The 57,671-nt window shown below is 58.3% G+C and carries 44 protein-coding genes and 2 tRNA genes (1 of these 46 running past the window's edge); 26 read left to right on the top strand and 20 right to left on the bottom strand.

Translation table 11 applies throughout. The annotated features are described in order from the left end of the window. Positions 1 to 10 precede the first annotated feature (10 nt). The 4 genes from ETAA8_RS33560 to eboE all read left to right on the top strand — a co-directional run bounded on the left by ETAA8_RS33560 (position 11) and on the right by eboE (position 7,318). A complete protein-coding gene (locus tag ETAA8_RS33560) occupies positions 11 to 1,438 on the top strand; it encodes a Gfo/Idh/MocA family protein (RefSeq protein WP_145099639.1) in 1,428 nt (475 codons plus the stop codon). A gap of 467 nt (positions 1,439 to 1,905) precedes the next feature. Next, entirely contained in the window at positions 1,906 to 4,488 is a 2,583-nt protein-coding gene (locus ETAA8_RS33565; protein WP_145099642.1) for a DUF1553 domain-containing protein, read from the top strand. A 4-nt stretch (positions 4,489 to 4,492) separates the two neighbouring features. Further along, complete coding sequence (locus tag ETAA8_RS33570) at positions 4,493 to 5,983, top strand: DUF1501 domain-containing protein (protein WP_145099647.1); 1,491 nt, start codon at positions 4,493 to 4,495, stop codon at positions 5,981 to 5,983. Positions 5,984 to 6,106: 123 nt separating this feature from the next. After that, positions 6,107 to 7,318, top strand: a complete 1,212-nt coding sequence (gene eboE / locus ETAA8_RS33575; protein WP_145099650.1) for a metabolite traffic protein EboE — start codon at positions 6,107 to 6,109, stop codon at positions 7,316 to 7,318. A 25-nt stretch (positions 7,319 to 7,343) separates the two neighbouring features. Here the strand turns inward: eboE and ETAA8_RS33580 are convergent, their stop codons facing one another. Continuing rightward, a complete protein-coding gene (locus tag ETAA8_RS33580; RefSeq protein WP_145099653.1) occupies positions 7,344 to 8,714 on the bottom strand; it encodes a Gfo/Idh/MocA family protein in 1,371 nt (456 codons plus the stop codon). Between the two features lie 390 nt (positions 8,715 to 9,104). On the opposite strand from ETAA8_RS33580, the gene ftsH reads away from it, so the two are divergent. Beyond that, positions 9,105 to 11,099 carry an ATP-dependent zinc metalloprotease FtsH gene (gene ftsH, locus ETAA8_RS33585; protein ID WP_145099656.1) on the top strand — a complete coding sequence of 665 codons (1,995 nt, stop codon included), beginning with the start codon at positions 9,105 to 9,107 and terminating at the stop codon, positions 11,097 to 11,099. A gap of 605 nt (positions 11,100 to 11,704) precedes the next feature. On the opposite strand, the gene ETAA8_RS33590 is transcribed toward ftsH, so the two are convergent. Continuing rightward, complete coding sequence (locus ETAA8_RS33590; protein WP_145099659.1) at positions 11,705 to 12,139, bottom strand: response regulator; 435 nt, start codon at positions 12,137 to 12,139, stop codon at positions 11,705 to 11,707. 345 nt (positions 12,140 to 12,484) lie between these two features. On the opposite strand from ETAA8_RS33590, the gene ETAA8_RS33595 reads away from it, so the two are divergent. Both ETAA8_RS33595 and ETAA8_RS33600 read left to right on the top strand, forming a co-directional pair. Further along, a complete protein-coding gene (locus ETAA8_RS33595) occupies positions 12,485 to 13,537 on the top strand; it encodes a hypothetical protein (protein WP_145099662.1) in 1,053 nt (350 codons plus the stop codon). Between the two features lie 129 nt (positions 13,538 to 13,666). After that, positions 13,667 to 16,795: a YCF48-related protein gene (locus ETAA8_RS33600; RefSeq protein WP_145099665.1), complete on the top strand. Its 3,129-nt coding sequence runs from the start codon at positions 13,667 to 13,669 to the stop codon at positions 16,793 to 16,795. A gap of 54 nt (positions 16,796 to 16,849) precedes the next feature. Here ETAA8_RS33600 and ETAA8_RS33605 read toward each other — a convergent pair. After that, positions 16,850 to 16,921: transfer RNA gene (locus ETAA8_RS33605), tRNA-Gly, on the bottom strand. Between the two features lie 139 nt (positions 16,922 to 17,060). Between ETAA8_RS33605 and ETAA8_RS33610 the strand changes: the two genes are divergently transcribed. The 3 genes from ETAA8_RS33610 (at position 17,061) to ETAA8_RS33620 (ending at position 21,820) form a co-directional block, all read left to right on the top strand. Continuing rightward, positions 17,061 to 17,837, top strand: a complete 777-nt coding sequence (locus ETAA8_RS33610; RefSeq protein ID WP_145099667.1) for a response regulator transcription factor — start codon at positions 17,061 to 17,063, stop codon at positions 17,835 to 17,837. Positions 17,838 to 18,277: 440 nt separating this feature from the next. After that, positions 18,278 to 20,410, top strand: coding sequence for a DUF1553 domain-containing protein (locus tag ETAA8_RS33615; protein ID WP_145099670.1), 2,133 nt, complete (start codon positions 18,278 to 18,280; stop codon positions 20,408 to 20,410). Between the two features lie 153 nt (positions 20,411 to 20,563). Further along, positions 20,564 to 21,820, top strand: a complete 1,257-nt coding sequence (locus tag ETAA8_RS33620) for a DUF1501 domain-containing protein (RefSeq protein ID WP_145099678.1) — start codon at positions 20,564 to 20,566, stop codon at positions 21,818 to 21,820. Positions 21,821 to 22,104: 284 nt separating this feature from the next. Here ETAA8_RS33620 and ETAA8_RS33625 read toward each other — a convergent pair whose 3' ends face one another. The 4 genes from ETAA8_RS33625 to cysD form a co-directional block, all read right to left on the bottom strand. Beyond that, a complete protein-coding gene (locus tag ETAA8_RS33625; RefSeq protein ID WP_145099681.1) occupies positions 22,105 to 23,022 on the bottom strand; it encodes an SUMF1/EgtB/PvdO family nonheme iron enzyme in 918 nt (305 codons plus the stop codon). 12 nt (positions 23,023 to 23,034) lie between these two features. Beyond that, positions 23,035 to 24,969 (bottom strand): sulfate adenylyltransferase subunit CysN, encoded by a 1,935-nt coding sequence (gene cysN / locus ETAA8_RS33630; protein WP_145099683.1) that lies wholly within the window; start codon positions 24,967 to 24,969, stop codon positions 23,035 to 23,037. A 73-nt stretch (positions 24,970 to 25,042) separates the two neighbouring features. After that, entirely contained in the window at positions 25,043 to 25,405 is a 363-nt protein-coding gene (locus tag ETAA8_RS33635) for a four helix bundle protein (protein WP_145099686.1), read from the bottom strand. Between the two features lie 67 nt (positions 25,406 to 25,472). Next, complete coding sequence (cysD, locus tag ETAA8_RS33640; RefSeq protein ID WP_145099689.1) at positions 25,473 to 26,384, bottom strand: sulfate adenylyltransferase subunit CysD; 912 nt, start codon at positions 26,382 to 26,384, stop codon at positions 25,473 to 25,475. A 279-nt stretch (positions 26,385 to 26,663) separates the two neighbouring features. Here cysD and ETAA8_RS33645 point away from each other — a divergent pair, with 279 nt between their 5' ends. The 7 genes from ETAA8_RS33645 to ETAA8_RS33675 all read left to right on the top strand — a co-directional run bounded on the left by ETAA8_RS33645 (position 26,664) and on the right by ETAA8_RS33675 (position 35,276). Beyond that, the gene (locus ETAA8_RS33645) at positions 26,664 to 27,707 is read left to right on the top strand and encodes a hypothetical protein (RefSeq protein WP_145099692.1); all 1,044 of its coding nucleotides are present in this window, start codon (positions 26,664 to 26,666) and stop codon (positions 27,705 to 27,707) included. Then, on the top strand, positions 27,689 to 28,645 hold the full coding sequence (locus tag ETAA8_RS33650) for an aldose 1-epimerase (RefSeq protein ID WP_145099696.1): 957 nt from the start codon (positions 27,689 to 27,691) through the stop codon (positions 28,643 to 28,645). The genes ETAA8_RS33645 and ETAA8_RS33650 overlap by 19 nt, the downstream gene beginning before the upstream one ends. A 116-nt stretch (positions 28,646 to 28,761) precedes the next feature. Then, complete coding sequence (locus tag ETAA8_RS33655) at positions 28,762 to 30,027, top strand: Gfo/Idh/MocA family protein (protein WP_145099699.1); 1,266 nt, start codon at positions 28,762 to 28,764, stop codon at positions 30,025 to 30,027. A 364-nt stretch (positions 30,028 to 30,391) separates the two neighbouring features. Next, a complete protein-coding gene (locus tag ETAA8_RS33660) occupies positions 30,392 to 31,123 on the top strand; it encodes an ABC transporter ATP-binding protein (RefSeq protein WP_145099702.1) in 732 nt (243 codons plus the stop codon). Further along, positions 31,120 to 33,681, top strand: coding sequence for an FtsX-like permease family protein (locus ETAA8_RS33665; protein WP_145099705.1), 2,562 nt, complete (start codon positions 31,120 to 31,122; stop codon positions 33,679 to 33,681). Before ETAA8_RS33660 ends, ETAA8_RS33665 begins: the two co-directional genes overlap by 4 nt. A gap of 259 nt (positions 33,682 to 33,940) precedes the next feature. After that, on the top strand, positions 33,941 to 34,816 hold the full coding sequence (locus ETAA8_RS33670; RefSeq protein WP_145101193.1) for a DUF1559 domain-containing protein: 876 nt from the start codon (positions 33,941 to 33,943) through the stop codon (positions 34,814 to 34,816). Positions 34,817 to 34,868: 52 nt separating this feature from the next. Continuing rightward, positions 34,869 to 35,276: a hypothetical protein gene (locus ETAA8_RS33675; RefSeq protein ID WP_145099708.1), complete on the top strand. Its 408-nt coding sequence runs from the start codon at positions 34,869 to 34,871 to the stop codon at positions 35,274 to 35,276. 10 nt (positions 35,277 to 35,286) lie between these two features. Here ETAA8_RS33675 and ETAA8_RS33680 read toward each other — a convergent pair whose 3' ends face one another. The 3 genes from ETAA8_RS33680 to ETAA8_RS33690 all read right to left on the bottom strand — a co-directional run bounded on the left by ETAA8_RS33680 (position 35,287) and on the right by ETAA8_RS33690 (position 39,795). Continuing rightward, positions 35,287 to 36,414, bottom strand: coding sequence for a mannitol dehydrogenase family protein (locus ETAA8_RS33680; RefSeq protein ID WP_145099711.1), 1,128 nt, complete (start codon positions 36,412 to 36,414; stop codon positions 35,287 to 35,289). Beyond that, entirely contained in the window at positions 36,411 to 37,433 is a 1,023-nt protein-coding gene (locus ETAA8_RS33685; protein WP_145099714.1) for a zinc-binding alcohol dehydrogenase family protein, read from the bottom strand. Before ETAA8_RS33685 ends, ETAA8_RS33680 begins: the two co-directional genes overlap by 4 nt. Positions 37,434 to 37,572: 139 nt before the next feature. Then, positions 37,573 to 39,795 (bottom strand): NADP-dependent isocitrate dehydrogenase, encoded by a 2,223-nt coding sequence (locus ETAA8_RS33690; RefSeq protein WP_145099717.1) that lies wholly within the window; start codon positions 39,793 to 39,795, stop codon positions 37,573 to 37,575. Positions 39,796 to 40,151: 356 nt separating this feature from the next. Between ETAA8_RS33690 and ETAA8_RS33695 the strand changes: the two genes are divergently transcribed. Both ETAA8_RS33695 and ETAA8_RS33700 read left to right on the top strand, forming a co-directional pair. Beyond that, on the top strand, positions 40,152 to 40,673 hold the full coding sequence (locus tag ETAA8_RS33695; protein WP_145099720.1) for a CBS domain-containing protein: 522 nt from the start codon (positions 40,152 to 40,154) through the stop codon (positions 40,671 to 40,673). Between the two features lie 100 nt (positions 40,674 to 40,773). After that, on the top strand, positions 40,774 to 41,820 hold the full coding sequence (locus ETAA8_RS33700) for a Gfo/Idh/MocA family protein (protein WP_145099723.1): 1,047 nt from the start codon (positions 40,774 to 40,776) through the stop codon (positions 41,818 to 41,820). Between the two features lie 19 nt (positions 41,821 to 41,839). Here ETAA8_RS33700 and ETAA8_RS33705 read toward each other — a convergent pair whose 3' ends face one another. Further along, positions 41,840 to 42,175, bottom strand: a complete 336-nt coding sequence (locus tag ETAA8_RS33705) for a hypothetical protein (RefSeq protein ID WP_145099726.1) — start codon at positions 42,173 to 42,175, stop codon at positions 41,840 to 41,842. An 80-nt stretch (positions 42,176 to 42,255) separates the two neighbouring features. Further along, entirely contained in the window at positions 42,256 to 42,570 is a 315-nt protein-coding gene (locus ETAA8_RS33710) for a hypothetical protein (protein ID WP_145099729.1), read from the bottom strand. 274 nt (positions 42,571 to 42,844) lie between these two features. Between ETAA8_RS33710 and ETAA8_RS33715 the strand changes: the two genes are divergently transcribed. The 5 genes from ETAA8_RS33715 (at position 42,845) to ETAA8_RS33735 (ending at position 47,726) form a co-directional block, all read left to right on the top strand. Further along, positions 42,845 to 43,582: an SDR family oxidoreductase gene (locus ETAA8_RS33715; RefSeq protein WP_145099732.1), complete on the top strand. Its 738-nt coding sequence runs from the start codon at positions 42,845 to 42,847 to the stop codon at positions 43,580 to 43,582. A gap of 4 nt (positions 43,583 to 43,586) precedes the next feature. Continuing rightward, positions 43,587 to 44,147, top strand: coding sequence for a M50 family metallopeptidase (locus tag ETAA8_RS33720; RefSeq protein ID WP_145099734.1), 561 nt, complete (start codon positions 43,587 to 43,589; stop codon positions 44,145 to 44,147). 309 nt (positions 44,148 to 44,456) lie between these two features. Then, positions 44,457 to 45,119 carry an RNA polymerase sigma factor gene (locus ETAA8_RS33725; RefSeq protein ID WP_202921432.1) on the top strand — a complete coding sequence of 221 codons (663 nt, stop codon included), beginning with the start codon at positions 44,457 to 44,459 and terminating at the stop codon, positions 45,117 to 45,119. Between the two features lie 8 nt (positions 45,120 to 45,127). Then, positions 45,128 to 47,221 (top strand): serine/threonine protein kinase, encoded by a 2,094-nt coding sequence (locus ETAA8_RS33730; RefSeq protein WP_145099740.1) that lies wholly within the window; start codon positions 45,128 to 45,130, stop codon positions 47,219 to 47,221. Positions 47,222 to 47,231: 10 nt separating this feature from the next. Beyond that, entirely contained in the window at positions 47,232 to 47,726 is a 495-nt protein-coding gene (locus ETAA8_RS33735) for a hypothetical protein (protein ID WP_145099743.1), read from the top strand. A gap of 49 nt (positions 47,727 to 47,775) precedes the next feature. Here ETAA8_RS33735 and ETAA8_RS33740 read toward each other — a convergent pair whose 3' ends face one another. From ETAA8_RS33740 to ETAA8_RS33770, 7 genes are all read right to left on the bottom strand, one after another. Continuing rightward, positions 47,776 to 48,792, bottom strand: a complete 1,017-nt coding sequence (locus ETAA8_RS33740; protein WP_145099746.1) for a pentapeptide repeat-containing protein — start codon at positions 48,790 to 48,792, stop codon at positions 47,776 to 47,778. A gap of 135 nt (positions 48,793 to 48,927) precedes the next feature. Further along, positions 48,928 to 50,043, bottom strand: coding sequence for a PhnD/SsuA/transferrin family substrate-binding protein (locus ETAA8_RS33745; protein ID WP_202921433.1), 1,116 nt, complete (start codon positions 50,041 to 50,043; stop codon positions 48,928 to 48,930). Positions 50,044 to 50,138: 95 nt separating this feature from the next. After that, positions 50,139 to 51,956, bottom strand: coding sequence for a hypothetical protein (locus ETAA8_RS33750; RefSeq protein WP_145099752.1), 1,818 nt, complete (start codon positions 51,954 to 51,956; stop codon positions 50,139 to 50,141). A gap of 171 nt (positions 51,957 to 52,127) precedes the next feature. Then, complete coding sequence (locus ETAA8_RS33755) at positions 52,128 to 52,553, bottom strand: Imm63 family immunity protein (protein WP_202921434.1); 426 nt, start codon at positions 52,551 to 52,553, stop codon at positions 52,128 to 52,130. A gap of 121 nt (positions 52,554 to 52,674) precedes the next feature. Next, positions 52,675 to 53,064 (bottom strand): hypothetical protein, encoded by a 390-nt coding sequence (locus ETAA8_RS33760; RefSeq protein ID WP_145099758.1) that lies wholly within the window; start codon positions 53,062 to 53,064, stop codon positions 52,675 to 52,677. Between the two features lie 3 nt (positions 53,065 to 53,067). Continuing rightward, on the bottom strand, positions 53,068 to 53,631 hold the full coding sequence (locus ETAA8_RS33765) for a hypothetical protein (protein ID WP_145099761.1): 564 nt from the start codon (positions 53,629 to 53,631) through the stop codon (positions 53,068 to 53,070). Positions 53,632 to 53,677: 46 nt separating this feature from the next. Then, positions 53,678 to 54,598, bottom strand: coding sequence for a hypothetical protein (locus ETAA8_RS33770; protein WP_145099764.1), 921 nt, complete (start codon positions 54,596 to 54,598; stop codon positions 53,678 to 53,680). Between the two features lie 348 nt (positions 54,599 to 54,946). On the opposite strand from ETAA8_RS33770, the gene ETAA8_RS33775 reads away from it, so the two are divergent. Together ETAA8_RS33775 and ETAA8_RS33780 are read left to right on the top strand one after the other, a co-directional pair. Further along, on the top strand, positions 54,947 to 57,304 hold the full coding sequence (locus ETAA8_RS33775) for a hypothetical protein (protein ID WP_145099767.1): 2,358 nt from the start codon (positions 54,947 to 54,949) through the stop codon (positions 57,302 to 57,304). 133 nt (positions 57,305 to 57,437) lie between these two features. Further along, positions 57,438 to 57,521 (top strand) — tRNA-Leu (locus tag ETAA8_RS33780). A gap of 123 nt (positions 57,522 to 57,644) precedes the next feature. Here ETAA8_RS33780 and ETAA8_RS33785 read toward each other — a convergent pair. Then, a protein-coding gene (locus ETAA8_RS33785) for a terminase large subunit domain-containing protein (protein ID WP_202921435.1) crosses the window boundary here: on the bottom strand, positions 57,645 to 57,671 show its 3' end. The gene runs 1,428 nt beyond the window's last position; only the last 27 of its 1,455 coding nucleotides appear in the window; its start codon lies beyond the right edge, outside the window — the gene reads right to left on this strand; the stop codon is at positions 57,645 to 57,647.

The following is a 57,671-nucleotide window of genomic DNA, read 5'->3' on the forward strand; positions in this document are numbered from 1 at the left end:
AGAGTCTCTCATGTCCCGAGCGAATCGTTCGTCCCGTCGTCAGTTTCTGCATGCCGCCGCCGGTGCCACCGCTGGCGCGATGGTCGCGCCTTATTTTCTGAGCGAGCGACCCGTTATCGCCCAGGATGCAACAACCAAGAGTGCCAACGACCGTCCAATTCTGGGCTGCATTGGCGTCGGCGATCGCTGGAATGCCGTCGGGCCGCAAGCGATGAATTTTGGTGACTGCGTGGCTGTGTGCGATGTCGACACCGCCATGACCGATAAGGCGAAGGCCAAGGTCAGCGACATTCAAAGCAAAGCGGGCCGCAACCGCGATGTGGCCGTTTACGGTGATTATCGCAAGCTGCTCGACGACAAGAACATTCAAGTGGTAACCATCGTCACGCCCGATCACTGGCACAGCAAGATCGCCATCGAAGCGATGAAGGCGGGCAAAGATGTCTACTGCGAAAAGCCGCTGACCCTCACCATCGACGAAGGGAAGCAGATCATCAAGGTGCTGAAGGAAACCGGCCGCGTCTTTCAGGTGGGCACGCAGCAGCGGAGCGAAATGAGCGCGAACAAGGGTGAGTTCAAGTCGCAGTTCCTCACCGCCGTTGCCCTTTGTCGCCAAGGCCGCCTGGGGGAGATCAAGAAGGTGCAGTGTGCCATCGGCGCTTCGATCGCCAGCCCCGTGTTGCCCAAAGCTCCAGTTCCCAGCACGCTCAATTGGGAAATGTGGCTGGGCCAGGCACCGATGACGGAATACGTGATGTCGCCGACCGGCAGCTCGAATAAGAATTATCCGGCCAGCCGCGTGCATTACGAGTTCCGTTGGTGGTACGAATACTCGGGGGGCAAAATGACCGACTGGGGTGCGCACCATGTCGACATCGCCCAATGGGCCATCGGCATGGAAAACAGCGGGCCGAACAGCGTGGAAGGGACCGCCAAGCATCCGGTGCCGTTCAAAGACGGCTGGCCGACCGTCGACAACATGTACAACGCAGCCACCGAGTTCATGGTGAAGGCCAATTTCCCGAATGGTGTCGAAATGACCATCCGTCACGACACCGAAAACGGCATCACCATCGAGGGAACCAAGGGGACGATCTTCGTCAGCCGTGGTGCCCTCCGCGATGTGACTGGCACCGTGATCGCCGACCTGAAGCAAGAAAACCCGCTGCCGGAAGAAGTGATCACCAAATTGTATAAGGGCAAAAAGCCCGGCAATCACATGGCCAACTTCTTCGAGTGTGTCACCTCGCGCGATCAGCCGATCAGCGATGTCTATACGCATCACCGCTCGATGTCGACCTGCCACCTGGCCAACATCGCCATCCGCCTCGACCGCAAGTTGAAATGGAATCCCGAGACCGAACAAATCGAGGGAGACGATATGGCCAACTCGTTCGTCAAGCGCGAACAGCGCAAGGGATATGAAGTGACGGCGTAAACTTGAGTAAAGCAGGTGCTCCGTGTTGGGCAGATTTTCGGGTCAGTGGCAATTCGGCGCCGCACTTGCGCGCTGATAGCTAAAGCGGGGGGTGTTCAATTAGGGGATCCTTAATTGAACAGCAGATAGCGCAACGCTCGGGTTTCCGAGCGATCGGTGTTCAACAATGCGGGTAAATGTTGAACATGTTGGCTGAATTTGGGTAGGGACACTTCCCGACGAAGAGCTTCGTTTTGCCGAACCTACTTAATCTCGACGGTAGAGATTGCCTGGGATGCTTGCCTGACTCGACCGCATGCTAACTCATGACCAGACTGGACAATCCAATCAGTCCACTACCTACAAGTCGTTTTATTTGACCCCTCCGGCGGGGCGAGTTCTAATGAGGTGGTTCGCGACCTAGCCCGCCTGAATCGCGCCCACCTTTCCCCCGCTTGGCCATTTCGGTCCCTCTGAGGTATTTGCTTATGCCTAGGTTCGTTTGGCAAGCAGCAAGCAGCTTGGCTCTGTTGGCTACGGTCGTCGTTGCCTGGGTGGAATCTGTAGCGGCGAAAGAGCCTGAGCTCCCCGCGGCGGTCGCGCGGCCGGTCGACTTCGTCGACGATGTGCTCCCGGTGCTTCAGAAGCATTGCTTCTCGTGTCACGGTGCCGACGAACAAGAGAGCGGCCTGCGGCTGGATCTAAAGAAGTCGGCGTTGGCCGGCGGCGATAGCGGGGCAGTGATCGTGCCAGGCAAAAGTGCCGAGAGCCGACTTATACAGCTTGTTGCAGGCTTGGATGGCGAACTGATGCCCCCGGCCGATAAGGGCGAGCGACTAACCGCGGCTCAGGTTTCGCTGCTGCGAGGCTGGATCGATCAGGGGGCGAAGTGGCCCGATCAATCGTTGGCGCAGTTACAGGCCGCGCGACATTGGTCTCTGCAGCCGATCAAAGCGATCGCTCCACCAACGGTGGCCAACGCGAATCGCTTGCAACAGCCCATCGATGCGTTTGTGCTGGCGCGGTTAGCAAAAGAAAAGCTCGAGCCTTCGCCGCTGACCGATCGCGCTACACTGATTCGCCGCCTGTCGCTCGACCTGCAAGGCTTGCCGCCGACCCCGGACGAAGTCGACGCGTTCGTGAACGATGCGCGACCCGATGCAACCGAGCATCTCGTCGATCGACTTCTCGCCTCGCCCCGCTATGGTGAACGTTGGGGCCGCCACTGGCTCGACCAGGCGCGCTACGCCGACAGCGACGGCTACGAAAAAGATCGTCCGCGGCCGTTTGCCTATCGCTATCGCGATTGGGTCATTGCCGCGCTTAATGCCGACATGCCCTTCGACCAGTTCACCGTCGAACAGCTGGCCGGCGACCTGCTCCCCGGTGCGACGACAGAGCAGAAAATTGCGACCGGCTTGCATCGCAATACGCTGCACAACACCGAAGGTGGGATCGATCCCGAGGAAGACCGCGTGAAGAAAACGGTCGATCGCACAAACACGCTCGGCGCGGTTTGGCTGGGACTCACGTTGGGTTGTGCGCAGTGCCATTCGCACAAGTACGACCCCATTTCGCAGCGCGAGTATTTTGCCCTGTATGCCGTGTTCAACAGCATCACCGAGCACGACCTGGAAGCGCCGACCGCTGACGAGGCAACTAAGTTGGCAGCCTCGCGCGAGCAGCATACGAAAGAAACGGAATCCCTCAAGGCTGCCCTCACTGCCTATGAAACGAACATTCATCCCGGCGTCATGGCGTCGTGGGAAGAATCGATCCGCACCGCTGAAAAGCCACCCGCGGGCGTTCCGCCAAAGTTTGTGAAGACGATCAAGAAGCCAGCGGAAGAACGGACGCCAGCGGAAGTGAAAGAACTAACGCAGCATCATCGGCTGCTTGATCCTGAATGGGCCAAGTTGAATAAGGCGCTCACCGATCATCAGGCGAAGATGCCAAAGCTCCCTCCGGAACGAATGGCCCAAACGGTGGTCGAAATGCCGAAGCCGCGCGAGACTCGCTTGCATCTGCGGGGCGATTTTTTGAGTCCCGGCGATGTTGTCGCCGCCGGCACGCCTGAGATTCTTCCGCAATTAGCTTTGGAAAAGTCACAACAACTGAATCGCCTGGAACTGGCGAAGTGGGTTACGTCGGATCAAAATCCGCTCACCGCGCGAGTGACCGCCAATCGCGTTTGGCAGCAGTTGTTCGGCCGCGGCATTGTGGCCACCAGCGATGACTTTGGTCGCCAAGGCGATAAGCCCACGCATCCGCAACTGCTCGATTGGCTGGCCGATGATTTTCGCCGCCGGGACTGGAGCCTGAAGCAACTGCAGCGCCGCATTGTCACTTCGTCCACCTATCAACAGTCGTCGGCCGTCCGCAGCGACTTGCGCACCGTTGATCCGGACAATGAACTTCTCGCCCGCCAAATCCGCAAGCGCGTCGAAGCGGAGATTCTGCGCGATGTTTCCCTCTCGGCCGCCGGCCTGCTGTGCGAAAAGATCGGCGGCCCCAGTGTGCGACCGCCGCAGCCTGCCGATTATGCGAACCTGACCTATGCTGGCAGTGCCAAGTGGGTCGAAAGCAAAGGTGGCGACCGGTATCGTCGCGGCTTCTATACCTTCTTCCAACGTACCTCGCCCTATCCGATGCTCAGCACATTCGATGCGCCGGATGCGACCGAATGTACCGTTCGGCGGCAAACGAGCAACACGCCGATTCAGTCCCTCACGCTCTGGAACGATCTCGTTTTCTTCGAAGCGGCCCAACAGCTGGCTCGCCGCGTTGTGACCGAAGTCCCCACGGGCATGAACGCCGAGCAAGTGACTCGGGCCCGGGCTTCGCAGGCCATGCGGCATTGCCTCGGTCGCACTCCCAGTCAGGAAGAAGTCGACGAAGTGGTTTCGCTCTTTCAAGATCAACTCCGCCTGGCCGACAACAATGCAGCTGCCGCCCAGGCTGCTGTTGGCCCCGGAACATCGCCGGATGGTGTAACTCGCGGTGAATTGGCCGCATGGGTCAATGTCAGCCGGACGCTAATGAACCTCGACGAATTTGTGACGCGGGAGTAAAGACATGGATCCTCAAGAAGCCGCCTTTCTGTCCGCCCGTCGCAAGTTCATGACCTCGACTGCTTCGGGGCTTGGGCTCGCTGCGCTCACTTCTTTATTGCAGCGCGATGGCTTGCTCGCGGCGGAAGGAGAAAAACCGGACGAAGTGAATCCCCTCGCACCGAAGCAGCCTCATCACGCACCCAAAGCGAAGAGTTGCATCTTTATCCTGCCAGAAGGAGCGCCGAGTCATCTCGACCTATTCGATCAAAAACCAAAGCTGCAAGAATTGCACGGCCAGCAGTTGCCTGCTTCGCTGACCGAAAAAGTCCGCTTTGCTTTCATTAAGAAAGAGACAGCCGTTCTGTGGGGCAGTCGGCGCAAGTTCACCAAGCATGGCAACTGTGGGATGGAGCTGTCTGACTTTCTGCCGCACCTGGGTAAATGTGCGGATGATATTCAGCTGATTCGTTCGATGCACACCGATGCCTTTAATCATCACCCGGCACAACTCATGCTGATGAGTGGTGTGCCGCGCTTTGGTCGGCCGAGCATAGGTTCGTGGCTCACGTATGGCCTCGGTAGCGAGAGTGAAAACCTGCCCGGGTATGTGGTGCTGACCGCCGGTCGCGGCGGCAGTGGTGGTGTCTCGAACTGGTCGAGTGGATTTCTGCCGTCTACCTATCAGGGTGTGCTTTTCCGCGGTCAAGGCGATCCTGTACTCAACCTGGGCAATCCGCCGGGCATTACGCGCGAGATGCAGGACCGCGGACTCGAATCGCTGGGCAATCTCAACCGTCGGCATCTACAAGAGGTGCACGATCCCGAGATTGAAAGCCGCATCGCCAGTTATGAGTTGGCGTTCCGCATGCAATCTGCCGCGCCAGAACTAGTGGACTTAAGTCAAGAAACGCAGGCGACCCTCGATCGCTACGGTTGCGATCGCCCAGAGCCCTCGAAGACCAACTATCGCGGCGGCGGCCCCAATGTCTACAAGACGTTCGCCCGCAATTGCCTGCTCGCCCGTCGGTTGGTTGAACGAGGTGTGCGCTTCGTCACGCTGGTGCATGCGTCGTGGGATCATCACAGCAATCTCGATGAAGAATTGGGCTACAACGCGGGCATGGCCGATCAGCCCCTTGCCGCGCTGGTGCAAGATCTGAAAGAGCGCGGACTGCTCGACAGTACGCTGCTGGTTTTTGCCGGCGAGTTCGGTCGCACACCGCTGGCCGAGAATCGCGGCGGCAAATTACCCGAGAAAGTCGGCCGCGATCACCATCCCAGCGCGTTTAGCGTGTGGTTGACCGGCGGTGGCTTCAAGCCAGGGCTCACTTATGGTGCGACGGACGACATCGGCTGGTCGGTCGTCGAAAATCCCGTTCATATCAACGATTTTCACGCTACGATTTTGCATCAATTCGGCTTCGACCATCGCAAGCTGGCGCTCCCCTTCAAGGGGCTCAACGTTCGCCTTACCGATCAAGGGGGCAAGGTCGTGAAGGACTTGTTGAGTTAGAATGTCGGACTAGGAATGAAGGGTGGAAGCGATGAAGGGATGAAGAGAACAAACCGTCTTTGATCTTCCAGCTTCGTCCCTTCATCGCTTTCTCCCCCTCAACCCTTCCTCAAGGTTCCCGCGATGGATTTGCCGGTTCTCGGTTATTGCACGAACGTTCATGCCGGCGCGAGCTTGCAACAGACCCGCGACAATTTGCAGCGGCACGCGGTGCAGGTGAAGCGGCTCTTCTCGCCGAACGAGCCGATGGGCATTGGCCTCTGGCTATCGGCCGTTAGCGCGCGGGAACTCGTGCAAACGCGGCAAGTGGAATCATTCGCCGGCTGGTTGCAAGACGAGGGACTGCTGCCGTACACATTTAACGGCTTTCCTTACGGCGACTTTCATCAGCAGGTCGTCAAGCATCGCGTTTATGAGCCTACCTGGTGGGAGCCTGCGCGGCTCGAATACACGCTGCAACTCGTCGAAATCCTGCATGCCTTATTGCCCCCTGGCGAGGAAGGGAGCATTTCGACGTTGCCGATTGCCTGGGGACTGCCATGCCCGGATCGCGATCAAACCTTGCAGGCGGCCAATCAACTCCGGCAGTTGGCTCAGTCGCTGCACGCGCTTGAGGAGCGAACCGGCCGCCTGATTTATTTGTGCATTGAACCGGAGCCGGGCTGCGTGTTTTCGCTGGCCGACGACGCGATTCATTTCTTCGAATGGCAACTGTTTCGTGATGACGATGCCAACATCGTGCGCCGGCACATTCGACTGTGTCACGACGTCTGCCATGCAGCCGTCATGTTCGAAGATCAGGCTGATGTCCTCAAACGCTACTCAGAAGCCGGAATTGAGATCGGCAAGATTCAAGTCTCCGCTGCGCTGCGGATGAATCTCGATTTACTCGAGCGCCCGTCGTCACAGACGATTCACGAACATCTCATGCAAGTAGCCAGCTTTAACGAGCCGCGGTACTTGCACCAAACTTCGGTTCGCCGCCCCGATGCCGAAGGCTACATCGAGGAGATCTTCTACGAGGATCTGCACCTCGCCTTAGCTGCCGAGCGAGAACTGATTGCAACCAACATCGCCGCAGGTCGCCGCTGCGGCGAATGGCGGGTTCACTTTCACGTACCCATTTATCAACAAGAACTGGGACTTCTCTCTTCCACCCAAGAGCAAATCGCCCAGTGCCTTGCCGCGGCTCCCAAATACTCCAATTGCCGGCACTACGAAGTCGAGACTTACGCCTGGACCGTGCTCCCTCCGGAACTTCGTCCAACCGAACTAGCGACAGGTATTGCCGAAGAACTGAAGTGGTTTAAGGAGTTGTGGAAGGGGCAGAACTAGACAACCTTGCGGCTCAATCTGATCCCTACGCATCTGCCGGATGTTTCCACGGCGCCCGATAAGGCCGCTGGAGGAGCTTGTTGGCAGCGTCGTCGTTGACCACGAGTTGCCTCCCGGCGTCCCAAGTGAGAGACCGGCCGAGTTGCATAGAGTGGTTGGCAAGGATGCAGGCGGCAGTGGTGATATGCCCTTGTTCGATATCGCTAACGGGCTTGCCGCGCGATTCAATATTGGCGAGGAAGTCTTTCATGTGCCCACGAATGGCAGGGGCCACGTGCTTCTCGAGGTCCTTCTCGGTTTTGTCTTCCGGGAATTCTTCGAGTTCCATTTTCACATCGGCATGCACCGGCTGGCCACCGCCCATCGGTGTGAAATCGTAACTGTTCACGCTGGCTTTGAGCGTGCCTTTGTCGCCGTAAAATGTCGCGCCCCAGGGATACTTGGGATCGGGGGGCGCGCCCCAAGAACGATGCTGCCAGACAACTTGCAGATTGCCGAAATCGAACGTGGCTTGCTGCGTATCGCTGATGTTCGCCTTGCTCGCTTTATCGACGAGAATGCCGCCAGCTGAACCAATTCGCTGCGGCCAGCCCAGGTCGAGCATCCAGCGAACCATATCAAGCATGTGGATGCACATGTCGCCGACAATGCCGTTGCCATACTCGTTGAACGCGCGCCACCTGCGGGGATGGACCAGCGAGTTGTACGGCCGCATGGAAGCCGGGCCGGTCCACATTTCGTAATCGAGATTGTCTGGGGGCGACGAATCGGGCGGATTGTCCTTCGCCCGCATGTGGTAGTAACAGTAGATTTCGACAAGCGCAATTTTGCCGAGCTTTCCTTCGTTGATGATACGATCGCGAGCTTCAATCAAGTGCGGCGTGCTGCGACGCTGCGTTCCGACTTGCACAACCCGCTTGTGCTTGCGTGCCGCGGCGACCATCGCCTGACCTTCGGCAATGTCCAAGCTGATCGGCTTTTGCACCCAAACATCGGCCCCCGCTTCGCAAGCGGCAATCATCGGCAGCGCGTGCCAATGATCGGGTGTGTCGACTAGCACGATGTCGACGTCTTTCTCCTTGAGCAGTTCGCGATAATCGCCATAGGTCCGCGGCTTCTTCTTCGAGACCTGCCTGGCGGCTACTTCATCGGCACAAGCGGCGACCATGTTCTTGTCGACGTCGCACAGCGATACGACTTCGACTGGCGATACTTGCAGCAGCCGATATAAGTCGCACTTGCCGTACCAGCCGCAACCGATCAAGGCCACGCGCTTCGGCCTATTGCCGGCAGCAGCAAATGCCTGAGCGTGCAGGTTTGTCAGGGTCACGCCGGCCGCTGAGGCAGCCAGGCTATTCGCGAGAAACCGTCGCCGATTGGTTCTGGGGGAGGTCATGGAGAGTGCCTTGCATTCAGTGAAGAGGAGTGTCGAGCAACCGACGGGAACCTTTCGCCTACTGTACCGAGCGAAAATGCGCTAGGCGAGTATGGAGGTCGGTCGCAAGCTGCAGGGGCAAATCCACCGAAAAACTGTCTAGTGCTGGCAGTTGTCGAGCGTAGACCTGTCGAATTGGCCTTTTCCCCGCAGTGGACCGGTCGGCGCTGGGCAGGAAGCGCTTCAGCAGCCATGCGGGATGCACAAACTGGCCCGGCCAGCTAGAATGCAGGGAAATTGTCTGCCTGCTGGCCACGATCTCGCGGCGGTTGCGGAAACCGCTCGAAGTCGCTCGCTGAGCGATCCTGCCGCGAAAGTCTGCCAGCTAAAGCCTCTGAGGATGGGTGCTCGATGGAGAAGTATGAAAACGATGAGGGTGACGGCGAGAATCGCCGGGCAGCACCTCGCGCTGCGGGCCTTGGCATTGTGATGCTACTGGGCATCCTGTTGATGGTGGGGACAATGTTCTTCATCCAGCAGGATCGCGATGTCACCCAAATCCCGCTCAGCTTTTTCGAAGAGCAGCTGGAAGCCAAAAACATTCAAGCGGTGACGATTGGCCAAACCACCGCCAGCGGCTTCTTCAAAGCAAAGCCGCCCCTGCCGCCGCGACTGAACGCCAAGGGCGAATTGGAACCGCAGAAAGATTCAAAAACCGGCAAGCCGCTACAAAGTTCGATCAAGTTCACGGTGAATCTTGATCCCGCGCGCAAAACCAACCCCGCGTTTGAAGAGCTGCTGCGGCGGAGCGGGGCAATCGTCGAGAACGCGCCGTATAGCGACCCGTCGGTGTCGCTGTTTGTAGTCACAATCGTTGTCTCCATCGGTCTATTCTTCCTGGTTTTGTGGTTCATGCGGCGGTCGCAGGCCCAAATGATGGGGGGCGGCTTCTTCTCCGGCTTCGGTCGCAGCCCGGCCAAGCGCTACGAAGCTTCGCGCCAGGCCGTTACGTTTAAAGATGTGGCCGGTGTCGAAGGCGTGAAAGCCGACCTGCAGGAAATCGTCGAGTTTTTGAAGACACCCAAAAAGTTTCAGCGCCTGGGTGGCCGCGTGCCGAAGGGCGTATTGCTCAATGGTCCACCCGGCACCGGCAAGACATTGCTGGCGCGGGCAGTGGCTGGCGAAGCGGGCGTGCCGTTCTACTCGGTCAACGGCAGCGAATTCATTCAGATGTTCGTGGGCGTGGGTGCCAGTCGCGTGCGCGATCTGTTTAAGAACGCGAAAGAGAATTCACCCGCCATCATCTTCATCGACGAAATCGACGCTGTCGGTCGTCAGCGCGGTGCTGGTCTCGGTGGCGGTCACGACGAACGAGAACAAACGCTCAACCAAATTTTGAGCGAGATGGACGGCTTCAATCAGACCGACTTCGTCATTGTCATGGGCGCTACCAATCGCCCCGACGTACTCGACCCAGCCCTGCTTCGTCCCGGTCGTTTCGACCGTCACGTTACCGTTGGCAAACCCACGCAACGCGCGCGTGTCGAGATATTCAAGGTGCACACCCGCGACGTTCCGCTGGGCGACGATGTCGACCTGAACGTGCTCGCCTCGCTGACCATTGGCCTGACCGGTGCCGATATCCGCAACATCGTCAACGAAGCGGCACTGTGGGCCGCCCGCTACGACAAAAACAAGGTCGAAATGGCAGATTTCGACTACGCCCGCGATAAGACCCTCATCGGGCCCAAGCGTGAGGAAGTACTGCAAGCCAAAGAAAAGGAAAAGACCGCCTATCACGAGGCGGGGCACACCATCCTGGCCTGGGTTCTTCCCGGTGCGAACCGCGTGCATAAAGTGACTATCGTCCCGCGCGGCATGACGCTCGGTACCACGCAAATGCTCCCCTCCGAAGATCGCATGAGCATGGCCGAAAGCGAACTGCGCGATCAACTGGTCGTGTTACTCGCCGGCCGCGCTGCCGAAATGCTGATCTACGGCGAAGGGACCATCGGTGCCCAGAACGATCTGGAACGCGCCACAGCCATCGCGCGGCACATGGTCACCAGCTGGGGCATGAGCGAGCAGATGGGGCCCGTCAGCTTTAAGATGAGTGATGACGATCCGTTCCTCGGTCGCGAGATCCATCAGCAGCGCCAATTCAGCGAAGCAACGATGGAGCGAATCGACGAAGAAATCGGTCGCATTCTGCGCGAAGCGGCCGATCGCGCAAACAAGGTTCTTTCGGACAATCGCGAGAAACTCGAACAGTTAACGCGCCGCTTGATTGAGAAGGAAGAACTTGACGACGAAGACATCACGCTCGTCCTCGGTCCCTCGATTCAATCCCGCAGCGGCAGCCCGGAGCGGGGCGAACCGGCGGAAGTTCCCCGGTCAGCGACTTGAGCCTGGGGCCGCAATTTGGAAGTTAGGAGCTGTGGTTCTCCCAACTTCGGACTTCTCGTTCGAAGACGCGCTCGACGTCTTACAGTGCGCCTGATAGTAGGGGGCGCAGTGCCAAGGTTTATCAACACCCCCTTTTGCGCACATCACCTGCAAGCCGTTCCGTGGCAACGAATTGCGTCCAATTTTGCAATCGCGAATTCATCCTCTTTGTTGAAAAACGGTAACTCTTGACGCTGGTATCGCCAGTCATCATTTCGTGGTTAGAGTGGGTCGAATCGCGCTATCGGCTTTCCGATTTCGCAGGAAACTCGATTGCCACAGCCGAGACCACCGACGAGAAATTGGCCGCACCCTGCTTTCGCCCTTGCGAACGGTTACGAAAAAGACTCGACGGCGCAGCTTTTCGCCGCTGGGTGAATTCCCATTCATGCCAAGTAACGGTTCCTCGCGGCGGCGAGACCTTTTCTCCCACTGCGCACGCGCGCTTCTTCCACCAGGTTGCCAAAGTAGCTGGATAGATTATTGACAAATGATTTCCATTTGTCAATCAAATAAACAGTACATGTTGACAAGTTTTTGGGTCAAGTGATCGATCTCACTCGAATCTAGGTCTTCGCGGGCATTTGCCAGGTCGCGCGAACCACTTGCTGCCAACGGCTGGCGCGGTCGCAGGCTTGTTCGATAACGTGCACGAGATCGCGCCGTTCAAGTGGCTTGAGCAAGTAATCGGTCGCCCCACATTCAATGGCGGCGGAGATGTAGTCCCAGGTGGAATGGGCCGTCATGAAAATGACTTGTGTCCAGCTGTTCCGTTGCTTGGCGTAGTGCAGCATTTCCAAGCCATTGACGCTGGGCATTTGAATATCGGAGAGGAGGATATCGCAACTCGTCGAATCGATCGATTCTTGCGCGAGCCGCGCATTGTTAAACGCTCGCACCACGACTCGGGCGCTAAAATCAGCCAGGTAGCGTTCGGCCAGTCGTGTGATCGCAGCATCGTCGTCAACCAACACCAGGTTCAACTTGCGGCTAAGTGGCATGTTTGACTTTCTTGATCGCTATTCACGAAGGTGTAACCGGCGGGTACTCACACCTTCGTGTGTCTCGCGCTTGTTTTTTGCTACGCAAGCGCGCGCAGCCTTCCAACCGTAGCACGCACCTACAAACATGCGACTCGAAACGCGCACGAATCGTCGCAACACGTTTCGCAGTATTCACTTGCGGAAATCCGCAATCGATCATTCTGCAGCCAACTCTTCGCCAACAGGTTGAGCGGTTACCAGTTCCGGACCGTGCCTAATGAAACGATTTGCCGCCGCCGTTCATACCCAGACGTTCGTTACATTGATTGCAGGATGCTGATTCTTTACCTCGGAGAGCCTCACATGCCCGCCCAGACTCTCGCGCGATTCGTCCTTGCTATGGCGGTCGTTCTGTCGCCCGCGGCTTTGGGCGCTGAGGGGGATTTGCAAGATTCGGTGCTGGGAAAATTGGCGACTCAGTTGCAGCCTGGTCGGTGGGAGGAACTGCAGACCGAGAACTGGAATACCGAAGTTTTTAAAGCACCCCAGCCAAGCAAAGGTCTCGACTTAATGGGCTGGACCGACGATGCCCACTGGGATCCGAAAACGGGGCAACTGCTGTTCATGGGTCTGCGGCAGACACGGCAGTTCATCGCCTATCATGCGCCCTCAAACCGCTGGCGAGTGATTCCGCTCCCTGCAGATCACTTGGCCGCTGGCAGCCCACCGCAGCTGAGCAAGTTCGGGCATATCTACTCGCGCAATGCCCACGATGCTGAGCGCGGTCACTTTTATCACATGGATCACAACGCCGGTGGAGGCATCTATCGCTTCGATCTGACGACGGAAAAGTGGACGAAACTTCCGGAGGGAGGTTCGTACTTGATGACGGGCGTGATCGAATTTTTCCCCCCCCAGAACTGGCTGGTGAATCTGGGTGAAAAGCGGGACGGTCTTCGAGTCTTCGATGTTGAGCTCCAAAAGTGGCAGAATCTCGGTCCGATCAACGTGCATGGCTATCACAGCTTGGGGCGACACAATCCGCTGCGGCACGAAGTGCTGTTCGCCGGGGGGAATGAATCGAAACGCGCGCTAACGCGGCTCACCAAGGCGGGCAAGCTGGAAAATTTGAAGGAGTTTCCTGAGGACCTAAATATCCGTTTCGATAAACTGACCGTCGATCCGCTGTCGGGAAAATACTTAATACTGCGGACGAACGAAAAGCGCCTGCTCGAATACGATAGCGATTCGCAGCAGACGCGGCTTGTTGACGATTTCACCACCACGCCTTGGCCCTTCGGCCGCTACGATCAGCCCATTGCCACGTTTGTGCCGGAGCTGGGAATCACCATTTGGCCGGCAAATTCCAAGATGCAACTCTACAAGCATGCCGCGAAGCCCGCAGCTGCCGAGTAAGCACCTATGCGGTGCTAGCCATGCTTGCCGCCAGACCGGGCAATTCAGCTAGGCCCCTTTTGGCAAACCAGTTACAATCGCCTCGCGCGGCAGCAAGGCGGCTGCCGGTGCCCACAAGAAGGGGGCCGCATGTTGGCAAGGAAGGGATACCTGGCGACTCGACGAGCGCGATTCTGCGCGCTGGTAGCACTCTGCGCACTGTTGATCCCCAGCCTGACCATCGCCGCCGATGCAGTGGCCGATGCCTTTCTCTCCGACGCCGAATTGACGAGTGTTTGCTTTGCCAATGCCGACCGGGGCTGGGCCGTCGGCGATCGCGGTACCATCTGGCAAACCCGCGATGGCGGTCGCACTTGGAAGTTGCAACCTTCGCCCGTTCCCTGCCGCTGGGAAGCGGTTCAATTTCTCGACGAGACAACCGGCTTCATCGTTGGTGCCAGTACACAGCCGCACTCGCACCTGACGAAGGCTGTGATGTTGAAAACTCGCGATGGCGGCAACAGTTGGAGCCTGGTGCGAACCGATCTGCTGCCCGGTCTGCGTGGCGTGAAGTTCTTTGACGGCAACAACGGCTGGGTCTGGGGCGATTCGTCGTCGCTTTACCCGAGCGGCGTTTTTCGCACGAACGACGGCGGCCAAAGCTGGACACCAGTCACCAAGGGCACAACCACCAGTTGGATCGCCGGCGACTTTCGCGATCAACGAACCGGCGCTGTCGTCGGACTCACTGGGGAACTAGGACTCGTCGCGGGAGTAGAAATCCGCCCGACGCGGACCAGTGATCTCGGCCTCCGTTACTTACGACGCATGCAATTCACTGCCGGCCTCGGCGGCTGGTTGATTGGCGATGGCGGCCTCGTGCTGGCAACCAAGGATAGCGGCTTCACCTGGACGACATCCCCTGGTGAACTGCCGGCGGGCCATTCGCAGTTCGATTTTCGAGCGCTGGCCATTCATGGTTCGCACTGCTGGATTGCGGGTTCGCCGGGAACTGCCGTTTTTCATTCGGCCGACAACGGTCAAACCTGGCGCGAATATTCCACAGGACAGTTCGCACCGCTCCATTCGCTCACGTTCATCGACGAAAATCGCGGCTGGGCCGTCGGCTCGTTCGGCACCATTTTGCACACTCGCGACGGCGGCAAGAGCTGGCGGCCGCAACACAGCGGCGGAACGCGCGCGGCAATGTTGGCAGTCTTCAGCCAGCCCGAACGAATTCCCTGGGAAGTAATCGCTTCGAGCGGAGGGAACGACGGCTATCTAACCGTCTGCGAAATCATCGGCCGGCAAGACCGCGATGGACAATCCGCCGCTAGTGCTACGGTGCCTCGCCGGACGCACGAAGCGGTTGTTGCCGTTGGTGGTTCAGCGGCCAATACTTCCTGGCAGTTTCCGCTTCGTTCGAACGGCAGCACGCAAACGACCGCTTCGGTTCTCGCGTATTGGAATGAGTTCAGCGACGGTCGCGCAGCGCGACTGGCTACCGAGCACCTCGTGCGCCGAATCCGCACGTGGCGCCCCGAAGTGATCGTGACTGAAGACGTCAGTCCGCGCGGCGATGATCCACTCGGGCACGTGACGAATCAACTCGTCTTGTCGGCTGTGCAACTTGCCGCCGATGCCACCTTCGCCTCCGAGCAGATCAGCCATGCTGGGCTGCAAGCGTGGAAGGTGAAGAAGGTCTACAGCGTGCAAACCAACAGCCGCTCGGGGGTGATTACCCTTTCGCCCGCGCAGTGGGCGCCGCGGTTGGGCGGCTCGATTGGCGAGCAAGCGCAGCGAGGGAGCAGTTTGATTCATTCCGACTACGAGCGCGGGCCGTCGCAGATTGGGCTCTCGTTGCTTGTCGATAACTTGCCGCAACAGACGGGGCGGCGCGATCTGTTCAGTGGCATTTCGCTGATTCCCGGCGGCGATGCCCGCCGCGAACTGCCCGAAGTCGTGCAGGACAATCTCGAAACGCTCAGTCGCGCGGCCCAAAAACGACACAACGTCCAGCAGTTGCTCTCGCAGGCCGATCAGAACGATCCCGCCAGCGTCGGTTGGTTGGGCCAGGCCGAGGATTTGACCAAAGGACTCTCGAAGCAGAGTGGCGGCGAGGTTCTCTTTCAGCTGGCACAGAAATATCAGCAGTCGGGCCGCACGCAGTCGGCCCTCGATGCCCTGCAGTTGCTGCTCGATAAGTATCCGCAACATCCCCTAGCCGATCGGGCTGCGGTCATGTTGCTGCAGCATGCCGTGAGCGGCGAAGTGGCCTGGCGCGAGCGGAAGAGTACGAATTTCGAAGTGAAACTGACCACGGCCACTACAGCGCTGGAAGATCCCGACCAGCAACCGGTGATCAAAGCCGGCGCACCATTGCCGCGAGCACTTGGTCCGCTGATCTCGCGGGCCACCGGCGACTCGCAACAGACGACCGCTGCACCGCAGGTCTCCGGTGACGAACGTTCCGCGCGAGCAATCGCAATTGGCAAACAGCTTGAGCAATCGCGTCCGGCGCTGCAGGCCGAACCCAGTGTGCGCTTTCCGCTGGCGGTGGCTCATCGTCTGGCTGGTAACGATCGCCAGGCGGAGCGACTGATTGATCCATTTACCAACTTGGGTGAGCAGAACCCCTGGGCGCAAGCGGTGGCGGCGGAACATTGGCGCCGGCACACCAACGGACTGCCACCCAAAAAGCTCCTCACGTGCGTGACCGCAGCTGGTCCTCCGCAACTCGACGGCCGGCTCGACGATCCGCTCTGGCGAACTGCCAAGCCCATCACGCTCCGCACAGCGGCACAAACTGACGAAGCCTGGCCGGCAGCGGTTGTCGCCGCCTGGGACAGAGAGTTTCTCTACCTGGCCATGAGCTGTGCGAAAGCGCCAGGCGTGAAGTACGCGACCGATGATCGTCCTCGTCCGCGCGACAGCGACCTGGCACCCCACGACCACGTGCAGATTTATCTCGATATCGACCGCGACTATGCAACCAGCTACCAGTTGTCAGTCGACAGCCGCGGCTTCACGGCCGAATCGTGCGTCGGCGATTCCACTTGGAACCCGAGTTGGTTCGTCGCCGCAGCTGGCGACGAGCGTTACTGGACCGCGGAAATCGCCATTCCTTGGCGCGAACTCTGCTCCGCAACACCGCAGCCCAAAGATCTGTGGGCTGTTGGCATCCAGCGCCTCGTACCTGGCCAACCAGTTCAGTCGTTCACTCACCCAGCCACCGCCAAGGTCCGCCCCGAAGGCTTCGGCCTGTGGTTGTTTGAGTAATTCAAAGAAAAAGACCCCGCGAAATCTAGTTTCAGCAGGGTCTTTGAATTGAAGAGCGAGTGATGGGGATCGAACCCACGACAGGTACGTTGGGAACGTACTACTCTACCACTGAGTTACACTCGCCTGAATGGTTTCGCAGCGGCAATTATGCCACGCCGATGGCTTTCCTGCAACGAACGGCGGCGAAGAACTCTGCACGCGTAGGGACGTTAGTGTAAAACAGCAAGGAGCGAATTCCTTCCTCTCTGAGTTGTAACCCTGCATGTCTGCTTCGAAACACATTCTGGTCGTCGAAGACGAACGCCATCTGGCGGTGGGGATCAAGTTCAATCTGGAGGCCGAGGGCTTTCAAGTGACGACGGTCGGCGATGGACCGTCGGCGTTACGGGTAATCGACGAAGGGGAAAACGATTTCGACCTGATCGTGCTCGATCTGATGCTGCCCGGCATGAGCGGCTACGCGGTGTGCGAAACCATTCGCAGCTCGGGGAACGATGTCCCCATTTTGATTCTGAGTGCGCGCACATTGACCGAAGATCGCACCCGGGGCTTCAATGTCGGCGCCAGCCAATACCTGACGAAGCCATTCGATCTGGACGAGTTGCTCAGCCGCGTGAAGAACCTGCTGACGCATTTTCCCCGGCGGCGTTTCACCGAACGGGTGATGCCGACCAAGATCACGTCGTTCGAGTTCAGCAACGCCAAGATCGACTTTCCGCGGTTTCATTTGCAAATCGACGGGAAGGAAGTGCAACTCACCAAGCGGGAGTGGGAACTGCTCCATTACTTTGTCGAGCACGAAGGGCGGCTGATTCCGCGACAAGAGCTGCTGCAAAATGTCTGGCAAATGCCGGGGCATATCCAAACGCGGGCCGTCGACCAGTTCATCCTGCGGCTGCGAAAGATCTTCGAGAAGGAAGATGCCCCGCCGCGACACTTTCTCACCGTGCGCGATATGGGCTACCGCTTTGTGAAACAGCCGGATGAGAGCGCGACAGAGGGCGAGGGAGAGAATGGAATCGAAGCGGAACGCACTTGATGTGCAGCTGAGTGAACAAGTTATCCACAAATGGATTCGCACTTACCTATGCAAACAGTTCCCGCAATTCGGGTAGAGACTTGCCAGGCATTCGCAGTTGTCTAAGCGTAGCTAGCGGCGGAATAAACCCCGAATTTGGCCCAGATTAACTACGCGGATTCTTTTCTTTGCGCTTACCCGTAACATTCGGCCCTAGTCGTGCCATTCTCATTCGGCCCGTGGAATTGCCCTGAACGGCCATTGCCTGGCTGGTCGAGAAAAGTTTGACATCAGCCTGCATTTATGGTTATGATCCGCTGGACTGCCCGCCCGCACGTCAGGTGTGCGTGCCCTACCTGCCTCGGGGAAGAAAACTGCCCGCCTCAGAAATCGCATCCCCTGCTCACCGCTCAACAACCAAGACAACACAGCTCAACGGTTCGGAAAAAGAGGAGCCTCACGTGAAGCGTATCGGCCTGATTTGCCTGGCACTCGTTGCCATGGGTTCACTCACTTCACTGTCGGCTCACGCAGCTGGTCGCGTTGACGAGTTGATTGCTCAGGCCAATAAGACGGCCGGTCTGAAGTTACCGATGCAGCCGCTGGTCGATGACCCGACCTTCCTTCGTCGCATCTATGTCGACATGATCGGCCGCATTCCGACCGAGGCCGAAGTCCGCGAATTCGCCAGTTGGCCCGTGCAAACCCGCCGTGAACAGTTGGTCGACAAACTGCTGAAAGATAGTCGCTTTACCGATCGCTGGACGGTCTTCTACGCTGATATGCTCCGCCTGCGCTCGAACGCCAGCGGTGGCAACGCCCTGATTGCCTACGTCCATCAAGCGGTCGAACAAGGCATGCCTTACGACGAAATGACTCGTCGCATGATTTCGATCAACGGCAAGGCTGGCAAGATTCCCGAAGCAGGCTTCGTCCTTTCGGACAATGCCGACCCGCTCGCCATGGCCAGCATCACGTCGCAAGTGTTCATGGGTATTCGCATCGGCTGTGCTCAATGCCACGATCATCCATTCGATGTTTGGACTCGCAAAGACTTCTACGACATGGCCGCCTATTTCGGCAAGACTCGCCGTTATGAGAGCCAGTTGACGAACGTCGTCTACTCGACCGAAATGGAACAGACCGCGATTCTCTGGCCGCCAGAAGGGGAAGTTCCTGCCAAGGAACGAAAGCCTTTGAATCCGCGGTTCCCGTTCGAAGTCGTCTCGTATGCTCAAAAGCCTGAGTACATCACCCGCTTGGAGAAAGTCCGCAAGGCCAAGGCCGATGCGATTCTCGCCGCCCGCAAGGGTCCTTCTATCGATGACTTGCTTGCCGAGTCCTCCCAGAATGCCAATCAAGTTGCCAGCGGACGCTCGGGCGAAGGAGCCACGACCAAGGAAGCCAAGAAGGACATTCGCGGCATCGATATCCAGGCCAGTTTGTATCGCAAAAGCGAATATCGCGAACAATTGGCCGACGCGATTACCGATCCTCGCAACCGCTACTTCTCCCGCGCTTTCGTCAATCGCGTGTGGAAGAACCTGATTGGTCGCGGCTTTGTTGAGCCAGTCGATGACTTCCGCGAAGACAACGAGCCAGTTCATCCTGCTGCGATGGATTACCTGGCCGACGAATTCGTCGCCAGCGATTACGACCTGCGAACTTTGGTCCGCCTGGTAGTGACCAGTGATGCCTATCAACGGGCTCATGCACCTCGCGATGCCGACGAATTGACTCGCGGTGAAATGGAAACCAACCTGCTTGCCACTCCCATGCGTCGCATGATTGCCGAAGCTCTGTTCGACAGCGTAGTGACTGCCGGTCACTTGTTCGAAGTGAAGCACAGCGCTGGCAAGAACGAAAAGACCATCGTCGAGAAGGTCCGAGTTCCCAAGGGTGCAAAGCCCGGTGAACTGGTGAAGGCCAGCTCGCTGATTGCTCCTGCTGGCGGTGGGGCCATGGCCGGAATGGCTGGCATGTCTGCACCAATGGCAATGGCCGGTGGCAGCTACTCGCTGGAGAGCGGCATCGAAGTCGACTTTGGTGCAGTACTTAAGGAAGCAGCCAAGGAAGAAGTCGAAGTGGAATCGATGCAAGCCATGTCGCGCGAAGAAATCGAAGCGATGCGGATGCAGCAAGAACGTGGCGGCCGGATGCAGTACGAAGAAAAGACTGTTACCCGCGTCGTTGACGACAACCCGGTCTACAACACTTCGCTGCGAATGCAATCTCCCGCCCCGAACGGCCACTTCCTGCAAGTGTTCGGTCAGCCGAACCGCAGCGATCTGGGCGACCTGCGTGAAGACAACGCCTCGATGCGGCAAGCCCTGATGATGCTCAACGGCCGGTTGTCGCACGAAGCGGCCCGCGTCGGTGACCTGGAGCCAATGTACAAGTTGGTTGCCGGCAAGTCACCGGATGTGGAAGCTGCCGTGAAACTGGCCTACCTCGAAATTCTCACCCGTCGCCCTTCGGCGGAAGAGATTTCCGAAGCCAAGCAAATCGTCGCCGATGCCACCAGCCCGCTGGAAGGGATCGCCGACCTCCGCTGGGTTTTGATCAACTGCAACGAATTCCGTTTTCTCCCCTAACCCGTAGCTCAGTCACTCCGTGACTGAGTTGCCCAATAACTAGTAACATCCGCGAGCCATCGCATAACTCGCTAAGTTAAAAACTTTCTCTGTCGTAATTTCAATTCACCCCTGATTGCCTGTTTGCTCTCCGGAAACGAAGGAGTTTTGTGTATGACTGGTTGCCTGGACTATCGCCTGTCACGCCGCGCCATGTTGGCTGCGAGCGGAGCTTCGATTCTTGGGATGAGCGTTCCCAACCTGCTGGCTGCTGCCGGTAAGGATCACGCGGCCAAGGCCGAGCACGTGATTCTGTTCTGGAACGGCGGCGGTATGTCGCACATCGATACGTGGGATCCGAAGCCAGGTCGTCCGACCGCTGGCGAATTGGCACCAATCAACACGAGCGCGAGCGGCGTGCAGATCTCGGAAATCTTCCCCCAGCTCGCGAAGCAGATGCACCACTGCTCGCTCATCCGCTCGATCGCTGGCACCCAAGGCGATCACGGTCGCGCTTCGCACCACGTGCAGACCAGCTATCTGCCCTTCCCGAACCTGATCTATCCCGGTCTCGGCTCGGTGGTTTCGCACGAAATGCCCAACCTGGGCGATCTCCCTGCGTTCATCAGCATCAGCGGCCAGGCTCACCGCGCTGGCTATCTCGGCCAAAAGTGCGAAGCCTACTTCGTGCCCCAACCGGGCGACAAGGATCCTTACCTGGCCTTCCCCGCTGGCATTGCCGAAGTTCGCGGCAACAAGCGGTTGGAAACCCTGGAACGGTTCAATACACGCTTCACCGGCACCACCAAGGATGAACGCCTGTCGTCGACCAAGACCAGCATCGACGAAGCCGTCAAGCTGATGCGCAGCCCTGCTCTCGAAGCCTTCGAGTTCAGCAAGGTGCCGACCGAAGAAGTCGAACGCTACGGCAACAGCGCTTTCGGTCGTGGTTGCTTGCTCGCTAAGCGACTGGTCGACAAGGGCGTTCGCTTTGTGCAGATCAACCGTGGCGGCTACGACGTCCACAGCAACGCCTTCCCCGCCATGCGGAACCACGGCGAAGCAATGGACTCGGGTATGGCCTCGCTGGTCAAGGACTTGGCCGATTCGGGCATGCTCTCGAAGACGCTCATTCTCATGGTCAGCGAATTCGGACGTACTCCGGTCATCAACAAGGATGCCGGTCGCGATCACTGGGCCTCGGTGTTCAGCTGCTTCATGGCAGGTGGCGGCATCAAGGGTGGCAATGTCATCGGCTCGTCGGACGAAGACGGTGCTCATCCGAAAGACAACCCGGTCAAGGTTCAAGACATCCACGCTTCGGTTTGCCATGCCCTCGGCATCGACCCGAACAAGGAAGTCATGACCCCACTCCGTCGCCCGATGAAGCTGGTCGACAACGGCACGCCCATCAACGGCCTGTTTGCCTAGTTCCCATCAGCTGGCATTTCGCGCTGGACAGCGTTTCCCACTGGACACAGCAACCAGCGCGAAGCAAGCTAGTACTTCGAAACTGAAAAGCCCGCGACGCCGCTCCCCTCTGGCGACCGCGGGCTTTTTGCTGCGCGGTGGTAGAGTCGCCGTTGAAGTCGCGTCAGCGATTGGAAGTCGAACTTGCCTAGCGAATATGCGGTTGGATGTGATCGCGAGAGTTCAGCGATCCGAGAAACTTCCGGAAAGTTGCAAGAATGCGAGTAGACCTCGCTTGCAGAAAGCTAAGTTGGCGATTTTGTTGCACAGACCCGAAATCCGGTCATCAAGTCATACCAAGTTCGGTGAACGATTGCCCTGTTTTGCGTCGTGTTCCAATCCCGCTTGCGCACGTAATAAGATCCTGATCGAACAATTGCTTTGCCCGGTGTGTCGTCACTTGCAACAAACTCACTGTGCAAGTGTTCTAGGGCGTTGGGAAAACGAGTGATGTCAAATCTCCCCTCATCGCCAAACATGAAAGTTTCGTGTTCTGAGCGGCTGAGAATTCGTTGGTCAACAAGAGCGGCGGCGAGCAGTTCGGCTTCTGTGGGGAGCCGAACGCCGGCCCATTGACAGTAGGCCTCTACATCGACGTAGCTGACATTGTGAACCGGCACGTTGCCGCGATCTGCAGGCCGAAGGGGCTCCAGTGTGGCGTCGAGGCGAAATGAGCCGTCGTTGTTTTTCTCAGAAGTGGTGACGTAGCCGGTCGTCTGCGTAAAGACATCGAACTCAGCCGTGGTGACAGGAGCACGGTAGATTGCAAACGGAGGTACGCCCATCGAATTGCCGTTTTCAAAGTGAGCAATGGCACCGATGAATGACATCAAACGCTGCTCAGGCAATGGGAACTCGCCTAGATCGCTGCCGACGGTCACACTGGTTATATGGGGTAATCTCTCGGCGATCAGATTCCCCAGCACCGGCAAGCACCTATCGCAAAACCAGCCCGCAAAGATAGTGACGAAGCGATCGTCGCTCGACGACTCAATGCTGTAGTGTTTAGGAAAGCAGTCGCAGAGTTTTTGTACATTACGAACACGCATCCATTCGTCGAACAATATCGTCAGCGTGCTCTCGATGCCTCGAATCGGGCGACTTGCTTGGATTTCGAATTGATCGACTTCCCCATCGATATTGGCGCGTTTGATGAACTTCATAAGCGGATCATGCTACACATACCCGCGGGACTGTAGCAGTTCGAGGATCTTGTCGACGCACTGTTCGGCGTTGAGCTTGTCGGTGCTGAGCTTGAGGTCGGGCTTGGCGGGTGCTTCGTAGGTGGCCGAGACGCCCGGGAACTCGGTGAGCTCGCCCTTCTCGGCGAGAGCATAGTGACCTTCGGTGTCGCGGCTGCGGCAGACTTCGACGGCGGCGTCGAGGTGGACGATCAGGAACCGCTCTTGGCCGATGGCTTCGGCGACCTTTTGACGCACGGCCTCTTCGGGGGCGACAAACGCGCCGAGCACGATGAGCCCGGCGTCGTTGAAGAGCTTGGCGACTTCGCTGCTGCGACGCAGGTTCTCGCTCCGCTCGCTGGCGGTGAAGCCGAGATCCTTGCTGATGCCGCGGCGCATGTTCTGGCCATCGAGCACCACGACCGAGCGGCCATCCTGAAAAAGACGGCGTTCGAGGGCGTAAGCGATGGTCGTTTTGCCCGCGCCGGTAAGACCGGTGAGCAATACCGTTGCTGGTTTTTGCCCAAAGCGGTTCGAGCGTTCTTCTACGCTGACCTTGCTGGTCTCGCCGTGCAAGTGAGCGGATGCTGGTTCGTCGTCCCAGTGATCTTTCGGGCCATCGCCGGTCGCGCGATCGAGAATCATCCCGGCCGCGACAGTCGCATTCGTCAAGCGATCGATGACGATGAACGAACCGGTGCCGCGATTTCGCTTGTAGGCATCAAAGCAGATCGGCTGTGTGAGCGTGATTTGGCAGCGGCCAATTTCGTTGAGCGCCAGGGTCGGCGCATCTTGCCGGTGCATCGTGTTCACATCAACGCGATACCGCAGCGTGGTGACCATGCCGGGGGCGACGCGCGAGGTCTGCTTAAAGAGGTACTGCTTGCCGGGCAACATCGCTTCTTCGGCCATCCAGACCATCATGGCTTCGAACTTGTTGTCGACGCGCGGCACATTGCCGGGGCGGACGAGCATGTCGCCGCGGCTGCTGTCGATTTCATCTTCCAGCGTGACGGTGATCGACTGCGGAGCGAACGCTTCTTCCAGTTCGCCATCGAAGGTGACGATGCTCTTCACGCGGCTGGTCTTGCGCGAAGGGAGCGTCATGATTTCGTCACCCTTGCGGAGGATGCCCGAGGCAATCGTCCCGCTGAAGCCACGAAAATCGAGATTCGGCCGCAGTACGAGTTGCACCGGCAGGCGGAAATCTTCCAGGTTGCGATCGGAGCCGATGTAGAGCGTTTCGAGCAGCGGCATCAGGGCTGGGCCTTGATACCAGGTCATGTACTGGCTGGGGGCGACGACGTTTTCGCCCTTGAGTGCCGAGATGGGCATGAAGTGGACGTCGGGCAAGTCGAGCCGCGAGGCGAAGGAAATGTAGTCGGCTTTGATTTGCTCGAAGACTTCCTGCTTGTAGTCGACAATGTCCATCTTGTTGACGGCGACAATGATGTGCTTGATGCCGAGCAGCGAAACGATGAACGAATGCCGCTTGGTCTGCTCGAGCACGCCGTGCCGCGCATCGATGAGAATGATCGCCAGGTCCGCCGTCGAGGCACCGGTGGCCATATTGCGGGTGTACTGCTTGTGCCCCGGGGTATCGGCGATAATGAACTTTCGCTTGTCGGTCGAGAAATACCGATAAGCCACGTCGATCGTAATGCCCTGCTCGCGTTCTTCCTGCAGACCATCCGTAAAGAGCGCCAAGTCAGGCTCGCCGCCGGTCGTGCCGTACCGCGCCGAGTCCTTCGTAATCGCGGAGAGTTGATCCTCGTAGATCATCTTGGCTTCGTAGAACAACCGCCCAATCAGCGTGCTCTTGCCGTCATCGACCGATCCGCACGTGATGAAGCGCAGAATCTCCTTGCGCTCGTGCTGCGAGAGGTATTCGTTGATGTCGGAAGCGATGAGGGAGGATTGATGACTCATAGGAATTGCAGATTGTAGATGTCAGATTGAAATGCGAATGTCGCACGCGCTGGCGTGAGGCGATTGAATTGGGCTAGGGATTGTTTCTTTTGGACGTGTTTAATGAGGCAACCATCATCGCTGTGATCTCACTCGCTTCTTGAAGTAAAGGGACAAGGCGTGTTGGCGGCAAAATACCCGAGTCGCGTACGAGTTCGATCCAGTAAGCGGTCTCATCGCACTCTTCGAGAACGATTCCGATCTTGGCTCGAAATTCAGCTGCTGACCGCCCCCGACTCGCGGCGCGGTAGTTAGCACCTACGGAGGTAGCCGACCGCAAAACTTGCTTGCCAATCGTTTGAGCAGCAAAGTCTTTTGGCAAACTACGGACCATCTTGATCACTCTCAAGGCGAACTCCTTAGTTCGCAACTTCATCGCCTCGGCACTCTTGGTCATTTGCAATTCTCCAGATTTCGATTGCCTTTCAATCTGCAATCTAAAATCTGAAATCTGCAATTGAAACCTAGAAATAACCCTCTTTCTTCTTCTTCTCCATCGACCCTGCTTCGTCGCTGTCGATCAGGCGGCCTTGGCGTTCGCTGAAGGTGGTGAGGAGCATTTCCTGAATGATTTCGGGGAGCGTGGTGGCGTTGCTATCGACGGCGCCGCTGAGCGGATAGCAGCCGAGTGTGCGGAAGCGGACGCGGCGCATCTCGGGTTGCTCGCCGGGCTTGAGGGGCAAGCGGTGGTCGTCGACCATGATCATCGTGCCATCGCGATAGACGATCGGGCGTTCTTTCGCGAAGTAGAGCGGGACAATCGGGATGTTCTCGAGGTGGATATATTGCCACACGTCGAGTTCGGTCCAGTTCGAGATTGGGAAGACGCGAATCGATTCGCCTTTGTTGACCTTGGTGTTGTACAAGCTCCAAAGTTCCGGCCGCTGATTCTTTGGGTCCCAGCGATGGAACTCGTCGCGGAATGAGAAGACCCGTTCTTTCGCGCGGGACTTTTCTTCGTCGCGGCGGGCGCCGCCGAAGGCGGCGTCGAAGCGATACTTGTTGAGGGCTTGCTTGAGCCCTTCGGTCTTCATCACGTCGGTGTGTTTCTTGCTGCCGTGCGTGATGGGGTTGATCCCTTGTCGAACACCATCTTCGTTCACGTGTACGATCAGCTTGAGCCCCAGTTCCTTGGCGACGTAGTTGTCGCGCAGGTCGTACATATCCTTGAATTTCCACGTCGTATCGACGTGCATCAGCGGAAACGGCGGCTTGGCAGGGTAGAACGCCTTTTGGGCCAGGCGGACCATGCACGCCGAGTCTTTGCCAATCGAGTAAAGCATCACCGGGTTTTCAAACTCGGCGGCCACTTCGCGAATGATGTGGATGCTCTCAGCTTCAAGCTGTTTCAGGTGAGTCAGCGAATATCCGGTCATGCCAGGCTTGCTCGGGCGATCGAAGAGGGTCAATTGGTTCGCAGACCGGAATTTTACCAGGGAATCGCAGATTGGGTAAGCTGCAACGACTCTGGCGAATATCACGGCCACGAAGTTGGCGTTCATAGAAAATCTCTGCCAGCAGGGCAACAGCAGTTCCTGCCGGTCAGCCGAGAGCACGCTGGACGCTGGCATCGTGCCTGCGAATCGCGCTGGGCGAAGTTTCTCCTATAATGGCCCCTTGTTGGTTTTGACCGAAAACACAGGAAGTTGCCCGTCGTGATGGTTGCTCTTGAGATTGTGCTGCTGGCATTTCATTTAGCCTGCATGAACGTCGCCGCTGGGGGGCCGCTCGTCGGGCTGTGGCTCGAATGGAAAGATCGACGTGGCGATGGCGTAGCTGGAGAAACGGCAAAGTATCTCGGGGCGGCGACTATCCTCGCGCTCTTCGTCGGCGCGCTCCTAGGATTGATCATCGGTTGGCTAAGGTGGACTCCCGACTATCAGCACATCTGGCAGGTGCAGCTTTCGCGTAAGTTAAACAATGCGATCTTGGAATTGGGTGTGACGACGGTCTTACTCATCGTCTACTGGGCCTGGCGACGACGAGTCCTCATTCCGACGAGGACCGGTTTCGTCGTCCGGGGCTTCTTGCTCCTCTTCGCGAGCACAAATCTGCTCTATCACTTTCCGCCGCTGTTGATCGTCGCGGGCAAATTGCAGGAAGGTGCGTTTGTCGACAAAGAGGTCGACCCAAACAAAATACTAACGCCCGCTACCTTTCGCGAATTGCTCATCGAGCAAGAAACGCCGGCGATGACCGTCCACTTCGCCCTCGCTTCCGTCGCCATGGCGGGACTGATGCTCATTGGCTATGCGCTGCGGCGCATGAAGCAGGACGATGAGCCGCGAAATGCCAAGCGCATCGCCACTTGGGGAGGCTGGGCCGCGCTCGGCGCGACGGGACTGCAACTGATCGTTGGTCTCTGGCTCCTCGCCACGACGCCCACGGAATCACAGGCTCAACTAACGGGTTCATCGCTGCTTCCTTCTGTCTGTTTGGGGCTGTCGCTGGCACTGGTCGTGTGGCTCCTGCGCGAATTAGCCGACGTGACGATGGGCGATTGCAGCCGTAAGTCGCTCGTCCGCTCGATGATCGCCATGACCGCGGTGATCTTGCTGATGACGGCTGCCCGGCAACTCTCTCGGCCACAGATTCCCGTCCGCGATTCATCGAAGCTGGTCCGCCTTCACGCGACCGAAGCTGTCACGAACACCAACCTCTCCTCTCTTGTGAACACACCATGGAAAACGTCGTTCTGAATGACCCGGCGAGTGGCGCGTCCGCCGAAGTCCTCGTCAGCCTCGGTTTCAATTGCCATCGCTTCACCGTGCCGCATCGCGGGCGGCACGTCGACTTGATCTGGCGCTCGCCCGCCTTTTTGACGGGCACCGATCGCCCGTCGCGTAGCGGCATTCCGATTCTCTTCCCGTTCCCCGGCCGCATTCGCGGGACGGAGTTCGTGTGGGAAGGGAAGACGTATCACATTCCGGCCAGCGATGCTTATGGAAATGCGATTCACGGCTTTGTTCACACGCGCCCCTGGCGGGTGATCGAGCGCGATCGCCGCAGCCTGGTCGGGCAGTTTCAGGCCAGTGTCGATGACCCCGCTCTTAGGGATCAATGGCCGGCCGATTTTCGCATCACCGCCAGCTACGATCTTTCCGGCGGCATGTTGCGGATGGTTTATCTGATTGAGAACCCCAGCGACGCGCCGCTCCCCTGTGGACTGGGGACGCATCCTTATTTTCACGTGCCGTTTCTCGATGGTCCGGCGAAGAACTGCCTGATTCTGCTCCCCGGCAACGAGCGTTGGGAACTCGAGCAGATGCTTCCCACTGGCAACCGCAACCGAATCGATAACGTGGTCGAGTATCGCGCGGGAACACCCTTCGGCGGCTTGCAACTCGACGATGTCTTCACCGATCTCGATTTCGAAGACGGCTGGTGCCGCAGTCATATCTACGATCCCGCTGCCAAGCTCGCGCTGCATATCAGTTTTTCCTCCACGTTCCGCGAGTGCGTCGTCTTCACGCCGCCGCATCGCGAAGCAATTTGCATCGAGCCTTACACCTGCGTCCCCAACGCAGCGGAACTGCTCGGCAAGGGAATCGACACCGGCCTGCGCGTGTTGCCTCCCGGCGAATCATTTATCGCCCGCGTCGAACTGGCAGTCAGTGAGATCGATCTGAGTGCCTAAGAAATACCCCACAAACTGCGGAAAACGCGGATTAACTCCCGCAGGACACGAAGTTATACTGAGCGGTTTCCCGCCTTCCGTTTGGCCTTTCACTCGCCCGTCAGAAAGGATCTGTCATGGCTCGGTCTCAAGTTTCTCGTCGTCAGTTTTTAGGAGCATCGGCAGCTGTCGCGGCGTCGACGATCGCAATTCCTTACTTTGTGCCCAAGAGCGCATTCGGCGCTGCCGACAAGATTGTGACCGGGCACATCGGCGTCGGTGGGCAGGGGATGAGCAATCTCAATGGCTTCATTGCGAATGCCGCCGCGGTCTGCGATGTCGACAAGACTCGCGCTGCCGCCGCTGCGAAGAAGGTGCAAGACAAGGGGAACGATTGCGAAGTCTATACCGACTATCGCAAGATGCTCGAGCGGAAAGATATCGACGCCATCGTCATTTCCACTCCCGACCATTGGCATGCCTTGGCCACCATTCACGCTTGCCAGGCTGGCAAAGATGTCTACTGCGAAAAGCCCCTCACGCTCACCGTGACCGAAGGGCGAAAGATGGTTGAAGCAGCCCGCGCGAACAAGCGCGTCGTGCAGACCGGCTCGCAGCAGCGGAGCAGCAAGGAATTTCGCCAGGCCTGCGAACTCGTTCGCAACGGCTACATCGGCAAGATTCACACCGTTCTTGTCGGACTGCCAAAGTCGAATCATCCGGGCGAACCAGTAGCTGACAGCGATCCACCTGCGGAACTCGACTACGACATGTGGCTCGGACCAGCGCCGGCTCGGCCCTACAACAAGAAGCGGGTGCATTACAATTTCCGCTTCTTCTGGGATTACTCCGGCGGCCAGATGACCAACTGGGGCGCTCACCACATCGATATCGCCCAATGGGGCCTCGGCATGGATAACAGCGGACCGGTCGAGATCGAAGGGACGGCCACCTTTCACCCCATGAAGTGGCACGAAGTGAGCGAGACCTGCAAAGTGACTTGCACTTACGCCAACGGCGTGAAGATGATCGTCACGCAGGGAGATAGCAGCGTTCCTGGCGGCACTACCTTCATTGGCGACAAGGGACAGGTGTGGGTCAACCGCGGCAGAATCTCGTCGACGATCGACGGGCTGTTGCAGACAAAGCTCAAGGACAGCGACACCAAGCTTTATGTCAGCCCGGGTCATCACAAGGACTTCCTGGCCTGCGTTGCCTCGCGTCAGAACCCGATCTGCGATGTCGAAATTGGGCACCGCAGTGCAACCGTTTGTCACTTGGCCAATGCAGCCACGCGGTTGGGCAAAAAGTTGAAATGGGATCCGGTCACCGAAACAGTCGACGACGCCGATGCCGCCAAACTGCTCGACCGGCCCTACCGAGCCCCCTGGAAGCTTGGTTAAGTGCTGGTCCCTGCTAACTCGATTTCCGCGAAACCGTTGGTATTAAGCCTTTTAGTGCCAACGGTTTGTTGTCTTGGAGTAAAATCTCGGTAACGCCCTTTTTTCGCCCGAACATCTAATTGAACAGTTGGGCAAGGTAACGATGGAACGATCTTGCCAGCCTTGCCCACTTTCGCTGCTTTCGTGCAGGTTACAGGTTCACCACCTTCACGGTCAGTAACATCCAAGACCTGAGTGCGCCTCGTTCTGGTTCCGGACTGCTAGCCGGGCCTTTTCATTTGTCCGGCCATCACCGATAAACGAAGGACCAACTGTGAAGGATTATTGCCCGGTCGCTATTCGCGACAGGCAGAGGAGTTTGTTCATGGCTGTTTTGGAGACTCGCCAAGTGACGAAAGTCTATGGCGAAGGGGATGCCAAGGTCGAAGCATTGCGGGGCGTAGACCTGCAAGTGGCCGAAGGCGAAATGCTGGCAATCATGGGTCGCAGCGGCAGCGGCAAGAGCACGTTGTTGACGTTGCTTGGCGGTGTCGACGTACCCACCGGCGGCCAGGTGCTGCTGGAAGGGAAAGACCTGTCGGCCATGACCGACGACCAGCGGACGCTCATTCGCCGGCAACGGATCGGCTTCGTCTTCCAAGCCTTTAACTTGCTACCGATCTTCACGGCCGAAGAAAACGTTTCACTGCCGCTCGAGCTCGACGGCATGCCAGCTGCCAAAGCCCGTGCGAAGGCTGCGGAAAAGTTGGAACTCGTCGGCATGGGCAAGCGCCGCGATCACATCCCAGGCAAGCTTTCGGGTGGTGAACAGCAGCGTGTGGCCATCGCCCGCGCCTTAGCCATTGAACCGGCCATCCTGCTCGCCGACGAACCGACCGGCAATCTCGACTCGGCCAATGGCGAAAAAGTCACCGCCATGCTGCGCCGCCTCGTCGAAGAACATCATCAAACCATCGTCATCGTCACCCACGATCCGCTCGTCGCCGCCCAGGCCGACCGCGTAATTTACCTGGCTGACGGCCTGGTTGACCGGGAGGAAATAAACCGCCCTAAGCAGCCGGCCGCTCTCCCACGGATGGAGGCGAGCCGGCGATGAGCTTGCGATCCTTTTCGACACGCTCGCTCACGTCGCGTCTGGGACGAACCCTGCTGACGATCCTGAGCATCGTGATCGGAGTCTCGGCGGTTGTGTCGGTGAGTGTGATCACGGCCACCACCCGCAACGCCTATAAAATCATGTTCGCGACCGTCACCGGCAACGCGACCTTGGAAGTAACCGTTCCTGGCAATGCCGGTTTCGATATCGCCCCGCTGGCCAAAGTGAAAGCGACCCCCGGCGTCGATGTCGCAGTTCCGTTGCTCGAACGTCCTACCGCCATGATGTTCGGCGAAAAGCGGATCAAGCTCTCAATCCTTGGGATTGACCCCAAGCTCGATCCACAGGTCCGCGACTATGCCATCACCCAAGGGCGGATGGCCTCGGCCATTACTGCGCCCGGCAGACCACGCGAACTGGTGCTCGATGAAGGCTTTGCAACTCAGCTAGGCATGAAACTGGGGGACTTGGTTTCGATCCGTACCACCAACGCCAAGTACGAACTCGAAATCGTCGGCCTGGTGAAGCCTAAGGGTGGCTCTGCCATGCGGCAGATGGCGCTCGCCTTGCTGCCGCTGGAACGGGCGCAAGCCATGTACAACCGCCGCGGCTACAAGGGTCATATCGACTCGATCCAAATCGTCACCAAGCCCGAAGCCGACGTCAATCAAGTGATGGCTGCCATCGCACCGCAGCTGCCTGAAGGACTAACCATTCATCCGCCGTCCGGCAATACCCAGCTGATGAAGAAGACGCTGGTCTCGACCGAACAGAGCCTGCTCGTGTCGACCATTTTCTCGCTAGTCTTGTCGGTGTTCATCATTCTCAACACGTTCTTTATGAATGTGGGGGAACGACGCCGACAAATGGCGATCATGCGTGCGATTGGCGCGACCGGTAAACAACTGATGTTCACGCTGCTGGCCGAAGCCTTCGTGCTGGGTGCCATCGGCACCGCGATCGGCATTCCCATGGGCCTGGGAATCGCCTGGGTTCTTAATCGCTCCATGGCTCGCGGTTTCGATGTCATCATGCCTGATCCGCAAATTAGTTGGCTGCCGATTGTCCTGGCCGGTTTGCTGGGCATCGGCGTTTCCCTCGTGGGAGCCTTCGTTCCTGCCTGGCGCGCGAGCAAAGTCTCGCCGCTGGAAGGAATGAGTCGCGTCTCGCGCCAAGATATCGAAGGGACGGGTTGGGGCTACCTTGTTCTCGGCGTCGTGCTGATGATTGCTGGTTCCGTTACGATCTATATGGGCATCACCGAACAAATCAACATCTACGCGGGCCCCTTCGGTTCGGTCGCGCTGCTGGTCGGCGTGGTCTTCCTGTCGCCACTTGTCCTGGAACCACTCATCAAGGTTTTTGGTTGGCTGTTGAGTCCCATCACCCGTGTCGAAGGAGTAATGGCTCAGCGCCAGATCCTTCGCCATCGCGTCCGAACTCAACTCACCATTGGCGTGCTGTTTGTCGCGGCTTGCATCGGCATTGGCATGACGAATTCGATCAAGGATAACCTCCGTGATCTGGCCGACTGGAAGGACGCTGCGCTCACCAGCGACTTCTTCGTCCGCTCGATGATGCCCGATATGGCCAGCGGTCTCGCCCCGGATATCCCGGACGAGGTCGGAGCCGAAATTGAAGCCCTCCCATCTCTAGGTCGCGGCTTGCTTGAGCGAATCGTGTTCACCGAAGGGCAAGTGAACGACAAGAAGGGAGTAGCGCACTCCGTCCGCGTTGTCGCCCGCGATTTCATCGACCCGAAGCCCCCGTCGTTCGACTTGATCGAGGGGAGCGTCGAATCACTGCGTGAAAAACTGTTCGATGGCCAGGCGGTCATCGGTTCCGTGCTCGCGCACGATCTGAAGGTAAAACTTGGCGACGACATCGAACTGGCCACCCTCAAGGGACCGGAAAAGATTCGCGTCGCTGCGATCGCCAACGATTATCTGGTGGCAGGTCTCTCGGTCCACTTGGAACGCAAGACTGCTGAGCGCTTGCTGGGGATTCAAGGGGTCGATGGATACGCGGTTCGTGTGCCGGACCAGCAGGATCTGGAGAATGTTCGCCGCGATCTGGAAGCCATCACCAAGAAGCACAGCCTGCTGCTGCAATCGAACGCCGAAATCAGTTGGGCCATTAGTGCGATGGTGGCTGGTGTGGAAGTCGGACTGTGGGGGCTCGTCTATGTGGCGTTTCTCGTCGCCATGATTGGCGTCGTGAATACGCTCACCATGAACGTGCTGGAGCAGACGCGCGAATTGAGCATGCTACGAATCGTTGCTATGACCAAATCGCAAGTCCGCAAAACCATTCTGACGCAGGCCCTGTTGATTGGCATGTCGGGCTTGTCGCCGGGTATTGTGGCCGGCGTCTTGGTGGCCTTCATCATGAACCTCGCGTTCGAACCATCATTCGGTCGCCGGATCGATTTCCACATCTATCCCGGCTTGCTGGGGGGTGCGCTCGTCGGCGCCATTGCCATTACTTTGCTCGCGGCCTGGCTCCCCGCCCGTCGCGCCGCCAATGTCGATGTCGCCCAGGCGTTGCATTACGACTGATGTTTTGCGTCCTCTTCTTCGTTGTCGGGTGAGCATTACCTCCCCGGTACAATCGGTGTAATAAACAACACCTCGTTGTAGACCTTCGCGCGCAGGCCGTGCGATTGCGTCGAGAACACTCCGATTTTGCGACAAGCAGACGCTCCGCCATTGGTGGGGATTGCTTAAAACTTGCTGGCGAATAACGCAATACTGTGTTAAGGTCAAAGCAGTTCCCAGCGAACTCCCACCTCACATCTCACCTAACGGCGGCACCTCCATGCAACGGCGGCATCACGGCGGCTTCACGCTTGTCGAACTTCTGGTTGTCATCGCGATTATCGGCGTCCTCGTCGCCCTGCTCTTGCCCGCCGTACAAGCTGCTCGCGAATCAGCGCGGCGCATGCAATGCCAGAACAATCTCAAGCAGTTGGCGCTCGCCTCGCATAACTTTCACGACACGTACTTTCATTTTCCACCCGCCTATAAAGTGAACTACGGCGGCAACGGCAACTGGGGAGCGAATGTTCGCTTGTTGAATTTTTACGAACAGCGTTCGATCTACGATGCACTAAACCCGGGCGATTTCACCAGCTACATTCCGCCGGTGAATACGCTCACGCAAACACCCATTGCCACCCTGAGATGCCCTAGCGACCCTACCGGCAAGATCAACACGGTTCATGGCAAGGGTTATGCGAAGAGCAACTACCCCCCAAGTGCCATGGTGTTTTTAGCGCACAACCCGAACACGATGACCCAGTACTTTCCCGCCAAGATGGCCGACATTACCGACGGCACCAGCAACACCTTCATTTGTGGCGAGCGGGACATGAAGAAAAACATCGCCGCCGTTTACATTGGTCGCCTGGAGTCCTACTCCGACGCCCTCACCTATGGCCGGGCCGATGTCCCGATGAACACCAAGTGTGCCGATCAGTTCAGCGATCCGCCTTGCCATCGACACGCGTGGACGAGCCTGCATCCGGGGGGCTGCAACTTTGCCATGTGCGACGGAGCCGTCAAGTTTGTGTCGGACACCATTGAAACCCACAAAGGTTACACCACGGGTTGTACAATTACTCCGAACACGGCCAATTTTCTCTATCAAAACTTGTTTCGCATCAACGACGGCGAAACATCTCAGCTGCCGTAACTGGCAGGTCTGATCATGCTTCATCTCACGTTTTGGCACTTAGGACGATTTCATGCGCGGTACTAGTTCTTGGGTCGCGTTGCTTTTTTTGACCGGAACCTGCCTGCTGGGCTGCGGCGGTAGTGGCCAGAAAGCAATTCGCGGCGAGGTTTCGCTGGATGGCGAGCCCGTCGATGGCGGCAGCATCATGTTCGTGCCGGCAGCAGCAGGAAAGTCTGGCTCAGCTGCCATCGTGGCGGGCAAATATTCGGTTCCTGCAGAGGATGACCTGCTGCCGGGAACCTATCGCGTCGAGATTGTTTGGAATAAGCCCACGGGCAAGCAGATTCCGGCTAATGATCCCGGCATGCTGACGGACGAGCGGCTGCAAGTGATTCCGGACAAGTACAACACGCAATCGACACTGTCCGTCGAAATCACTCCCGGCGAGAACGAGCACAACTTTCTACTCACGAAGTGAGCTGAAAGAATTACACTCGCGCCGCGATAACTTCAGCCAGGCGAACTGGCGACTTACCGAAGAGTTGCACGTATTCTTCATGCGTCGATTGCAGGCGCACGCGCACTTTATCGGCGTGGTTGAGTGCAATATCGGCCAGCTTGTGCTGCTGATGGGGATTGCGCAAACGATCGAACGTGTCGTCGGCAAAGGCGGCGACACCGGGCACGCGGTAGGCAATTGCCGGCACAATTTCCTCGTACAGCAAGTCGCGAATCCAGCGGGTGGCCTGGGCATCGCGCAGCACGTCCTGCACCGTCACAAAGCCCTGGTGCCTGAACTTCGCGACCATAGCGCTATGCAGACCGTTGAGAATGCGAACCTTGCGCAAGTAGCACACTGACAGATCATCGACCAGTTGAATCGCCGGATGAGCGAACAGCAGCGCTTCGCGATTGGCGGGCTTCTCGATGGCCCAGAGCGCGTAGGGCTCGGCGCACGTGAGGAGCGAATCCTTGGTCGCGAGCGGATGATCGGCGGGGGGACCAGTGACGATGCAATCGACCAGATTGTTCAGCCACAGGCATTCGGTGGTTACCCACTCGGTGAATTCGGCTGGCAAGGCCCAAATGCTGGCTTGTTCGAGGACCAGGGCCCGCAACTTGTCGGCGTTCCGCTCGATCAGTTCGCAGGGGAGGATGGTCACGCCGCGTAGGCTGTGATTGAAGCGGACCCACAAGACTTGGGTCAGCTTGCCGGGCAACGAGACAGGGGGATGACTCGTCAAACGATCGGTTGGGTCGATTTGATAACCGGCTTCCGTCGCGTTCGAGACGATGTACTTCAGTTCGCTGGCGACCGCGACGCGCAGCACTTCGCGCCAATCGTCAGCAGCCACAATCGAACGGCTGATGCTATGTACCTTTTCGCGACGCTCGATAAGTTCGCCCTGCTCGTAACCGCGGACCAGGACCGTGAAGCCATCGTCCTGAGCGTGCAACGAATCGGCGCGACTATCGGCACTGCGTTGCACAACGACGATTCGACCGACACCTTGCCCGCTGTCGTTGGCCTGCTGAATAAAGCGGTCGACGAACGAGCGGAGGAAGCGACCGGCACCAAACTGCAGCACGGTCTCCGGCAATTCACCCTTGCTCATTCTCCCACCTCAACCACCGCTTTGATGACGCCAGTCTCCGGCCTGGTATACGACGGAAATACTTCAATCAATTGTTCGAACGGCGAGCGGTGAGTGATCCAGGGCGTGGTGTTGATTTGCCCAGACTCCATCAGCCCGATGATGCGGGTGAAGTCGCGCGGCAACGCGTTGCGCGAGCAGAGGAGCGTTCCTTCCGGGCGATGAAACACGGGATGCTTGAACTTCACCTCGTCGGTCGTGATGCCGACGTAAACCAAGCGACCACCCGGAGCCACGAGTCCAAAGGCGTTTGACATCGAGACAGCCGAGCCCGTCGCGTCGATGACCACTTCGGGCAAGTGGCCTTCGGTCAAGTCGCGCAGTTCCTTTTCCAGGCTGTCGCTGAGCAGCACCGTATGATCGGCACCCATTACGTCGCGGCAAAATTGCAGCCGCTGCGCATTCATATCGAGGACGATGATCTTCGCGCCGGTGAGCTTGGCGAAGACGAGCGTGGCCAGACCGATCGGTCCCGCGCCGATGATCAGGCAGTATTCGTCGGACTTCAGTTCGCTGCGATCGACCGCGTGGCAGCCGATGGCCAGCGTTTCGACGAGAGCCAATTGCTCGAATTGTAGCTTGGTCGACACATGCAGTTTGCGAGCGGGCAGGATGAAATAGGGGCGCAAGCCGCCATCGCGATGCACACCGAGGACTTGGAGCTTCTCGCAACAGTTAGGCTTGCCGCGTTGGCTCGAATAGCTGTTGGGGTCGTTGATGTAAGGTTCGACCGAGCAGCGATCGCCTGCCTTCACGTTGGCGACATCGGCACCGACCTTGATCACTTCTACACCCAGTTCATGCCCAGGAATGCGCGGATAACTGAAGAAGGGCATCTTGCCGAGATAGCCGCTGAGATCCGTTCCGCAGATTCCCACGCGATGAACGCGCACCAGCGCTTCGCCGGGACCGGGCTTCTCCGGCGCGGGAATCTCAATCTGTTTCCAGTGTTTCGGAGCCTCGAGTTGGAGAGCTTTCATGGCGGGAGGGGGGCTTGGGGATGAAGGGTGGAGGGGTTGAAGGGACGAAGAGAAAAATAGAGGACGTGGTTCGAGGCCTGTGGAGAAAGATACCTTGTGTAGTGTCTCTTCCTCGCTTCATCCCTTTCACCCTTCCTCCCTATCCGAGTTCAGCGAGGATACCGTTCAGCGTCGCACTGGGTCGCAGGGCTGCAGATGCCTTGGCGTCGTCGGGCTGATAGTAACCGCCGACGTCGACAGGCTTGCCTTGGACGGCGAGCAGTTCGGCGACGATCTGCGACTCGCTGACGGTGAGCTTCTCGGCGATGGGGGTGAAGATCTTTTTCAGTTCCGCATCGTCGTTCTGAGCAGCCAGTGCTTGGGCCCAGTAAAGCGCAAGGTAGAAGTGCGAACCGCGGTTGTCGATGGTGCCGAGCTTGCGACCGGGAGACTTGTCGAACTCTAAGAACTTGCCGTTGGCAGTGTCCAGTGTGTCGGCGAGCACTTTGGCCTTGGCATGCTTTTCGACGATGCTCAAGTGTTCCAGCGAAGCGGCCAGCGCGAAGAACTCGCCCAGCGAATCCCAACGCAGATAGTTCTCTTGCAGGAACTGTTCGACATGCTTGGGCGCGGAACCGCCAGCACCCGTTTCAAACAGCCCGCCGCCATTCATGAGCGGCACAATCGAGAGCATCTTGGCACTGGTGCCGACTTCGAGAATCGGGAACAGGTCGGTGTTGTAATCTCGCAGCACGTTGCCGGTAACCGAAATCGTATCGAGACCCTGCTTGATTCGTTCCAAGCTGAACTTGCAAGCTTCGGCAGGCGGAAGGACGCGAATATCGAGCCCCTTGGTATCGTGGTTCAACAGATACTTGTCGACCTTGGCCAGAATCTGCGCGTCGTGCGCACGATTCTTATCGAGCCAGAAAACCGCAGGCGTATTCGAGAGACGAGCGCGATTGACCGCCAACTTCACCCAGTCTTGCACCGGGGCATCTTTGGTTTGACAAGCGCGCCAGATATCACCGGGCTCTACGCTATGTTCTAGCAGCGTCTTGCCGGCGGAATCGACAATCCGAATGGACCCTTCGCCGGGAGCTTCGAACGTCTTGTTGTGCGAACCATATTCTTCGGCCGCTTGGGCCATGAGTCCCACGTTGGGCACCGAGCCCATCGTCTTGGGGTCGAGCGCGCCGTGCTCACGGCAAAAGTCGACCGTGGCTTGATAGATGCCGGCATACGAACTGTCGGGAATGACGGCGAGAGTATCTTGCAGCTTCCCTTGCTGGTCGTACATCTTGCCGCCCGCGCGAACCATCGCGGGCATCGAAGCATCGACAATCACATCGCTGGGAACATGAAAGTTGGTGATCCCCTGATCGGAATTGACCATCGCCACCGCGGGCCCCGCTGCGTAGGCCGCTTGAATGTCCGCTTCGATGGCAGCCTTCTCGCTGGCGGGGAGCGTTTCAATCTTCGCGAGCAAGTCGCCAAAGCCATTGCGCAAATCGACGCCCAACTTGGTGAACGTCGCTTCGTGCTTGGCATAAACCGACTTGAAGAACTCGCGAACCACGTGGCCGAAGATGATCGGGTCTGAGACCTTCATCATGGTGGCCTTCAGGTGGAGCGAAAACAGCACACCCTCAGCTTTTGCGCGGGCGATCTGCGAGCCGACAAAGGCGACCAGGGCCTTCTTGCTGAGCGCCGTGGCATCCAGAATTTCACCAGCGAGCAAGGGAGTCTTGTCCTTGAGCACATTGACCGTGCCATCTTTGGCGACGAACTCGATTCGAACCGTCGTAGCCTCGGGAACCGTCACCGACTTCTCGTTCGAGAAGAAATCGTTCTTCCCCATCGTCGCCACGTTGGTCTTCGATTGCGGCGACCACGCACCCATCGAGTGTGGATGTTTGCGGGCGTATTCTTTCACCGCCTTGGGTGCGCGGCGATCGGAGTTCCCTTCGCGGAGCACGGGATTAACGGCCGAGCCCTGAACCTTGTCGTAGCGGGCCTTGGCGTCTTTCTCGGCATCGGTCTGGGGGGTCGCCGGATAGTTTGGCACGGCATAGCCATGCTTCTGAAGTTCGGCAATCGCTTCCTTCAACTGGGGCACCGAGGCCGAGATGTTCGGCAACTTGATGATGTTCGCATCGGGCTTGAGCGTGAGAGCGCCCAGTTCGGCCAGGGCATTGGCGGTGCGCTGTGGAGCGGGGAGTTGGTCGGCGAAAGCAGCCAGGATGCGACCGGCGAGCGAAATGTCGCGCGTCTCGACCCGAATGCCAGCCTGGCTGGTGAACGCCTGCACAATCGGCAACAGCGAATAGGTGGCCAGGGCGGGAGCTTCGTCGGTCTTGGTATAGATAATGGTAGGCGACATAGTTGTAAGCAGAGGGTTGTGAGCAAAGGGCAAAGAACGAAGGAAGCGCCGGAGATCGATAACCGAGCCACAAGAAATCGCGAACAATTCAGCATTCGCGGCAGAAGGAAGCACGCACCGGCATCTGGCCAGCATGACTGCAGGTTCGGCACGGCCAGAGTGAGAGATAGCCAACCGCTTCGCTGCAGCGACAACCGGCCGATCCGGCTTGAACCGAAAAACTAACACAGCCCCTACAGGCCGTCAACGCGGTGACTTCGGCGGCGACTTCAAGCCAAATCGGTCCCTGCTGCGTACAATCCATTGCCGGACCCCGATTGGCGTTCTACGCTTCCCGAGCGGAAGCAACTGCCAGGATGACTTTGGTTATCTGCGGATACTCCACGACCGTGAACCGAACCGAACAAAAGCGCGATTGGCTTCAAGTTGCCTTTGAACAGGCAGCTCAGGCTGAGCGTTTGCACGCACTGGTCGCGGCCGATGTGATGACGCTCCAGCCCCGTACCGTCACTACCCGCACCACCGCCGCAGACCTCGTCAAACAGTTTCACGATTGCCGCTTCCGCCACTTCCTGGTGGTCGAGAACGAACGCCTGGTCGGCGTCATCAGCGATCGCGACGTCATCCGCCTGTTCGGCCTCGACGACTTCCCCGAACGGAACGAACTCGAGGCCCTCACCGCCGGCGAACTGATGAGCACCGACCTGGTGACGGTCGAACGGGACACACCGCTCATCCAGGTTGTCGAACTGATCGTCGAGAATGGCATCAACTGCTTGCCTGTCATCGACGACGCTCGCCCCATCGGCATCGTCACCACGACCGATCTCTATCTCACGCTCGAAACCCTGCTGCGGCAGTTTGCCCGGCGGCGGTAGTTTCACGCAACTCTGCTGTGTATCTTTCGCGAACGCGCGCTTCGCATTACAACGATGGCCGGGCGATTCTTCCGCACCGCTGCATCAGAGAGCTCGCAACATGATTCGCGTTGGCATTGTCGGCATCGGCTTTATGGGTTGGATTCACTACCTGGCCTATCAAAAGACCAAGGGCGTGAAACTCGCGGCCATCTGCACGCGGGACGATAAGAAGCTGGCCGGCGATTGGACGGACATCAAAGGGAACTTCGGTCCTCCCGGCAAGCAGGTCGATCTTAAGGGGATCGGCGCGTATGCCGAATACAATCAGCTGCTGGCCGATCCCGAGATCGACCTGGTCGATCTCTGCTTGCCGCCACACTTGCACGCTTCAGCGGCCATTGCCGCGTTCAAAGCGGGCAAGCATGTGTTCGTCGAAAAGCCGATGGCACTCACGGCTGCCGATTGCGACAAGATGGTGAAAGCGGCCCAGCAAGCTGGCAAGCAGATTTTCGTCGGCCACGTCCTGCCGTTACTTCCCGAGTATGCCGTCGCCCGCAAACTGATCGATAGCGGCAAGTATGGCAAGTTGCTCGGCGGACATTTTCAACGCGTCATTTCCGATCCGCTCTGGCTGAAAGATTTCTTCGATCCCAATAAGGCCGGTGGGCCTGCGGTCGATCTGCACGTACACGATGCCCACTTCATTCGCCTGCTGTTCGGCATGCCGACAACCGTCACCAGCCAGGGACGGATGCGGGGCGAAGTGGCCGAGTACTTCAACACGCAGTTCACGTTCAGCGATCCCGATCTGGCGGTCACCGCGACCAGTGGCATTGTGCGGCAGCAAGGTCGCTCGTTCACGCACGGCTTCGAGATTCATCTCGAAAAAGCCACGCTCTATTTCAATCTCGCGGTACTGGCCGATAAGCCCCTGCAAATCACGCCGCTGACGTTGCTCGATAGCAAGGGAGCCGTCGAGCATCCCGCTTTGCCCGCTGGCGATCCCATGCTCACGGCCTTCGAAGCCGAGATCAAGGAAGTAGCCACCTGCCTTAAGAACAACAAACCTTCCGCCATTCTCGGCGGCGAACTCGCCCGCGACGCCATCGTCCTGGCCCTCAAGCAGCAAGAGTCGGTGAAGAAGCGGAAACCGGTGAAGGTTTAATTCGCTCTTTCGGTGCGACCTACAGGCTCAACTGCTGCTGCAAGCGATCGAGCGCGACGAGGAGTCGGCTCCACTCGGCCACAATCGGCAGCGTGGTGAGCTCCTGCTTGTCGTCACTGCCAAAGCCTCGCTCGCTGACGTTGATCGTCTCGCCCAGCTTGCGCTGCGGCTCGGCCGATTCGTAAGACAGCGATTCGCTTCCCGCCAACTGACCAGCAACCGTATTGTCGTCTTCGCCATCGAACGAAGTGACCTGGCTCAAGCAACGATGCACGGCCCAGATGGCAGCCGCCCGAGCATGATCGGCTTCGACAATGAGATTCAAGTTTCCCGAACTGACATAAAACTTAGGCATGGTATTGATTCCGTGAAGATTGGTTTCTGAAAAGATGTAGGAGATGACCAGCATGAACAGGCTCCGCAGCGAACAACGATCTAGTTGATGCTCACGCGGCCGCTCAGCACCCGTTGCCAGGCCGTGGCCGGACTTTCCTGATGCGAGTAGGCGAGCAAGTTGAACGTCGGATAGCGGCGCTCGGCTCCGCGGCGATTCGCGCGGCGGACAATCGTCAGCGGGTCGAGGTTAGCCCGGTGAGTAGCGTCCATTTTCGCGGGCTTGGTTTCTTTGAGCGAAGATTCTTCCAGCGAAACGGCTTCCCACACTTGTACCGCTTCCATTGCGGCATCGAGAGCCGACTCGGCGAGAATGGTGATCTTCAGGTTGCCGGTCTGCACAGTGAATTCGTTCATGACATCAATCCTTGATTTGCTTGGGAGGCCCAGCGGGCGGCAGCTGTTAGCCACTCGTTCGCCCCTGGTACCAGAATTATCGCGACCCCCGTGACTAGTCTGGTCACAGCTCGGCGGAATCCGAGTTTTCCGGCTAGAGAGCCTGTGCCGGCGGCCGCTAGCAGGGCCGTCCCGCGCAGCTGATTTTGCCCGCCCCTCGCCTCCCGCCTCCCGCCTCTTTAAGATTGACAGCCCACAACTGACTCCCCACCGACTCACACACGCGAGTTCTCTCATGGCACAGCGATTGGCAGGCAAGACGGCATTGGTCACTGGCGGCGGCACCGGCATTGGCTGGGGAATCGCCCAGGCGTTGGCCGAAGAGGGCGTGCGTGTCGCCATCGCCGGTCGGCGACTCAACGTGGTGCAAGAGGCGGCCGCTTCGTGGAAAGGCCAACCCGCAATGCTCGCCCACGATTGCGATGTGGCCGAGCGGGCCAGCGTGAATCGCCTCTTCGCCTGGGCTCACGAGCAACTCGGCAAGATCGACATTCTCGTCAACGCAGCTGGGGTGAATATCAAGACCCGCTCGATGACCGAGATGACGCCCGAGCAATGGGACCAGGTAATGAACATCAACGCGACCGGCGTTTACAACTGCCTGTACGCCGCGTTGCCGCCGATGCGCGAACGGAAAGACGGGCTAATCATTAACGTCTCGTCGATCTCCGGCAAACGGGCCGCTCCGCTGGGAGGCATCGCCTACAACGCCTCGAAGTTCGCCGTCTCTGCCCTGGGCACCGGCGTGGGGAATGAAGTGGCTCCGCAAGGCGTGCGCATCACGACCATCTTCCCTGGCGAAGTCGATACGCCGATTCTCGAACATCGCCCGCAAGCTGTTTCGGCCGAACGCCGCGCCAAGATGCTCCTGCCCGAAGACTTCGGCCCCATCGTCGTCGCCCTGGCCATGCTTCCGCCCCGGGCCCATGTGCCCGAACTGGTTATCAAGCCAACCGCTGCGGATTACGTTTAGGCGCATGCTTCGCGCGGCGCTCATCATCGGCACGCTGGTCAGCTGCTGGCTCTGGGTGCAGATCGTCCACGAGCTGGGGCACGTGCTCGGTGCCTGGATGGCGGGCGCACAAGTCGACCGCGTCGTCCTGCATCCACTGCTGATCTCGCGCACCGATATCAGCGAGGCTGCGCATCCACTCGTCGTCATTTGGGCGGGACCAATTCTCGGCTCGCTGTTGCCACTGCTGCTGTGGCTGCTCGCCTGGCGGCTCAAACGACCCGAGACTTTTCTCTTTCGCTTCTTCGCCGGCTTCTGCTTGCTGGCCAGCGGAACCTATCTGGCGGTGGGCTCGTTCGATGGCATTGGAGATTGCGGCGACCTACTCCGCCACGGCACGCCGATTTGGCTTCTCTGGCTCTTCGGTCTGCTGACCATCCCGGCGGGACTTTACCTATGGCACGATCAGGGCCGCCATTTCGGCCTCCCTCCCCGCGCCCAGCCTATTCAGCCTTGGCTCGCCTGGTCTGTCGTCAGCCTTGCGGTGCTTACCATCGTTGCTGAACTGGTGGCCTACGCGACGTAAGTTCCCTTGCGCGCGGCTCGAAAAACATCGTACTTGTCCAACTATGGTCCGCATTGTTGGACAGCACCTGACGTATCTCTCGGGTTTGGCGCGCTTCGGTGTCCAACAATTCACCCATTGTTGGACACCCCCTGTTTACTCGCTTGCTTCACTTACGTCAAAAGCGACGATTGGCGGGAACGGCTATTCCAGGCGGTTTTTAAAGTCTATTTCGGTGGACTTTACCTCGGCTGCTCGGGATAATCAGCAACCGCCGATCGGTCCACCACAGCACCCGCACCGCGACGTCTTTAAGTTGGCGGAAAAATCGTGACAGACTCTCACGTTTCTCTTCATGACGAAGGTGTTGAACCGACCACGAGTCGGACTTCCCTCAGCCTGTTGGAACGTGCGCGGTCGTGCGACCAACAGGCCTGGGTACGAATCGTGCGGCTCTATTGTCCCTTGGTTTATCGCTGGTGCCGCAGTCGAGGACTGCAAGAGGCCGATGCCGCTGATGTGGGGCAGGATGTTTTTCGGGCGGTGTCGGCTGGCCTGCCGAACTTTCGCCATGACTCGGAAGGTTGCAGTTTTCGCGGCTGGTTAAAGAAGATCACTCAGAACAAGGTTACCGACTTCGTGCGGGACAAACGGCGCTCGCCCGATGGTCGCGGCGGCAGCGATGCCTATCAAAGCTTGCAGGAAATTCAGGGGGAAGAGTCCGTCGACAGCGAAGCACTCGCGCAAGAAACGCGCCTGCTTTACGAACGAGCCTTAGAAATCATTCAAACGGAGTTTAATCAAGTCCATTGGCAGGCCTTCTATCGCACCACCATCGATCATCAGAGTGCCGGCGACGTTGCCCAAGAGCTCGGCTTGTCGCGGCAAGTCGTCTACAACGCGCGCTCGCGCATCTTGCGCCGCCTGCGCGAGGAGTTTGCCGAGTTGATTGGCGAGGAAGACCTCACTCCCTCAGCAACAGAGACAGCCTGAGACCACCTATGGAATCGCTGTCGGTCGAAAACAGCTGCGTGCAGTCAACTTCGCTAGAGGAGTATCTGCAGGGCACACTCGCACCTGACGTGTGGAACAGCATCGACGAACATCTGGCCAACTGTGATAGTTGCCAATTGCAGCTTCGCTCGTTCGAACAGCAGTACTCCCCTCCGTTCGCAATCGATCGGCCTCCGGCCCACTTTCCATTTCTGCAGGAAGCGGCCTTGGGACAGCTGGAAGCGCAAGCTTGCCGAATCCCGATTGGCGCTGGCGCTCCACTCCCAAAGGACAAGAACCTCGCGAGTCGAGATTTTCCGGCTCATATCGGACAGTACACCCTGTTGGAGAAGCTGGGCGAAGGAGGCATGGGAGCCGTCTATCGCGCTCGGCATCACAACCTGAAATGCGAAGTAGCACTCAAGCTCCTTCCGGCGCACTTTCGCAGCGATCGAGATCACCTGGCGCGCTTCTATCGCGAGATGGAAGCAGTGGGCAGGGTTCGAAGTGAACACGTCGTTCGCGCCACGGATGCCGGAGAGTCTGACGGTTGGCACTATCTGGTCATGGAATACGTTCCCGGGATCGACGTCCGTCGCTTGATTCGAGCGAAAGGACCGCTGCGGATCGCCGATGCCTGCGAAATCATTCGTCAGGCAGCCTTGGGTTTAGTCGCGCTCGAAGAGCATGGGTTAGTGCATCGCGATATCAAGCCTTCAAACTTACTGTTAACGCAACTTGGGCAGGTGAAGATCCTCGATCTCGGTTTGGCGCGTTTGTTATCGGCATCGGTCGAAAGCAGCGAGTTGACCTCCAGCCAGCAGATCTTGGGAACTCTGGAATACATGGCCCCGGAACAGTGCGGTAGCAGCCACACGGTCGATATCCGAGCCGACATCTACTCCTTAGGTTGCACGTTTTACAAACTGCTCACTGCCCAATCTCCGTTCTCTGGCGGGCAGTACCAAACACCTCAAGCGAAACTGGTCGGGCACTTAAGAGATCAGCCAGCTTCCGTTTGTTCCCTGCGCGCTGACATCCCCGCTGAAATCGCTGCGATCCTGGAGCGGATGATTGCGAAAGACGCCCGCCAGAGATTCGCTTCGCCGGCAGCTGTGGTGCAATGCTTGCGCGTTCCGGCAAAAGGGAGCGATCTGTCGTTCCTGTTTGGACTATCCAAACAGGACGAGCCTGAAAATGCAGACGATACGGCCAGCGGCGATCGTTTGCCCAGCTCAACCATTACCCTGCCGCGGGCAGTGCAGCCGAGTGTCACGAAATCGCGGGCTTTGCGTACCGGACACTGGTTCGCTTGGGGTATCACGTTGTCGATTGGGATCGCCCTTGCCATTGCCTTGTTTCGGAACTATCCATCCGCGGCCACCTCAGACGAGCAGTCGCCGCTCAACCATCCAACGACAACCGCAGGCAAACCTGAGTTTGAAGTTGAGGAAGACCTGCCGTTTGACATCTCACAGCTGCAACCGCTCGTCTGGCACAATCTCTTCACTCGCGCGCCGCAGTTGCCGAGTTGGCAACCGCCAGCGCTCGACACGCTCGTACAGCACCTGAAGGATCGGCGTCAGGTCTATATCAGCAGCCGACCATACTGCTTCGCCCAAGTTGGCACGATCGATCATCCCAAATATCGCTTTCAAGTCCGCATCGATCAGACCCATTGGAAGGGTGGCTGCGGCATTTTTCTGGGAATGCGGAACGACGTTGGCAACCAACAGCAGCGCCAAGCGCGCTTTCAACTTCTCGAGCTGCGTCCGGCATTTCCCAAAGATCCACTTCGTGCCTACGCCTGGCATCGACTCAAGGGATTCGTCAGGTTCTCGGCGGCCGACACGCCGGAGGTCAGTTTTGAGTCTTGCGTTTCGATCCCCATTCCCCGCCCCACCGATAGCGAGCAAATGTTGGAAGTCGCCGTGCAACGCGATGGCTTAACCGAGTTCAGTTGGGGGGGGATCGCAGTTCCCAAAATTTGCGAAGGGGCCGTGGATGCGAAATTTGGTGCCGAAGACTACAGCGGAGGATTCGGCATTTCGATTGGCAACAGTGATGGCATGTTTCGTGACGCTAGTATCATTTTGCAATGAAAGGTGAGTCATGGCTAAGAAGAAGGCTAAGACAAAGTTAAAGGTGACAACAATGCGCCCCTATTCGCCAGGAATTCAAGTTCCCCTCGACGAGGCCAAGGTGAAGGTAACAACCGCAAAGGATCCCGCTCCAAACGACTTCAACCTCCTTTGCAAGAAGGGGGTCATCTGCGCCCGGGGCTCCGCAGTTCCGCCAGCGATGGGCATTACGCTAGTCCGCTTGCATGCTCGCATTTACCGCTTCAACCAAACCGTTCCGCCACCCGATCAACCCCCAAGTCCCGCACGAGGCGCGCCGGGGCACGATAAGTTGGCGGTCGTCATCGATGCCAATGGCAATCTGGATTGGCAATTCGATGCCATTCCGAATGCACAGTGCGAGAACGCTCCTCCAGGCAACTCGAACAACCGACTTGCGGTCTGGGCCGTTTGGTCGCAGGGATCGCCAACGCAAGAGTTGAAAGAGTTTCGGGGAGTGTGCGCGACCAAAACGGACTGCGAATAGCAGCCCGATCGTTGCCTGAATCGCAGTCCCCGGTTACCTGCGGGGACTGCTACCGATTCCCTTGAAAGCGATAGCTCCAGGTGCCGAATTCATCGCGGAAGAATTCATAGTCCTGGTGGATGTCGGTTTTTCGCGTTTCGTTGTTATCGTAGGCCTTGATCATTTCGAGTTGCACGCGGACAGGTGTGACGATTCGCTTTTTGCCACTGGCGATATCGCCGAGAGTCGTCCCTTGTCGCGGTTCGGCGATCTTCAGCGACTTATAGTTGAACGTGAAGCGGCGAGTATCTTTGCCGGCCCACATTTCGGTTTCGAGCAAGTGCTTGATGATTTCCTCGGTCAGTTTTTCGCCATCGAGCTTCGGCGCTAGGCGCACCCCGGGTGCCGACTCACTGGGTGGCGAGGTTGAGGGAGCAGTGCGCGGCGCAGAAATTGGTGCCGGGACAGTTGGTATGGTGCTGGGAGTCTCAGGCTGATCTTCGCCGGCAACTTCGCTCATTACGGCGCCGCTGGCGGCCACATCAAAGCCCTTGGGCCAGCGCGTGCTCTTGTCGTACTTGGCCCCCTTCAGCTTGACTCCTTCCATGTAGTACAGCGTGCAAGTGAAGACCGCGCCGCGCAAGTCAGACTCGCGCAGATCAGCCTTCAGCACATCGCCGATGCCTTGGCACCCGCGCAGATTCGCGCCGCGCAACTTGCTGCTTTGGAACGAAATATTGCCGAGGTCGGTTCCTGCAAAAATCGCCCCACTCAGATCAGCACTCTGCATCGAGACGGCTTTGAACGTCGCATCGCGAAAGTCAGCGCCGGCGGCCTCAGCGCCGTTGAAGGTGCTGCTGGTCAGATCGGCGTTTTGAAAATTCGCCTTGGCGACCACGGCATTGGCAAAGCGCGTGAGGAACAAATTGGCATCTTCAAAGTTTGCACCTGCGAGGTTCTTGTTCGAGAAGTCCCGCATCCGCAGGTCTTTTCCCTGGTAGTCCTCAGCCACTAGCAGCCCACTCATAACCACGCCCAGCGCAACGATCGCCGCAGGGCAGGAATAAAGAAAACGGCGCACGCTCATGGGGCTTCCCTTTCGCAAAGAAGTTCCAGCCGGAGTAGAGTCTCCGCCGGATCAGCCCCCCATCGTACTGGCGTAGGCCGGTCAAACGTCTAGTGCAGGTGAAAGATTCACGGCGCGAACGTGCCACGCAGACGGTTAGTTCTTCGTCTTCAGCAGCGCTGCAAGGTGGTCTTCCACATCGCGCACCGGTTGCCAATCGGCTTGGTACGTCGCGGGGACAAAGCGCGATTGCTGGGCTGCTGCATAAGCTTTTTCCAGCGAAGTACCCGGCCATGGGAAATCGAGGAAAGCGGTTTTTACTTTTTGCACCAATTCGGGATGCAACTGATGGGCATGGGCGAAACAGGCGGGCGGGAATGTCTTCGATTGATAGACCGAGCGAATCGAGTCCTTGGCAAAATCGTCGCGGCTGATGATTCGCTGCAGCAGGTCGCTGGCCACGGGCGCGGCGTCACCACGATTCGCGGCAATGTCTTTGATCGCCCGTTCCTGGCCGTTCACGAATACGGCCGTGTAATCTCGCTCGGGCTGCAGCTGAAACTCCTTCCACAACAGCGTCAGCGGGGCCTTGAAGCCCGAGTGTGAATAAGTCGACGTGAACAGAATCTTCTGGCTTCCTTTGAGCTGCGCCACTTCCTGCACGCGGCTCTTGGCGGGGACGATGATCTCCATCTGATAGCCAAACTTGCCATCGTCATCGGCCATCACGCAAAAAGGCACCGCGCCCCCTTCGTTCACGCCGATAGTGACCGCACCCGTGTTGAGGCACGCCAGGTGAACCTTCCCTTCACGCAAATCGCGAGCTTGCTGCACCGGTGGCGGCACTGCCTGGCCAGGCGCAACCCCCAGTTGCTCGGGGCGCAACATCAGGTGCACCCGCTTGCCTGTGACCTGCTGCAAGTGCGTTACGAAGTCGGCCCACTGCTCCTGCTCTCGAGCTAGATCATTCCCCAGCACTTCGAACTCGATCGTCTCGGGATCGAGCCAGTGCTGAGCGTCGGTGGGAGCATCGGCAACCAGGTCCCCGTCCTTATCGACCAAGCCCGCTGCCAGGCCAGTCGGCGCGAGGAGGGCTTGCTGCACACTGCCGAGAAAATTCACCGGCTGCGGCTCGCGCTGAGCTTGCACATAGAGCGTGCCAAACACTGCGATTACCAGCGCTGCCAGTGGTACCACCACCAGCAGCACATTCTTCGGCGAGAAGCCCGTCGTACGATCACCCTGCGATCCAGTCGCGACATCCGTGTTCATACAGACACCTCGCTCAGCGGCCGACATGCGTGCAGCAGAAACTCCCGACCCTCCTATGATACGAGACAGGGTGATGTCGATGCTACGGCAGCCACTCAATGCCGCGTGAAGTGGTGATATTGCACGCTCGGTTCAAAGTTATCGCCGGGCTTCAGTTTCACCTTCCAGACGATTGTCGAGCTGTTGTTCACGGCCGGCTGGCCGCGATATTGCACCCAGTCGGCCGGGTTGAAGTCGCCGAGCGTGATGCTGCCATCGTGCGTGGCCTTGGTCGCCTTGCCGCCAACTCGCAACGTGATCTCGGCTTCGATGTCGAGCGCCTTGTTGTTACACAGGTCGAGCTTCATCTCGCGATCGATGCGCGCGTAGTTATAGCCGTCCCACGTCAGGCTTTTCAGTTCGCGCGAGGTCTCTTTCTCGGTCAAACTGCCGCGAGTATCGACCGAAACCGTCACCGGCACACGCACCTCGTCCTTCGGCGGCGTATAGGTCAGCAGCTCTTGCGCAAGCGGCTGATTCCCTTGCATGATCATCACCGCGCCGGTCGTCCACGGCACACTGGTGTTGTTGGTGAGCATGATCTGATGCCAGACTTCGTTCTTCGATAGCGTGAGCGGAGAAGCAGCACCCGATCCGCTCGGAGCAGCTGCATTGTCGGTCTTGGTCGCATGCACTTCCCAGGTGTAGATATCGCGGTAGGTCGTTTCAGCGGTGAAGATGGGGACCGCGATCCGTTCGCCATGGCCCAGCGTCAGCTTTGGCAAGCTATAGACGAACAGATCTTGCGCGCCGGTGCCGGTTAATTCTCCCGGCAAGTTGATCGTCCCTTGCGCGCCTGCATTCGCACCCGCCTGCTCGCGGCGGAATTCACCCGACCGCTGCGAGTACATCGCGTTCGAAAATTGCTGACTGCCGTTTCCCATCAGGTCTGGCGCGGCCTCGGCCAGTGCATTGCGCAAGGTTGCTTCGAGCACCAATGGACTGGGCGTGCCGCGAAAGCGAAAGTTCGGCACACCGACGACGATATCGACCGGCACGTCCTCCAGGTCTTCCGCTTCGTTAAGCAGCTCGGCCTGCAACGAGATCGTGGCTTTCTTGTCTTGCTTGTCGCTGAGCGAAACGCGATAGGTGGGAATCCAGCGAATGCCGGGGCGAAAGTACATGATCGCAAGCGATTGCTTCTTCTCGGCACCTTCCAACTTAAAGCTCAGTCGCTTGGTGCGCTTCGTCGTCGTCAGCGTCTTGGCCAGCGTGGTTTGCATGTCCTTCACCGAGATGGTGCGAACTTGCGTAACCGGCAGCAATACATCTCCTTCGTCGGTGCGCAGCACAAAGTTGGAACCACTGACGGTCGTCAGGGTATGCACTGCGGTCGAAGGTTCGGGGACCAGGCGGCTGACTCGGCTCGGGAGAATCGCCGGGCTCGGTTTGGTCGCGGTGGGACTCGCCAGATCGAGCAGTTCGAACTGCGCTGCCGGCACGGCAGCTTCGCTCTTGTCGACGAGGACTTCGCGAATCACACCCGAGAAAATCGCCTTATCGTGTAGTTCGATCTTGGCCGACTTCCCTTTATTGGCCAGCAGAATCTCAAGCAGTTGCGTGCAGGGAAGTTGTTTTTCGGCTGAGTCCTTGGTCGTCTTCCAGCCGGCGACCATCGAGATCAGCCGCCCTTGATCGGGCGTGGCCCAGAACGACCCAAGCACCGCCGCATCGGGAACTTCATCGGTAAAGACCTCACCCGCTTTGTCGCTGGTGGCAGTCCCGCGCTTGATAATCAGCGAGTAACCATCCTTGAAGATAATGACGCGTTCGGTCTTCAGTTCCAATTCGCTGGCACGCTTCTCGGCCGCACAGGCGGGGAACAAAGCAGCCAAAACCAACACGGGCACAATCGAAGTAGCACGATAAAACATAACAGCCTCCGGAGAGCGGCGCGAGCATGAGGAATGCCCGTATGCTACTCGGAGAAACGCGATTCCCCGGTAACTCGTCGGTAACAACGAGTGCTGTCACTTGAACAGGGTCGCTCAGGGTTGGGGCAATTTTCGGGCAGTTGGATGAGGTCGCGGTTATAGATAAAATTCCTAACGCGCCGATTCCACGCCGTCATTGAAGGGATTGCAAGCGAGAATCTTGTGCTGGTCTTGCCTTAGTCGCGTTACCCAGTCGGCATCAACGCTGCCGAGCAGTTCAAGCTGACGGCGAAACAGGATTCGCCGTGAATCTTGACCGGGAATGCGATGCTTCAATTCATAGTCGCCAGCCATCGAGAATGTCACAGCTTCAAACACGATGTACAAGAGGTCGTTCAAATCGTGTGTAGTCTTACGTTCCAACTCGACGCCACGCTCGACGACCACATAATGCAATCCGCTTGCATTGACTTCAATATGCGGACAGCCGAAGTCTTCCGAGAATCCAAATGTCGGCAGGCAGTTTCGAGGACAACCGAGCCTCCGGCCAATCTGTTCAATTTCCCGTTTGATCTCACTCAGTGAGTGACTGTTCATACCATTCCCATCGTCACGCGTTCCGGTTGGCGACCAATTGCAGCAGGCTTTGCCGATCCAACCCATACCTGCGCAGAACAGAGGGCTTCTCTGCAACTACGTTCCGCAGTTCCTGAGTGTACTACTGCTCTGAATCTGGTTGTTTCCGCTGAAACGGCGGAAAAAAGCTACCTACGGCCGACGTGATGAGGTACTGACAAGACAAATGAACCCCGATTAGGCAGACGATACCAACAATCGATTGCCAGACCGTTAGCTCATCAAGCAAGACCATTAGTGTCAGTCCCACGGCGTAAAAGATTACGCCTAGAACCGGAAAACCCGAAGGGCCGTAACCACGGAATCGATTATGAAGATCAGCCCCGAGACTCAACAAATCAATCTCGAATCCCAACAGAATCACGATGATGCCAGGACTCACTCCCAGATTCGCCGACAAGCATGTCAACACAAAGATCGCCGCGATCAGTTTTTCGGGCCATGTTTCATGCTGCGGTGCTTTGATTGGCACGGGTCACCCCCGGAACGCATGCTCCAACTCATCGAGCGCGAATTGCTCCATGAGCGAGACTTTCTGCCCCAGGCCGAGAATGCCACCCGAAGTGGCAGCGATCGAGCGAGCGCGGCCGAGGATCTCGTCGCACAAGTTTTTAGCCCGCTCGGGCGGGAGCTTCTTGCAGAGAATGGCGATGTATTCTTTCCAGGCTTGCACCACGCGCACTTCCGGCCGCACGGTGAGCCAATGTTCGAGCAGGGCGCGGGAAGCGCTCCCCGATTCAATGCCGTGATTCGTGGCTGCCGCCACGACGGCGTCGCGCTCTTTGTTCGAAACATCGCCATCGGACCAGGCGATTTCGACCAGCGGCAGCAGCGACAAGCAGGCGAATGTTTCGGGCCGAATGCCGGCGGCGATCAGTTCCTGTAGCAACACTTCGTCCTGAATGCCCGAGACAGCTGAGAGGGCTGAAGTTGGACTCTGCTGGCCGATCGTCTGCCGCACGTGAGCTTGCAGTTGCGGGTCTTGCTGCGCGAAGTATTCATCGAGCGCGGCGAGCGACACACTGTTTTCATCGGCCATCAGCGACTCTCAATCAGAGGTGAAGTTGGGTCTCGTCAACCGCGCCTTAGCGGCCACCAAAAATGCCGGTGGCATACCACACGCCATTCGATCCCCGCTTCATATCGTAACCGAAGTAGCCATGCGCGGCACTCACGGCCGACCAATGCCCCGATGATTGACTCCAGCTGTGGACGCATTCCTCAGCTGCATCGAGCAGCGTTTGCCCGGGCCAACTTTCGGCACAAACTTCTTTCGACGAAAAACTGCTGCCGCCGACCCGAGTCGCCAGTCCCTGATTGATCTGGTGAAAGCGTGCTTCCCAGTTGTGATGCCCTTGCAAGTTGATGCTCGCCTGATGCGTCGAGTGTTTTTCGGCTTCTTGCGTGAGATAACCGCTATAGGGCGACCACGCGCTCTTGGGTGCGGCTGGGTGCGTGCGTACGGCGAACATCAGGGCCCGTTGCGTGAGCGAGCCGGCCGGCAGATCGCACATCACCTGCAATCGACTGGCAGTGATTGCCCCGCGGCGAAATGGATAGACCGAAACGACAAAGCCATACTCCTTGCGCTCGGCATCGCGAAAATCGATCATCGCGATTCCCGGGCCCTTCAGCATCTCGCTGAACGCCGCATGTTCGAGCAGCTTGGTTTCTAGGTCAGCGGTTTTGATCGCCGCCGAAACGGGCAACTTCACCAACGTCATTTCGCGCAGCGACGGCCGCAGCTGTTCTGCCCCCAGCACGCTGGCCGCGAACTTTTCGTTCTCGTCCGCCTTGGCAGGATCGAAGAACCACAGCATCAGCAACTGCTTGGCATCGGCGGCCTGCTTGGTTGCCGCGCGATAATCTTCCAGCCAGTTCACGGGCGGCGAATCGGCAACAGCCTCTTCGTGCGAGGCGGCAGGCTCTTTTTCTGCGGCAATTACCGCCCCCGTCCCGACCAAGATCGCGCCCCAAACCAAACACCAGCGAGCAAACAGCCGCATGTAACATCTCTCCTGAAGGTGCGCCCAACTGAGGGTGCAGCGAAGTGCACCAAACGGGGCAGCTGGAACAAGAACCAGTCGTGCGATGCAGATTTGACGGATTCAATCCATGAAGGGGCCGCTTGTGCCCGTGGTTCCGCCGGCAGGAGTTGCAGAAGATAGGCCGATTTGGCACAAAGCGTCAAGTGGGCGATGTTTGCCCGATACATGATTTACAGGGACTCAGAAGTTTGCAGAATATAGAGTCGAGTATGCGGGCAGGCTCTGGTTTCCCCACCGGTGGAACCGATGGTTTCTAGTCCAGACTGCAGCCGCGGCACGGATCTACAAAGGCAAGGTGGCGATACTATGCGGAAAATCGTAATTAGTGGTCTCATCGTTTTGGCAGGGGTGGTTATCTCCGCCATTCATGGAGTGGAAGCGCAAGGCCAGGACGATTCGCCCAGCGCACTCGAAAAGTCGGCCAAGGGGCTCGACGAATGGCTGGGGATTGATGCCAACGGCAAGAAATGGAGCGACTATCTCCTGCTGAAGCCGCTACTGGCCGAGATCAGCGGCGATGATGAAGTCGACCTGCAGGTTCTCGCGAACGTCTGGCGTCGATTCACCAGTGGCGAAGCTGGTCTCGAAGGGGAGCGATTCCAAGCGGTTCGCAAGGACCTCGAAGCTTTCCTGAATAAGCAACTGGAACAATCACGGTCCCAAGTTGCCGCCGCTGCGAAGGCGGCCGATGAAGGCTACGCCGCACCCGGCGCAGATGCCGTGACGAAAGCCCAAGCCGAAGTGAAGACGGCTGCTGCCGAACTGAACACGGCCTTGCTCACGTTGCCGCGGGCCCGCGCCGCGGCCGAAGGCTATTTTGGCAAGCAAACACTTACCGATCTGGCCGCCGGCACCGACCTGAGTGTCGAGCAACTCGATGCTCTGACCAGCAAGCTCGGCAAATATCGTTGGCGCGTCTATGACAAGCAGTATGTCGACGTCGTCCCTGGTCTGAAGTATCGCAACGAAGAAGAAGTCGGCGGCTTCGGCGGTCAAACCTACGGCAAGTTGCGGACAGCCCTCGTGCGACTGCGCAACGCTCGTGCTCTGGCCGACGATGCAGATGGCAAGGGAACCTATCAAGCGACGGCCAAGGCTTTGGCCGAAAATCTGGCCGCTGCCAACAAGCTTGTCGGTGCGAATCCCAAGCCCGTGGCCATTGATATCGAAACTCAGACTCCGCTGCCGCTGCCCGCCATCGCTCAGGCCGCAGCTGCCCTTAAGAAACTGCAGACTCGGGGCGAGGCCACCGAACTCTCGGAAACGGCTGTTGCCGGCTACAAGTTTCCGAATCTCGTTGCTTTCGCGTCGAGCCAGTTCCTGGCCAGTGGGCTCGATCAAAAGCTCGATCGCGTCACACCAGTGAACGACAACATCCTGGGGACCAGCATCAACGGTACGGCTCGCCTGCTCGGTCAAACGAACTTGAAGATGCTCACCAATCCCGAACAAGCGGGTTACTCGGTAGTTCTCTCCGGCGTCGCCAATTCGAATAGCGTCGGCTACAACGGCCCGGTCACGATCCATAGCACGGGCGTTACGAATCTGCATGGCGAAAAGCGGATTCACTTCGACGACGAAATTGGTGGTATGCGTCCTTCGCCAGCAACGGCCACCGCCGCCACCTCGACTTCGGTCAACGGCATCGGTGCTCGCGGTCCGCTCGTCGAAAAGATCGCTTGGAAGCGAGTGATGGAAAGCAAGGGGCAGGCCGAAGCGATCGCTTCGCAGCACGCGGCCGATCGTCTGCGCGCACAGATGGATTCGGAAGCACTCACCACGACCAGCAAGCTCAACAAAAACTTCGAAGAGAAGTATCGCAAGCCGCTGATCATTCGTAACGAATACCCACGCGAATTCGTCACCCAAAGCAGCACTGGCTTGTTGCAAGTGGTGATCTCGCAACTCGGTCTCGGTCAACTTGGTTCTCCCGATGTTCCTCCCACCGCCCCAGAAACGGATGTGGCCGTGCAAGTGCATGAATCGTACGTGGCGAATTTCGCCCGCGCAATGCTCGGCGGCCAAGAGTACACCTCGCTCGAATTGCGGCAGATGCAGGAAGATATGGGGGGCAAGGTGAAGTCACTCGAAGAACTGGCCAAGGAACGAACCGCCGAAGGGGAAGAGCCCAACATTCCCGAAACGGTGCAACGCCTGGCCGATACCATCATCACCTTCGATGAAGAGATGCCCGTCCGCGTCGAGTTCCGTGGCGATCACGTGCTGATCGTCATTCGCACCAAGAAGCTCGAGACTCGCAAGTTGAACGACGATCCGGCCGCTCCCGAAGAGCGCGACTTCGTCGTTGGCCGGCTGGAAATCACCACCCTCTACAAGCTGGAGAAAGACGGCGACAATTACGCGCTCGTGCGCGTCGGCCCTTCGGCTTCGGCTTATCTCGACCTTCCCAAGGGTCAGCGCCCCAGCCCGAAGGAATCGACCGGCAAGCGCCGCATCGACAAGCGGTTCTCGGAAGATGTGTTCGCCGACGAGAAGATCGCGCTCGGCCCGCTCGACTTTAAGAAGCGTGCCGGCACCGCCAAGGGGTTTGGCAACTGGGCTGAAATGCCCCCGCTGCCAGCCACCGACGCTCGCTCGTCGAGCGGTTGGTTCTCCATCGGTTGGAGCATGCCCGCTGCCGAGAAAAAGGTGGCTACGAAGTAGTCCCCTGGCCAGTCGCTCGGGCTGTAGCGTTTATGCTACATCAGGCTGAATTTCGAGGTTCGCGGGGCCCTGCAAACCCCCGCGAACCCCTTGCGACGATCCGGTGTCGTGTCCTATAACCTAGTAAGCATCTGCGGGCATGGCGGAATTGGCAGACGCGCAAGATTCAGGTTCTTGTGTCCGTAAGGACGTGGAGGTTCAACTCCTCTTGCCCGCACTCAACGATGGCTACCGAAAAGCCTGCGAGATTCTTCTCGCAGGCTTTTTTCGTAGCGTGGCATAGGCTTCCAGCCTGTGGAATTGCCGCTCCGGGGTATCAGGCTGGATGCCTATCCCACGCTCACCATTTCAGTCCCGCCGCCGGCAT

Origin of the sequence: Anatilimnocola aggregata (genome assembly GCF_007747655.1) — a bacterium.
GTDB classification, from domain to species: Bacteria; Planctomycetota; Planctomycetia; order Pirellulales; family Pirellulaceae; genus Anatilimnocola; species Anatilimnocola aggregata.

Coding starts and splice junctions, on each gene's coding strand:
- ETAA8_RS33635 (WP_145099686.1), bottom strand. CDS start 25,405: ATGACCAAGAGTGCCGAGGCGATGAAGTTGCGAACTAAGGAGTTCGCC.
- ETAA8_RS33610 (WP_145099667.1), top strand. CDS start 17,061: ATGTCTGCTTCGAAACACATTCTGGTCGTCGAAGACGAACGCCATCTG.
- ftsH (WP_145099656.1), top strand. CDS start 9,105: ATGGAGAAGTATGAAAACGATGAGGGTGACGGCGAGAATCGCCGGGCA.
- ETAA8_RS33595 (WP_145099662.1), top strand. CDS start 12,485: ATGCCCGCCCAGACTCTCGCGCGATTCGTCCTTGCTATGGCGGTCGTT.
- ETAA8_RS33750 (WP_145099752.1), bottom strand. CDS start 51,956: ATGTTTTATCGTGCTACTTCGATTGTGCCCGTGTTGGTTTTGGCTGCT.
- ETAA8_RS33625 (WP_145099681.1), bottom strand. CDS start 23,022: ATGAAGTTCATCAAACGCGCCAATATCGATGGGGAAGTCGATCAATTC.
- ETAA8_RS33730 (WP_145099740.1), top strand. CDS start 45,128: ATGGAATCGCTGTCGGTCGAAAACAGCTGCGTGCAGTCAACTTCGCTA.
- eboE (WP_145099650.1), top strand. CDS start 6,107: ATGGATTTGCCGGTTCTCGGTTATTGCACGAACGTTCATGCCGGCGCG.
- ETAA8_RS33665 (WP_145099705.1), top strand. CDS start 31,120: ATGAGCTTGCGATCCTTTTCGACACGCTCGCTCACGTCGCGTCTGGGA.
- ETAA8_RS33580 (WP_145099653.1), bottom strand. CDS start 8,714: ATGACCTCCCCCAGAACCAATCGGCGACGGTTTCTCGCGAATAGCCTG.
- ETAA8_RS33705 (WP_145099726.1), bottom strand. CDS start 42,175: ATGCCTAAGTTTTATGTCAGTTCGGGAAACTTGAATCTCATTGTCGAA.
- ETAA8_RS33660 (WP_145099702.1), top strand. CDS start 30,392: ATGGCTGTTTTGGAGACTCGCCAAGTGACGAAAGTCTATGGCGAAGGG.
- ETAA8_RS33680 (WP_145099711.1), bottom strand. CDS start 36,414: ATGAGCAAGGGTGAATTGCCGGAGACCGTGCTGCAGTTTGGTGCCGGT.
- ETAA8_RS33770 (WP_145099764.1), bottom strand. CDS start 54,598: ATGCGGCTGTTTGCTCGCTGGTGTTTGGTTTGGGGCGCGATCTTGGTC.
- ETAA8_RS33745 (WP_202921433.1), bottom strand. CDS start 50,043: ATGAACACGGATGTCGCGACTGGATCGCAGGGTGATCGTACGACGGGC.
- ETAA8_RS33670 (WP_145101193.1), top strand. CDS start 33,941: ATGCAACGGCGGCATCACGGCGGCTTCACGCTTGTCGAACTTCTGGTT.
- ETAA8_RS33650 (WP_145099696.1), top strand. CDS start 27,689: ATGGAAAACGTCGTTCTGAATGACCCGGCGAGTGGCGCGTCCGCCGAA.
- cysD (WP_145099689.1), bottom strand. CDS start 26,384: ATGACCGGATATTCGCTGACTCACCTGAAACAGCTTGAAGCTGAGAGC.
- ETAA8_RS33655 (WP_145099699.1), top strand. CDS start 28,762: ATGGCTCGGTCTCAAGTTTCTCGTCGTCAGTTTTTAGGAGCATCGGCA.
- ETAA8_RS33590 (WP_145099659.1), bottom strand. CDS start 12,139: ATGCCACTTAGCCGCAAGTTGAACCTGGTGTTGGTTGACGACGATGCT.
- ETAA8_RS33765 (WP_145099761.1), bottom strand. CDS start 53,631: ATGGCCGATGAAAACAGTGTGTCGCTCGCCGCGCTCGATGAATACTTC.
- ETAA8_RS33735 (WP_145099743.1), top strand. CDS start 47,232: ATGGCTAAGAAGAAGGCTAAGACAAAGTTAAAGGTGACAACAATGCGC.
- ETAA8_RS33710 (WP_145099729.1), bottom strand. CDS start 42,570: ATGAACGAATTCACTGTGCAGACCGGCAACCTGAAGATCACCATTCTC.
- ETAA8_RS33565 (WP_145099642.1), top strand. CDS start 1,906: ATGCCTAGGTTCGTTTGGCAAGCAGCAAGCAGCTTGGCTCTGTTGGCT.
- ETAA8_RS33600 (WP_145099665.1), top strand. CDS start 13,667: ATGTTGGCAAGGAAGGGATACCTGGCGACTCGACGAGCGCGATTCTGC.
- ETAA8_RS33715 (WP_145099732.1), top strand. CDS start 42,845: ATGGCACAGCGATTGGCAGGCAAGACGGCATTGGTCACTGGCGGCGGC.
- ETAA8_RS33740 (WP_145099746.1), bottom strand. CDS start 48,792: ATGAGCGTGCGCCGTTTTCTTTATTCCTGCCCTGCGGCGATCGTTGCG.
- ETAA8_RS33690 (WP_145099717.1), bottom strand. CDS start 39,795: ATGTCGCCTACCATTATCTATACCAAGACCGACGAAGCTCCCGCCCTG.
- ETAA8_RS33775 (WP_145099767.1), top strand. CDS start 54,947: ATGCGGAAAATCGTAATTAGTGGTCTCATCGTTTTGGCAGGGGTGGTT.
- ETAA8_RS33720 (WP_145099734.1), top strand. CDS start 43,587: ATGCTTCGCGCGGCGCTCATCATCGGCACGCTGGTCAGCTGCTGGCTC.
- ETAA8_RS33570 (WP_145099647.1), top strand. CDS start 4,493: ATGGATCCTCAAGAAGCCGCCTTTCTGTCCGCCCGTCGCAAGTTCATG.
- ETAA8_RS33695 (WP_145099720.1), top strand. CDS start 40,152: ATGACTTTGGTTATCTGCGGATACTCCACGACCGTGAACCGAACCGAA.
- cysN (WP_145099683.1), bottom strand. CDS start 24,969: ATGAGTCATCAATCCTCCCTCATCGCTTCCGACATCAACGAATACCTC.
- ETAA8_RS33620 (WP_145099678.1), top strand. CDS start 20,564: ATGACTGGTTGCCTGGACTATCGCCTGTCACGCCGCGCCATGTTGGCT.
- ETAA8_RS33675 (WP_145099708.1), top strand. CDS start 34,869: ATGCGCGGTACTAGTTCTTGGGTCGCGTTGCTTTTTTTGACCGGAACC.
- ETAA8_RS33755 (WP_202921434.1), bottom strand. CDS start 52,553: ATGAACAGTCACTCACTGAGTGAGATCAAACGGGAAATTGAACAGATT.
- ETAA8_RS33560 (WP_145099639.1), top strand. CDS start 11: ATGTCCCGAGCGAATCGTTCGTCCCGTCGTCAGTTTCTGCATGCCGCC.
- ETAA8_RS33685 (WP_145099714.1), bottom strand. CDS start 37,433: ATGAAAGCTCTCCAACTCGAGGCTCCGAAACACTGGAAACAGATTGAG.
- ETAA8_RS33700 (WP_145099723.1), top strand. CDS start 40,774: ATGATTCGCGTTGGCATTGTCGGCATCGGCTTTATGGGTTGGATTCAC.